Raw genomic sequence first — 47,480 nt, forward strand, 5'->3', positions numbered from 1 at the left:
TAAAGTGTTTGAATATGAATTAGAGTGAATGGATTAAGATGAAATTAGAAAAATATTTAGATTATCTTGTCGAATGAATTCGCCAAGCCGTTAAAGAGGCCCATGCTGATGGGGTGATTGTTGGAGTGAGCGGTGGCATTGATTCTGCTGTGGTCGCTCATTTAGCTAAAAAAGCTTTTCCAAATAATTACTTAACAGTGTGAATGCCAATTAATTCTAGTCACCAAGATTGAGCATGCCAAGAGATTTTAGTGGAACAAAACCAATTTAAATGTGTCACTGTTGACCTTTTAAAATCATTTAAACAAATGAGCAAAGTTTTGAAAAAAACTGGTGTTGAGTTAAGTGATCTTGCTTTGAGTAACACCAAAGCCAGATTAAGAATGTCAACGTTATATGCTCTAGGTCAATCCAAAAAATATTTAGTTTTAGGAACTGATAATTTAGATGAATGACACATTGGTTATTTCACTAAATATGGTGATGGTGGAGTGGATTTGGTTCCAATCATTCATTTATTAAAACGCGAAGTGAAACAAGCTGCTAAAATCTTTGGTGTACCTGATGTAATTATTGATCGTCCTCCCACAGCTGGTTTATGAGAAAACCAAACTGATGAAGCTGAAATCGGCTTTAGTTATGATGACATTGATGCTTATTTAATTGGGAAAAATAATAATCCCGATTTGAAAAAACGCATTGATGCAATGCACCTAACTAGCGAACATAAACGTAATTTGGCTGCACAACCACAAGAATTTTTAAGGGATAAATAACAATTAGACGCCTGTTTTGTTAAAATAAATAAAAGTGTGAGGTGAATTAGTGTTTTTAGCATCGTTAGAAGTTTTCGGAATTAATATTTCATTAAAAGTTTTGCTTTATGTCTTTATTTCTATTGCTGGATTAGCATTATTGATTTATTTATTAAACTTGCTTTTTCACAAAACATCAAAATCAACACAGACTAGTGAAGAACTAGCCAATCTTAAAAAAATTGAAACTGATATTCAACATGTCGAAGATGAAATTCAATCAATTTTAAAAGATCGTAAGAAAGGGAAAAAATGGACTTCTTTAATAAAAAAAATGAGAACTTAAATCATCAAAAACCAACTGAACAGACTCCAGTGTATGTTAATGATGCCAATATCAAAAATCCATATCAACAATCACAATTTGTCAATCAAAATTTAAACAATGACCAATTAGCACAAAACTTAGGTTTTAATCAACCAGTTCATAGTCCAGTCAGACCGAATTTTACTAAAAAAGAATTAGAGCATGTTGAGGTTCCCAACCAAATTGCTAAAGAAATTCGTTTGCAAAAACTTTCTTTAGCAGGCATTATGTTTATTGGTTTTGTCTTGTTATTTGTTTCAACTTTCTTTGTCTTAGTGCATTATTTAGCACCAATTGTTGATCAAGCTCAACTAAAAATTCCTTTAAGTTTTATTCCTAATCCAGTTGTGATGATTATTTTAATGATTGTCTCATTATTGTTCTTCATTATTGGTTTAATTGATTCAAATCATTTAAGAATTGGCTTAAAAAGTTATAAAACCGATTTATTAATGGGTGTTGAAAAAATTCCATTCTTTATTATTCGTAATTATAAAGCTCTAATTGCTCGTCCAATTTACATGAATTGAATTTCTTTTAGTATTTACTTTTGAGGGGGCATTGTGATTGGGATTTTCTTCATTATTAAAACTGCTTCTAAAAATAATCCCTCAATGAATACAGAAATCATTATTATGATTGCTATTCTTGGTTCGACATTATTTATTCATATTGTTTCGCTATTTTTTACGAGAGCAAGAAAAGGTAATATTAATGCCTATTATGGTTATGAAATTGTTCCCTTTGACCAAGTCAAAGATGTGAGAAAAAGAACTAATCGTATTTGTATGGTCATCTTTTTCATCTTATTAACCTTAGTCTTATTTATTGTGATTATTCCTTGAATGATTGTCAGAAAAAACAAAAATAAAGCGATCATCCCCTTTCTTTAGTAAAACTTGTCAGTTGACAAGTTTTTCTTTTACTAAAGAAAATAAATTTCCTTTTTCAAATGCCTAATTTTTTGTTAATATATAGAGAACAATTGAATAAATAGGCCAAAAACTTATATATGCTAGAATAAAGGTCTAGCGTCTCTACCCTTAACCAATTAAGGACTATAGGTTATCTAAAGTAAGTTTTTGTCAATCACAAAAACTTACTTTTTTTGGTCTTTGAAAGGAAGCAATGCACAAAACACAAATTATTATTTTAGACTTTGGAAGTCAATATACCCAACTACTAGCACGTCGAATCCGTGAGTTAAATGTTTATGTTGAAGTTGTTGATTACCAAATTTCTGCTCAAGAAATTAAGGAATTTGCCAACTTAAAAGGGATTATTTTTTCCGGAGGACCAGCTAGTGCTTATGATGCAACTGCTTATCAAATTGATCATCAAATTTATAGTTTAAATTTACCAATTTTAGGCATTTGTTATGGCATGCAATTATTGGCTCATGATTTTAATGGTGTTGTTAGTCAAGCTGACAAACAAGAATTTGGTAAAGCAATGATTAACATTACAAAACCTTGTTTATTAACTGAACAAGTACCGCCTAATTCAATAGTTTGAATGAGTCATGCTGACCACATCGACCAAATGCCAACAAGTTTTGAAGTCATTGGCACTTCAAATCATTCCATTGCTTTAATTAAACATAAAACAAAACCTTTTTATGGGATTCAATTCCATCCTGAAGTTACCCAATCTGAATTTGGTTTAACAATGTTAAGTAATTTTATTTTCCAGGTTTGTCAAAGCACCAAAGATTGATTTATTAGTGATTTCATTACTGATGCCATTAAAGATATTCAGCAAACAGTTGGTCAACAACATGTTGTTTTAGGATTATCTGGTGGAGTTGATTCTTCAGTCAGTGCCGCTTTAATTCAAAAAGCTATTGGTCATCAACTAACTTGTGTGTTTGTTGATCATGGATTATTACGTAAAAATGAAGCTGATGAAGTGATTGGTTTTTATGAAAAACATTTCGATATGAAAATTGTCAAGATTGATGCTAGTGAAATGTTTTTCAAACATTTAAAAGGTGTTGTTGAACCTGAAGCAAAACGTAAAGTTATTGGTAAATTATTTATTGATGTGTTTATGAATTATATTGAAGAACATAACCAAGAAATTAACTTTTTAGCGCAAGGCACAATTTATCCAGATATTATTGAATCTTCAAAAAAAGGACACAGTTCCAAAACAATTAAATCACACCATAATGTTGGTGGTTTACCGAAAAACTTAAAATTAACCTTGCTTGAACCAATCAAAGATTTGTTTAAAGATGAAGTGCGCCAAGTTGGTAAACAACTTGGTATTGACGATAAATTAATTAATCGTCATCCTTTTCCAGGACCCGGATTAGGAATTCGCATTATTGGGGAAGTGACTAGAGCAAAATGTGATTTACTTCGTGAAGTTGATGCCATTTTTATTGAAGAATTGCATAAAAATGATTTATATAATCATGTCTCACAAGCATTTGCCACACTTTTACCAGTTAAAACAGTCGGAGTCATGGGAGATAATCGCACTTATGATAGTTTAGTTGCTTTACGTAGTGTGAATACAATTGATTTTATGACTGCCCAAGCAACCCATTTACCATGAGACTTTATCGACCATGTTGTTAGTCGCATCATTAATGAAGTTGACGGTGTGAATCGGGTGGTTTATGATGTGACCTCAAAACCACCAGGCACAATTGAATGAGAATAGGAGAACCAATGAAAAATTTAAAAATTCAAAATATTGAACAAGCCTTAACTTTTGATGATATTTTAGCAGTTCCTGCTTATAGTGAAGTTTTACCAAAAGATGTTTGTTTAAAAACTAAACTAACTAACAAAATTAAATTAAATATTCCTTTAATGTCATCAGCTATGGATACTGTGACAGAATCTGCAATGAGTATTCAATTAGCCTTACTTGGTGGTGTTGGTGTAATTCATAAAAACTTATCAATTGCCCAACAAGCCCAAGAAGTTAAAACAGTTAAAACTTTTAAAGTTGAAAAAGAGCAATATCCATGTGCTAATTTTGATGAGCAACAACAATTAATTGTTGGTGCAGCCATTTCCACCAGTGAAGATGCTTTAATGCGCCTACAAGCTTTAATTGAAGTTGGGTTAGATTTTGTGGTCATTGATTCTGCTCATGGACATTCTTTAGCAGTGATTAATTTAGTAAAAAAAGCCCGTAGTTTATATCCTGATTTACAAATCATTGCTGGTAATATTGCGACATATCAAGCAGCTAAAGATTTACATGAAGCTGGAGTTGATGCTGTGAAAGTCGGCATTGGTCCAGGAAGTATTTGTACAACCAGAGTTGTTGCTGGAATTGGTGTTCCCCAAATTACAGCCGTTGCTAATGTTTATGCCTATTGTCAAGCATATGATTTGCCTTTAATTAGTGATGGAGGGATTAAATATTCTGGAGATTTAATTAAAGCTTTAGGAGTTGGGGCTGATGTTGTGATGCTTGGTTCAATGTTTGCCGGAACTAAAGAAGCACCAGGAAATGTGATTACAATTAATGATCAACATTTTAAATCTTATGTTGGTATGGGCTCAATGATTGCTATGGAACGTGGAAGTAGTGATCGTTATTTCCAAAAGGACATTAAAAAATTAGTGCCTGAAGGAATTGAATCATTAGTTAAATATAAAGGTGAAGTGGCTAATATTATTTATCAATTAGTTGGTGGTTTACGTTCTGGAATGGGATACACCGGATGTAAAACGATTAGTGAAATTAAAGATAAAGTGGAATTTGTGCGCATTACTTATGCTGGGCTGAGTGAATCTCATCCCCATGGTGTTGAGATGGTAAAAGAACCACCAAATTATAAATAAGTAAAAATAGCCTTATGGCTATTTTTGCTCTATTTTAATGATATTTAAGCCAAACTATTTTTATCACACTTCTATAATTTTATCATTTTATCAATTGTAAATTGATGCTTGCAAATGGAAAATTTAAATTCCAAAAACAAAAAAATTATTTTTTAAAAAAGTAAATTAATTTACCTTTTTTTCTTTGTTTTTTCCTTAAAATATAGATGAGAGAAAATTAAAGAAAGGAACACTTTTATGTATATAGATTTAAATAACGAGCACAATACTTTCGTTGATTTTTTTCTAGAAACTGTTGTTCTGATTTGGAAATCATTTTAAAAAATTAATTTGGTAAATTATTAGTGTGATTAGTCACAGAAATGAGTAGTAAAATGTTAAAAAAAGAAATTATACTTTCATCTAAAAATCGCATCCCTTTTATTATTGGCTTGATTGGTTCTGGGTTATCGATGTATACAGGCTTATTTATAATATCATTGCCTTTAATTTTTAAATTAAGTCCTAATATTAATAGTCATATTGATTGAAAAATTTGATTAATGGGAGCTTCTGTTTTGGTCACTGGCTTGTTGTCAACCGTTGCTCATTCCTTAGTTATTGCTTGTCGTTTTACAATGAGAAAAAAATTTTATATTGCTCTTGTTGTTGTCTTAGTTTTTTGTTCCATCCCTTTTATCAGTGCTCCATTTGCTTGGATTCCTAATATTGTTGTTTTGGTTTTGCTAATTATTAATCGTAAACAAGATGAAATTTTTGCCCCAAAAAGTGACCAAGTTGATTTTGATGAAAAGGTGATCAAAATCAACAAAACTTTAAAAACTAAAGCACAGTTCACTTTACAAAATCGAACTTTGTTTATCATTGGTTTAGTCTTTAATGGTGTTGCTCTATTAGCAACTCTCGTGTTTTTGTTAATCTTATTGGCTTCTACTTATAAACCAAATCTAAGAGAAGATTATTTGAATGAAACAGCTTTATTTACAATCTTTGCAATTTACGCTTTATTAGAAATTATGATGGTAATTATGTTTTCATTAATTCTGGGTGAAAAATTAGTGATTAGCAAAAACTCTTATTTATTTTTTATGGTTGTACTAGTGATCAGTTCGATTCCTTTTGTGAGTTCAGCTATTGCAGTGGTACCAAATTTAATTATCACCATCTTTTTAGTTATTCAACAAAAACAAGAAAAAGATGTTGTGCATAATTTTAAGACCAAAAATCAACAAGTTAATCAATAAATGTTTTGTTTAATAGTTAAAAAAAATAAAATGACCCCAAATTTTTGGGGTCATTTTTTTGCATTTAAAGAAGATTATTTTTTTAGCACTCTATACTTTACATTGCTAAAAGTAATGTTATAATTTTTTTAGTTAATACATTTGGAGGTAACTATGGATGTGCAAGAAAAAGGAAAAGTCAATGATGCATTGGCTAAATATACAAGGGATTTAACTAAAGACGCTAAGGATGGAAAAATTGATCCAATCATTGGACGAGATGAAGAAATTATGAGGGTGATTCGGATTTTAAGCCGTAAAACTAAAAATAACCCTGTTTTAATTGGAGAACCTGGAGTTGGGAAAACTGCTGTTATTGAAGGTTTGGCACAACGAATTGTGCGTGGAGATGTTCCTTCAATTTTGAGAAATAAACGTATTTTAGAACTTGATATGGGAAGCTTGATGGCTGGAGCAAGTTATCTTGGTGATTATGAAGCACGTGTCAAATCAATTGTTAACGAGATTAAACAAGCAAATGGGGAAATCATTTTATTTATGGATGAATTACATTTAATTGTTGGTGCTGGAAAAACTAGTCAAGCTGGTGGGATGGATGTTTCTAACTTATTAAAACCATCACTTGCTCGTGGTGAATTAAAAGCAATTGGAGCAACTACTTTAAATGAATATCGTGAATATATTGAAAAAGATGCAGCCTTAGAACGTCGTTTTCAAAAAGTGATGGTGCATGAACCAACAATTGAACAAACAGTTTCAATTTTACGTGGTTTAAAAGAACGTTTTGAAAATTATCATGGAGTAAGAATTCATGATAATGCCTTGGTTGCTGCTGCTGATTTATCAAGTCGTTATATTTCGGATCGCTTCTTACCAGATAAAGCAATTGATTTAGTGGATGAGGCTGCTGCTGGGATTAAAACCGAATTAGCTTCCGTGCCTGAAGAATTAGATAAAATTAATCGTAAAGTGATTCAATTAGAAATTGAACGTTCTGCTTTATCCAAAGAAAAAGATAACAAATCACAAGAACGTTTAATCGAAGCAGAAACCGAATTAAAAGGTTTGAAAGTTGAACAAGATGTTTTAAATACACAATGAGAATCTGAAAAGAAAGTTTTAGAAAAAATCAATGGTTTTAAAAACACAATTGAACAATTAAAAAACGAATTAGAAGTTGCTCAAAACGAAGGTAATTATAAACGTGCAGGAGAAATTCAATATTCATTATTACCAGCTTTAGAAAAACAACTACTAGATACTGAAATGAATGCTAAAGAAAGTTTATTAACAGAAGAAGTTAATGAAGCTGAAATTGCCACAATTGTTGCTCGTTGAACAAACATTCCAGTGGATAAATTAATTGAATCAGAAAAAGCTAAACTTCTAACTTTACCAGAAACTTTGAAAGAACATGTCAAAGGTCAAGATCACGCTTTACAAGTGGTGAGTGAAGCAATTCTGCGTAGTCGTGCCGGGATTAAAGACCCGAACAAACCAATTGGAAGTTTCTTATTTTTAGGACCAACTGGAGTTGGAAAAACTGAAGTGGCGCGATCACTGGCTGAAGTGATGTTTAATTCCACTAAAAAAATGATTCGTCTAGATATGAGTGAATATATGGAAAAACACTCTGTTTCGAAATTAATTGGTGCTCCTCCGGGATATGTTGGTTATAACGAAGGGGGAAGATTGACTGAAGCTGTCCGCAGAAGTCCCTATTCAATTGTCTTATTTGACGAAATTGAAAAAGCCCATCCTGATGTGTTCAACATTTTATTACAAATTTTAGATGATGGAAGAATTACTGATTCTTTGGGAAAAACTGTTGATTTTAAAAACACAATTATTATTTTAACTTCTAATATTGGTAGTGAACATATGTTAAATACTGATGATGCATCAACAATTTCTCCGCAAATGTTAAATACTGAATTGCAAAAACATTTCCGTCCAGAATTCTTAAATAGAATTGATAGTATTGTCACTTTTAACTCATTATCTAAAGAAGTTGTGATGGAAATTATTAATAAAATGTTAAATGAATTAGCAAAACGTTTAGAAATAACTAATTCTTGATATATTAGTTTTTCAGATAATGTGAAACTAGACATTTTAAATAATGGTTATGATCGTCAATACGGAGCCCGTCCAATTCAACGTTATATTGAAAAAAATCTTGAAACATTACTTGCTAAAGAGATTATTAGTGGTCATTTAGTAGAAGATAAAAGATACTTAATTGATGTTGATTCAAATAACAATTACATCTTAATTGATGCAACAAATTTTAATTAGCAACATCATCATTTAAGTGCTAAAATATAAAATGAAAGTGGTGATTTAATGTTGACCAAACGACAACAGGCGATTTTAAAAGTAATTGTGCAAGAGTTTATTCGAACAGTGCAACCAGTCGGTTCAAAAACAATTATGGAACTTTTAGACTTCAATGTTTCTAGTGCCACTATTCGGAATGAATCAGCTATTTTAGAAGATTTAGGGTTGTTAGAAAAACAACATACATCTTCTGGACGTGCTCCTTCGACACAAGGTTATCGTTATTATGTTGATTTCTTGTTAAATAAAACAAGTAATGATGACTTAAAATATCATCTTAAAAAATTAATTAATTTACGTAATGACAACATTGAAGACGTGATTGATCAAGCAACCGAAATCATTAGTGAGATGACTAAATTAACAGCAATTATTTCAACTAAAGAAAACAAAAACAATGTTTTGTTAAAAAAAATTGATTTAATTCCTTTGTCTGATGAAAATGCTTCTGTACTTTTCATTCTTTCTAACGGTTCAGTCGAAAAAAAGGTTTTTAATCTAAAAAACATCTCATTATCTGATTTAGCAATTTCAATTAAGTTATTTTCAGATAACTTAATTGATAAAAAAATTACTGAAATTGCTCAAATTACTAAAACGTTAAAAGATGAATTAAAAATTAGTGTCAAAAATTATGAATTTATTTTCCAATCATTTTTAGGAGCCATCCTGCAAGGTGGACAAGAAACTAAAGAAATGCATGGAATTAAATACATGTTAGAAAATCCAGAATTTCATGATACTGTCAAATTAAAATCAATTATTGAAATTATGGAAAAAATGTCTCCTTTTGATTGGTATGATGTGAGATATGGTGCTCATCGATCAATGAATAAAATTGTGATGAGTATTGGTCGAGAATATGGTGACAATATTGATGATGTAGCAATGCTGGGGGCTGAATTTGAAATGAATGGCAAATCAACAGCCATCACATTAGTCGGCCCAAAACGTATGGATTATGAACAAGCAATTCAACTCATCGAATGATTAATTGAAATTGTGAATGAGAAGCAAAAGGAGTAGAGATGAGTAAACATAAAAAAGATGAATTTCAAATGACGTTAGATTTCTTAGGAAGTCAAGACCCCGCAATGAATATTAATTATAAAAAAATTGTGGAAGACAAAATTGAAAAATATGAAGATGAAATTAAAAAACTAAAAATTGAACTTAAAGAAGTTGAAAAATTAAATTTAGAAAATGCAAAAAAAATTCAAGAGCAAGACGAAAAACACATTGCTCAATTAGAAGAGCGAAACTTAATGAATGTCGCAACAGTGCAAACCATGGCGCGACGACATGAAGAACAAATCAGGGACTATCGTAAATATGGTGGTACTAAATTAGCTGAAGACATTATTAAACCAATTGATTTATTTAGAAAAGTACTTGCTTCACCAGTTGCAAGTGAAGAAGTTAAAAATTACTTAATTGGTTTTGAAATGTTGAGCAAACAAATGCAACAAGCATTAGAAGATAATGGGATTAGTCAAATCCCGGTCAAACCAGGAGATAAGTTTGACCCAACAATTCATAATGCAAATGAAGCAGTTGAATCTGCAGAATGCAAACCAGGTGAAATTGTAAGTGTAATTTCAAATGGATATAAATTATATGAGCGTGTGATTATTCATGCCTTAGTGAAAGTAGCAAAATAAGAGGATAAAAAAATGGCAAAAGAAAAAATTATTGGAATTGATTTAGGAACAACAAATTCAGTTGTTTCTGTAATGGAGGGTGGACAACCAATTGTCTTAGAAAACCCTGAAGGACAACGCACAACTCCGTCAGTTGTGGCATTTAAAAATAGCGACATTATTATTGGTGGGGCTGCTAAACGTCAAGCTGTGACTAACCCAAATGTGGTAAGTTCAGTGAAACGTAAAATGGGGGCACATGACAAAATTAATGTGAACAACAAAGATTACACCCCAGAACAAATTTCTGCTGAAATTTTAAGATACATGAAAAAATATGCAGAAGACAAACTTGGTCAAACAATTACTAAAGCTGTTATTACAGTTCCGGCATACTTCAATGATGCACAGCGTAAAGCAACTAAAGATGCCGGAATTATTGCTGGGTTAAATGTGGAACGTATTATTAACGAACCAACGGCTGCAGCTTTAGCTTATGGTTTGGATAAACAAGATAAAGAACACAAAATTTTAGTTTATGACCTAGGGGGAGGAACATTTGACGTTTCGATCTTAGAACTAGCTGATGGAACTTTTGAAGTGTTATCAACTAGTGGAGATAACAAACTTGGGGGAGATGACTTTGACCATGTGATCACTGACTGATTATTAGAACAATTAAAAAAAGACCAAGGTGTTGATTTATCAAAAGATAAAATGGCTTTACAAAGATTAAAAGAAGAATCAGAAAAAGCTAAAATTAACCTTTCTTCACAATTAGAAGTGGAAATTAATTTACCATTCATCGCGATGAATGAAAACGGACCAATATCTTATGCAACAACCCTAACAAGATCAGCTTTTGATAAAATGACAAGCTCACTTGTGGAAAGAACTAGAAAACCAGTTGAAGATGCTTTAAATGCAGCAAAATTGAAAGCTAGTGATATTGAAGAAGTGTTAATGGTTGGTGGTTCAACAAGAATTCCGGCTGTTCAAACTTTAGTGAAAAAATTATTAAATAAAGAACCAAACCGTACAATTAATCCTGATGAAGTAGTGGCGATGGGAGCTGCTATTCAAGGTGGAGTGTTAGCTGGAGATGTGACTGATGTGTTATTACTTGACGTTACACCATTATCACTTGGAATCGAAACAATGGGTGGAGTATTTACTAAATTAATTGAAAGAAATACCACAATCCCAACTGAAAAATCACAAATTTTCTCAACTGCTGCTGACAACCAACCAGCTGTGGATATCAACATTTTACAAGGTGAAAGACCAATGGCTAGTGATAATAAATCACTTGGAGAATTCCAATTAACAGGAATTAAAGCAGCTCCAAAAGGGCAACCACAAATTGAAGTAACTTTTAAAATTGACGTTAATGGAATTGTTAGTGTAACTGCTAAAGATAAAGACACTAATGAAACTAAATCAATTACCATTTCTAATTCAGGAGCATTAACTGAAGCTGAAATTGAAAAAATGGTGCAAGAAGCTAAAGATAATGCTCAAGCTGATGCTGAAAAAGCCAAACATGTGGAATTAAAAAATAAAGCTGAAAGTTACATTAATGTTTTAGAAACTAGTTTAAAAGATGCTGGAGATAAAATTAAACCAGAACAAAAAGAACAATCAGAAAAAATGATTCAAGAAATTCGTGAGTTATTAGCCAACCAAGATTGAACTAATTTAGAAGCAAAAATGAGTGAATTAGAACAAGCAATGAAAATGGCTGCTGAAATGGCACAACAACAAGAAGATCAAAATGCCAAAACTGATGCACAAGATGAATCAGCTGATGATCAAAACAAAAAATAACCAAAATGACTAACAATCGTTAGTCTTTTTATAGAAAGGGAGAAATGGCTAAAAGAGATTATTATGAAGTTTTAGGTGTTCCTAAAACTGCAACAGACCAAGAGATTAAAAAAGCTTATCGTACATTAGCTAAAAAGTATCACCCAGATGTCAATAAAAATCATAATGCAGAAGAAAAATTTAAAGAAATTAATGAAGCTGCTGAAATTTTATTAGATGCTGATAAACGTAAACGTTATGACCAATTTGGTCATGCCGGTGTCGAAGGACAGGCTGGTGGCTTTGGTGGCTTTGGCAACTTTGAAGATTTTTTCTCTGATATTTTTGGAGGCGGATTTGGGGGCGGATTTTCTGGTTTTGATTCATTTTTTGGTCAACAGAATACTTCCCACCAAAACCGTCGCCAACAAACTAGACGTGGTGAAGATATTATTTTAGACGTTGTTTTAAACTTTAAAGAATTAATGTTTGGTGTGGATAAAACCACGACTTTAAATTTATTAACCCAATGTCAGCTTTGTCATGGAGTCGGTGCTGAAAATCCGCAAGATGTACATACTTGTCAACGTTGTAAGGGAAGTGGGGCAATTATTACGATGCAACATATGGGTCCATTATCTTTTCAATCACAACAAACATGTCCTGATTGTCGAGGGGCTGGTAAAACTTTTACTAACAAATGTAAAGAATGTCGTGGGGCTGGATATTATCAAGCCAAAACTGAAGTTCACTTACCAATTCCTAAAAGTTTAAGACCAGGTCAACAACTGATGTTAGATGGTCAAGGACATTGATCAACTAGTCAAGGACCACGTGGAAATATTTATGTTAATGTAAAATTAAAAGAATCAAATGTCTTTAAAATTTCTGGAACATCAGACATTATTATGAAATTTAATTTAAGTTATTTAGATGCGATTTTAGGTAATGAAATTGTCGTTCCCACTTATGATGGTGATGTCAAAATTAAAGTTCCGAAAGGAATTAGTACTGATGAATACATCACAATTAAAGATAAGGGATTATATAAAGAGGCCTATTCTAATAAACGTGGTGATTTAAAATTATGAATCAAAATTGTCGTTCCAACTAGTGTTGACAAAAAAGTGAAAGCGCAACTTGAAGAGGTCGAAAAAGACTCACACTTCCAAGTCAAAAATATTTTAGAATAGTAAAACAATAACGAATAAGTTAAAATTAAATTGATTTATTCAAATAGATAAGAATAGATTTTTAAAGACCTTAAAAATCTATTTTTTATTGGAGGGTATATGAAACAGAAAAATCTCATCGATCAACAAAACCAAGAATTTCGTTGATCAAGCAATAAAGCAATTTTTAAAATGCAAAAATATTTTAAGTTTGACCAATTTCAAACCACACTAAAAAAAGAGTTGCTTGGTGGTTTAACAACTTTTCTGGCCTTAGTTTATATTTTAAGTGTTAACAGTGACATCTTAAGTCAATCGCAATCAATTAATGATCCAAATGTGACAATGAATGAGTTTGGCATCTTTTTTGCGACAGCCATTACTTCGATTGTTGCCACCCTTTTAATGGGGCTGTGAGCCAATGTTCCAATTGTTATGTCACCAGGAATGGGGATGAATACCTTATTCACTTTTACTTTAGCTCAACAAGCTAAATTAGGTTTTGAAGGGGCGATGATTGCTGTTTTATTAGCTTCGATTCTTTTCTTCATTATTACAGTCACTCCAATGCGAGCCATGATTTTGCAAGCTATTCCTAAATCGTTATCAATTATTTTTGCTGTTTCCATTGCTTTTTTTATTGCTTATGTTGGATTTGAACAAATGGGTTGATTTAAAATGGATGCCAATACCCAATTACCAATTGCATCCCTTGCCACTTTTAAAGAAAATTATTTATTCATTATTTTAGGAATGGCTACTTTAGGTTTGATGCTCTTTTTCCATTATCGCAAAGTTAATGGGGGTGTGGCTTTATCCATTGTGATTGGTTTTATCATTTGTATTATTTTTGCCAACACACTACCAAAATCACAAATTTCTAAAATTTCTTCAGCAAATTTTAGAAATGGTTTTAATTTTCATTATGATTTTGAAGGCTTTATTTGAAACATCAAATCAGGAATGCAAAGTTTTGCTAATCCCAAGGTTTGATCAAACCCAGGATTATATGTTTGTGTGTTAGTGGTCATGTTAATGTCATTTTTTGATGATAGTGCTGCTTTAAATACTTTGAATATGCAACGTAATAAAGGTTTAGCTGTCCATCATGAAGTCAATCGACCAACAATGCTGATTGATGCTGGTTCAGGCATTATGAATGGAATTCTAGGAGTTAGTTCGATGTCTGTCATGGTTGAATCAAGTGCTGGTATTCATCAAGGGGCAAAAACTGGTGTGGCGGCACTTGTGAATGTTGTTTTATTTGGAGTGGCAATTGTCTTATTCCCAGTTTTTGCCACTATTCCAACAGTTGTCACTGGAGCTGCTTGTGTCTTTATTGGCATTCTGATGGTTTTACATATTGCGGAAATTGAATGGCATAAACCACAATTTGCGATTCCAGCTTTTTTAGCTATTATTTTTTCAGTTACAACATTCACAATTGTCAATGGAGTAGCAATTGCAATCTTGTCATATGCCTTTATTATGTTAATTATTAAAAAAGCAAAACAAGTTCATATTTTGATTTGACCACTATGTTTGGTCTTACTAGCTTACTTTGTGGCTTTAGCATTTATCCAATAAAAGTGTTATAATATTGGTTGCTTAAAAGCAATTATTTTGAGAAGAATAGGCGAGAAAATAGTGAAAAAAGAAAAAGTTATTGTCGGTTTGAGTGGTGGGGTGGATTCATCTGTTGCAGCTTTGTTGTTACAAGAACAAGGCTATGAAGTTGAAGCTTTATTCATGCGCAATTGAGACTCAATGGCGAATAATGATGTCCTTGGCAATGATCAACAAATTGATGCCACTTGTCCCCAAGAACTTGATTATCTTGATGCCCAACAAGTGGCTGCCAAACTTGGGATTAAATTACATCGGGTTGATTTTATTAAAGAATATTGAGACCATGTTTTTCAATATTTTATTGAAGAATATCAAAAAGGGCGAACACCTAATCCTGATATTTTATGTAATAAATATATTAAATTTGATAAGTTTTTAAATTATGCTTTAACCGAACTTAAAGCTGATAAAATTGCTATGGGTCATTATGCTGGTGTGCAATTCAATGCCCAAACCAAACAATTTGAAATGATTCGTGCTCTTGATCAAAACAAAGACCAAACTTATTTTCTGGCGCAATTGAGCCAAGCACAATTGAGTAAAGTACTCTTTCCTTTACAAAGTTTAAAAAAAGCAGAAATTAGAAAAATTGCCGCTGATCACAATTTGGTGACAGCCAATAAAAAAGATTCAACGGGGATTTGTTTTATTGGGGAAAGAGAATTTACTAAATTCTTACAAAACTATATTCCTAACCAACCTGGAGAAATTGTGGATATTCATACAAACCAAGTTGTTGGGCACCATATTGGGGTAATGTATTACACTATTGGCCAACGCAAAGGTTTGAATCTTGGAGGCATGGCTGAACCATATTATGTCGCTAATAAAGATATTGATAAGAAAATTATTTATGTCGCTAAAGCGAGGGACGAAAGTTTCTTGCTTTCTAACAAAGCGATTGTCAATGAAATCAACTGAACATTAGATTTGACTCAATATGTTGATGATCTTCATGATTTTTGATGTACTGCTAAATTTAGATACCGTCAAGCAGATAGTCCGGTTCATCTAATTAAACTTAAAGATGGAAGTTATCAAGTGAGTTATGCTCAACCTGTGAAAGCTGTCACAGAAGGTCAACAAGCTGTCTTTTATTTAGGGAATATCTGTTTAGGTGGCGGAATTATTGACAAAGTCTCTAAAGAACAATTACAATAAGATATAGTAATAAGATAAAAATAGAAAAAAGAGGTGGTTTATAATGGATACAATGACAATAGTCCTCTTGGTTGTTTTAATTGGGGTGATTATTTTTGTAATTGTGACAACAATTACTGGACGTAAGGCCTCTAAAAAAGAAAAAGAAAAACGTTATCAAGAAGTTCGTGAAAAAATCAAAGGTTTTATTGCCAAAGAAGAAGGGCGTAAAAACTTACGTATTGAATTTCAAAAAGTTTACGCTCGTAAAGGTGTGGAATATAAATATCGTGACGTCTTTGATGTTGTCGTCGAAATCATCGAACCAAAAACAAATAAAATTTTAGAAATCAAAGCTTATGAAGTGGAAGGAATTACCACTAAAATTGATAAAAAAAATTATAAAACTGATTGAATGGTGAATAGTGTTTTAGAGTTAGAAGAAACTAAAAAGCGCATTGCGATTTCGGAAAAAGAAATCAAATTAACTAAAGATGAAAAACAACAGTTGAAAAAAGATGAAAAACTTAAAGAAAAAGAGTTAAAAGAAAAAGAAAAAATTGAATACAAAAAAGTTAAAGCAGAAGCTAAAGAAAACAAAGGTAAAGAACCAACTGGGGAAACTAGTAATGACCGCATGGTGCGTCATTTAAAAACCCAAAAATTTGTGCCCACTCGTAAAAAAGCTGAATAATTTTAAAAACGAACTAATTAGTTCGTTTTTAATTTATTAACTCTGGAATTAGTTGTGAGATCAAGAGTGGGAGTAAGATGAGTTATTTTTAGATATAATTTAATTAATGCGAGGAAGATATGGAAAAAATTTATAAAACAAACTTAAGTAAAGAAGATTTTAAAATGGCTTTAACTGAATGTGGTAAAAGTGCTTGAATTTGACATTCATTAGATAATTTTAAAATTGCTATCCAGTTTAAACAAGAAGAAAAATTTGAATATGTTGGGCAAGGGGCGATGGAAATTGATGAAGAATTTTATGGTGAAACAAAACCAATTGATCTTTTTCAAGTTTATGAACTAGCACATAAGACCAAACGTACAAGTGAAGAAGATGAACTATTAGAACATTTTAATCAAGCTTGAACTGATGAAAACGGTTTTGATTTATTAAAATTTGCTGGTGAGCAAATCGAAGATGGAAATGCGATTGGGAATGCAGCTAAAGATTTGTATATGCAAATTAATGCTAAAGAAAATGGAGGTCAAAAATTAACAGAAGATTTTAGTGAACTATCTTTTGTGGCAGCTGAAGTAGCAACTAAGAAATTAATTGATCAAGCATATGATCAATATGCTTATTTATTTGAACCAGCATTTAGTTATGATCAAAATAATTTTAAAGTACGTTGTGACGTTTTAAAATTAAAGCCAAATAAGCATGTCGAAATTATCGAATTTAAAGGTGTGAGTGAAGTTAAGGATCCCCATTTTTTTGATTTAGTTTATCAAGCTTGAGTGTTGGAAAAACTCGGGTTTATTGTGGATAATTTATTTTTAGGTCATATTAGTAAAAGTTATATTCGTGGGGTCGAAAATCCTGATGGTTGAAGCTTTTCAGATTTAGTTAAAGAATGGGAAGCAGGGATTGAACCAATTGCTTTTGCTGAAGCTAAAGCAATTGTTGACCAAATGGAAATGATTCAAACAACCCCAGAAGATAATTTAATTCTCGATAAAAGTGAATATAGTCATTTTTTAAATATTGCAGAAGAATATAAAAAAGGTGTGCGCTTTTTTGATTTATATCAACAGTTAAAAGCTAATGACCAATTAGATTTTTTAATGGTGCAATTAACTAATTTAATGGCTTATAATGCCGAACAAATTAATGCTTATTTCCAAAAAGATGAATGTGAACTATTAATGAAATTTGATCAAAAAAATCAACAATTTCAATATGCTAGTTTAATGAATAAAAATGTTAGTTGTTATCATGCTTTACCATGATTTGATAAAGCGCGTGAAACGGTTTTTAACTTTACTGGTTCTCCCGCATTTGCAAACGTGCATAAAGCTTATGTTTATCGTCAAACTAGTTTAGTTTATTTAGATGATATTCCTTCTTTAAATCAACTTGACCATCAATTACGCAAAACTCCCGACAAACCATTTTTCCAACCTCAACACCACACCCATTTTGATGTTTATAAAAAATGAGCAGCCAATCCTAGTTTGTTTGATGAAACCCAGATTATTACTAATCGTTTGCAATTGGCTGATGAATTGAACATTTATGAAAATTATCCAGTTGTCATGTATGATTTTGAAACTGTGAAATGAGCCATTCCACGTTTTAATAAAATTAATAGTTACTACCAAACACCATTTCAATATTCGATGCACACTTTAGTTGATGATAAATATGATTATGAAAATCCCCAAACTATGGAGCATAAAGAATTTTTAGCTAATCTCCAAGCTGATCCTCGTCCAGAATTTGCTTATCGTTTTTTAAAAGACATTTTTAGTTATGGACCCGGAGTTTATGTTGCTTACAACCAAGCTTTTGAAAAAATGGTTTTAAAACGCATGGCTTACTTATTCCCAGAAATTGCTAAACCATTAATGTATATTGTCCAAAACACAGTGGATTTAATGAATTTTTTCAAAGGAAGTAAAAAAGATGGTCGTGATTGATATCTTGTTTATCACCCATTATTTAATGGTAGTTATTCGATTAAAAAAACCCAACCAGCTTTAGAACCAAATGTTTCATATAAAGATTTAACAATTAATCGTGGAGATAAAGCAAGTCAAACTTTTCGAGAATTTGTTGATGGTTATATTGACGTCAAAACATGACAAACTAAAATTTTCCCTGATATGTTAGCGTATTGTGGTCGTGATACTTTAGCAATGGTTGTGATTTTGCAACGCGTAAAAGCAATTTATGAAAGAATGTTAATTAATGAAAAAATATAATGTGGTGTTTTGTGGAACTCCAGAAATTGGGGCGACAATTTTAAAACAATTAATGGCCATGGAAACACTTAATGTTTGTCTGGTTGTTTCCCAACCAGACCGACCAGTGGGTCGTAAAAAAGAAATTTTACCAACTCCAGTTAAACAAGTGGCTTTGGAGCATAATTTAAAAATTATTCAACCAAATAAAATTGGGGATGATTATCAAATCATCAAACAAGCCAATCCCGATTTTATAATTACTTGTGCTTATGGTCAATTTATTCCTGAAAAAATTCTGCAAATCCCAACGCTTGAAGCATTAAATGTTCATGGTAGTTTATTACCAAAATATCGCGGAGGAGCACCAATTCAATATGCGATTTGAAAAGGTGAAACAATCACTGGCATTTCTTTAATGAGAATGGTTAAAAAAATGGATGCTGGTCCTTATTTTGCCCAAAAACAAGTTGAAATTACCCCTGATGATGATAGTGGAACATTGTTTCAAAAAATGGCGATAGCTGGTGCGGAATTAGTCAAGGAAGCATTAGTACCAATTGCCTTAAAACAATTACCCCCAATTGAACAAAATGAAGCTGAAGTTACATTTTGTAAAAACATTACTAGTGCTGAAGAAAAAATTGCTTGAGAACAAAGCGCGACAGAAATCTTGAATCAAATTCGCGCTCTTTCACCAACTCCAAATGCTTATACTGAACTTGATGGAGTGCGCTTTAAAATTCATCAAGCACGCTTGTTAACTGAACAAGACCTTTTCCCCTTAAATCGTAAAGTCCATTTCCCTGGTGAGATTCTTTATCTTGACCAAGAAGGGATTATTGTGCAAACTGGTGATCAACTTTTAAAACTTCTAATCATTCAAAAAGCCGGAAAAACTCCCATAAATGCCGGAAATTATGCTATAAATAATACAGATATTAGCATTGGAGGTTTTTTTAATGAAAGATTTCAAAAAAAATAAAAATATCTTTATGGTATGATCACATGCATCGATGACTTGATTTAGTCATTTTAAACAAATCAAATATATTGTCCAAACGGGAATGACTGCTGCCCTGTTAGTGGCAATTGGCATGACAACAGCTTTTATTAAGATTTCTGACAATGTTGTTTTTCAAGCAGCAGATGGTGTTTACTTAGCACTAATTCCTTTAATCCCTGGACCAATGATGTTAGTTGCGGGATTAATTTATCCAACCATTATTGATTTAGCAGCTGCTTCATTTATCACAATTCCTGCTGGAATTATTGTTCACATCTTAATGTTTGTGGTTTGCAAAACATTAGCTAAATTAATTACTGGATATGGTGCAATTCCGATTGCTTGTTCACTTGTCTTAATCTATGTATTAAATGCTTATTTAATTAATTTAAGTACTGGGACAGCTCATTCGGCAGCCATCACTGAATTAACTATTGATGGAATTCAATATGGAGTTTCAACTGTCTTCGGAGTTGCTTTATTTTGAGCGATGAATCGCAAAGCCTTTAAAAAATTCTTAGCTGATGAATTTCCAGATCCCCAAGCACAACTTAAAGTCAAGATGGCTGCAAATAAAAATCTGGAACAAGCAATTGAACAACAACATCTACAAAATTAAAATGAAATGATTTAAAACCAAAAGTGTAAGCTAAAAATTACACTTTTTTGGTTTTTAAATATAAAGAGATAGTTTATAATAAATAAAGTATTAAAGAACAAGGAGGGTTTATGAACGTTAATGATTTAAGACCTGGAACAACATTTTTATATGAAAATAATATTTATGTTGTGATTGAACAATCATTTTCTAAAACTGGTCGTCAACAAGGTAAGGTGAGTGTCAAGGTAAAAAACTTGCGTACTGGTTCAAGAACTGAGATCACTTTTACTGGTGGAGACAAAGTTGAAAAGGCGATGATTGAAAGAAAAGATATGCAGTATTTATATAATGATGGTAATGATGCATATTTGATGGATGTTAGCACATATGAACAAGTGCAAATTCCAATGAAAAGTCTTGAATGAGAAAAAAACTTTTTAACTGATGGCTTAATGATTAAGATGACTGAATATGATGGTGAAATTTTAGGAATTGCACTGCCAGATAAAGTTGAATTAAAAATCATCGAAGCTGAAGCTGCTGTTAAAGGCGATACTACTAGTGGAGCACAAAAAAAAGCAACAGTCGAAACTGGATGAGAAATTCAAGTACCATTATTTGTCAACGAAGGTACAGTTGTTATTATCAGTACTGGTGATGGTAAATATTCTGGTCGTGCTCAATAGGAAAATTTATGTATATAGCCATTGAGAAAAATTCTAGAGGATCACTAGATGTTAAATTAGCAGCCTTTGATAAACTGTTATTGAACGCTGCTAAATTAGCTTTACAAAAAGAAATTGTGGATGTTGAAATTCACACTCAGATTAATTCAGAAAACCTATTATACGTTTTAGTTAAAATTGTTTTGCCAAAAGCAATTTTAACAACTAGTGTTAATGAAAAGAAAATTAATCAAAATATTGAAGGTGCAGTTTTGCAAACCTTAAACTTAAAACCAAAAAGTATCGCCATTGCATACACTAGAAATTAGAGGATAAGATGAAATTTAAAGAAGAAAAAATAATTGCTCAAGGGCAAGGAAAATGAACTGTGACTATTGATGGTCAAGAATGAACAGACATTTTAAAAAAAGCGGAAAACCGTGCTAAAAGTGAATTAGAAATTCCAGGTTTTAGAAAAGGGAAAGCACCAGCTTCAGAAGTTAAAAAACATTTAACCCAAGCTAAAATTTTTAATCAAGCTTACCGTTTGGCGATTAAACCAGCTTTTGATTTTGCATGAGATCAAAAACCAACTATTGAACCAATGACTTCACCTGCACCAAACCCAGTTAAAGTTGATGCTACTACTTTAGTTGTTGATTTCACTTTTGATTTAAAACCAGAAATCAAAATTGGTAAATATACTAAAATCACCACAGTTGCTAAACCAAAAATTAGTGTAACTGATGATGAAGTGAAAGAAGTTATTGAAAAATACCAAGAACGCTTTGTCATGGAAAAAGCACGCGATGCGAAAGAAAAAATCAAGAAAGGTGATGCGGTGACATTTGACTTTAAAGGAACAATTGATGGTGTTGCTTTTAAAGGTGGAGAATTAAAAGGTCACAAAATGGTGATTGGTTCAAATGATTTCATTCCTGGCTTTGAAGATGCCATGATTGGATTAGGACTTGGTGAAGCTGCGATTAAAGTAACTTTCCCAGAAGGTTACACAGCTGAATTAGCTGGTAAAGAAGCAACTTTTGAATTAAATGTTCATGAAATTAACCAAAGAATTTTCCCAACCCCTGATGACGAATTAGCAAAAGATTTAAACTTGCCAAATATTAATACTATTGCGGAATTAAGAACACGAATTAAAGAAGATATCTTAGCCCAAAAAGAAAACCAAGCTAAACAAGAATTTATTAATCAAGTGATGGATGAAATTATTAAAGATTCAGTTATTGAATTACCAAAATCAGCGATTGCTCACCAAATCAAAGAATTGAAAAAAGAATTCGAAGAACAAGTTGTCCGTAAAGGATTAACTTTAAAAGAATACAAAAAAGCGACTGGTTTAACTGACGAAATGATTGAAGCAGAAATTTCAGAAGATGCTAAGTTAAACTTAGAAACTTACTTAGTAAGATCTGAAATTAAAGCCAAAGAAAATATTGCCCCAACCCCAGAACAAATTGAAGCTAAATATGGTGAATTAGCCAAAACTTTCGGTGTGGAAGCTGATTATGTTAAACAAATTTTACCAAGCGACCAAATTGCTCGTGAATTAGAAGCAGAATTATTAACAAACTTTATTTATGACAATAATGGAAAAGCCTAATTGGGCTTTTTTAGCACTTGCTATAAACAAGTGCTAAAAAATATGTTATTATATTTTTGTATCAAAAGGAGGATTCATAAACTATGAGCCAAAAAACTAAACTACCTGCCTTAATTACTAGAGGGGTGTTTGCCTATCCAGGAACACAACAAACTTTAGAAGTTGGGCGTGAACATTCCAAATTAGCGATTGAGACAGCAATTAAAGAATACAATTCTAAAATTATTATTTTAGTCCAAAAAGATCCAACTATGAACGATCCTGAAGTTAAGGATACTTTTAAAATTGGTATTTTAGCAACTGTTGATATTGCTAAAAAATGAAAAGATGGCACTTTTACAGTTACTTTAAATGCGATTAGTCGCGCAATCGTTGAAGATGCTGAACCAAACAGCCCAATCAATTTAATCGCAGTTAATCTTCCTTTGAATGATGTGGTGTTCACAGAAGAACAACAAGCATCAGCATTGAATTTAATTAATCGTATTAAAACTAAGTTAAAACAATTACCAAAATCAATGGAAGATTTCATTACTAACCCGAATATGTCATTATTCAGTTCTGTTGTGGATGATTTAATTAATCAAATGGCGACCTTAACTCCAGAACAAAAAACTGAAGCTTTAATTGAATTTGACCCTTTCAAAAGATTAGAACTTTTAATTAGTTCTTTTAAAGCGCCAGTGCAAAAAATTGAAAATTCAGCTGAAGTGGAAAATGATATTTCTCGTAAAATCAAAGACCGTATGGATAAACAACAACGTGAATATTACTTACGTGAAAAATTAAAAACAATTAAAGATGAGTTAGGCGATGATGGTGATGGTGATGTAATTCAAAAATACCGTAACCGTTTAGAAACTGAACCATTCCCTAAAGCAATTAAAGACAAAATTTTAGCTTCAATTAATAAAATGGAAACTATGCAAGGAATGAGTGCTGAAGTTAATGTTGAACGTAACTACATTGATTGAATGATGTCAATTCCATGATGAGAAAAAACTGATGATATTGAAGATTTAAAATTTGCCAAAAGAGTTTTAGATGAACATCATTATGGGTTACAAAAAGTTAAAGACCGTATTATTGAATATCTAGCTGTTAAACAAAAAACTAAAACTTTAAAAGGCCAAATTATTACTTTAGTTGGTCCTCCAGGAGTTGGTAAAACTTCACTTGCCCGTTCAATTGCTGAAGCAATTGGGAGAAACTTCGTCAAAGTTTCTTTAGGTGGAGTGCGTGATGAAGCTGAAATTCGTGGGCACCGTAAAACTTATGTTGGTTCAATGCCTGGACGAATTATTCAAACGATGAAACGTGCCAAAGTCAAAAATCCACTCTTCTTATTAGATGAAATTGATAAGATGACTTCAGATCAAAGAGGGGATCCAGCTGCTGCGATGTTAGAGGTTTTAGACCCAGAACAAAACCAAGAATTTAGTGATCACTATATTGAAGAACCTTATGATTTAGGGGATGTGATGTTTATTGCGACTGCTAACTATTTAGAAAACATTCCTGAAGCATTATATGACCGTATGGAAATCATTAACTTATCAAGTTATACTGAAATTGAAAAAATGCACATTGCCAAAGAATATTTAGTGCCTAAAGTTTTAGCTGAACATGCTTTATCTGACCAAGAATTAACATTTGAAGATCAAGGATTAGATGAGTTAATCAAGTTTTACACTCGTGAAGCTGGGGTGCGTCAATTAGAACGTTTAATTCAATCAATTGCTCGTAAATTCATTGTTAAATTATTAAATGGTGAAGTTACAACTGTCAATGTCACAACCCAAATTGTCCATGATTACTTAGGAAAACGTTTATTTGAACACACCACTAAAGAAGACGAAAACCAAGTTGGGGTGGTTACTGGTTTAGCATATACCCAATTTGGGGGAGATATTTTACCAATCGAGGTCAATTACTTCCCTGGTAAAGGTAACTTAACTTTAACTGGTAAACTAGGGGAAGTCATGAAAGAATCTGCTTCGATTGCTTTTGACTATGTCCGTGCTAATTATGCACGTTTCGGGATTGATAAAGATATTTTTGAAAAAAATGATGTCCACATTCACGTGCCTGAAGGAGCTGTCCCAAAAGATGGACCAAGTGCTGGGGTCACAATTACAACAGCGATCATTTCTGCTTTATCAAATCGTGCTGTTTCCAAAGATATTGGAATGACTGGAGAAATTACTTTAAGAGGAATTGTCCTACCAATTGGTGGATTAAGAGAAAAATCAATTTCAGCTGCTCGTAGTGGTTTGAAAAAGATTTTAGTCCCAATGAAAAACATGAAAGATCTTGATGATGTTCCTGATGAAGTAAAAGCAATTTTAGAAATTAAAGGCATTGAAAGATACGAACAAACATTTGAAGATGTTTTTGGTGAAAAAATCCAAATGTAGTAAAATAACTAGGTATATTTAATCAACAAAGCTTTGTTGATTAAACCTAGTTTTTTTATGGGAGGCAACAATGAATAAACCTTTAGCTTTTCTTTTAAGACCAAATTCTATTAACGATGTTGTAGGTCAAGAAAAGGTGTTATCCCCAGGTGGAATTATTTCACGAATGGTCGCCAAACATTTTGTGACCTCTTTAATTTTTTATGGTCCACCGGGAACTGGTAAAACTAGCTTTGCCTTAGCATTAGCCAAAGACTTAAAAATTGATCATGATCTTTTTAATGCTAGTTATGATAAAAAAGAAAAGTTGACAAAAATTATTAGTCAACTCAATAATGACAAGCACTTTATTTTGATAGTTGATGAAGTGCACCGCATGAATAAAGATAAACAAGATTTACTTTTAGAACATATGGAAAAAGGTAATTTAACTGTCTTTTTCACAACAACTGAAAACCCTTTTTTCGTGATTAATCCTTCGATTCGTTCACGGGCAACAATCATTAAAGTTGAACCAATTACTGCCCAAGAAATGTTTAGTTTTTTTAAGAATTTAATCGCCCAAAACCGGCTAGCGATTAACATCACAGATGATGCTTTAAATTACTTGTGTCAAATTGCTAGTGGTGATTTAAGAAGTGCGATTAATAACTTAGAAATCTTTATTAATTTATATGCCGATCAAGAAATAACGCTTGATTTTATCACGAATGTGATGCCCCTAGCCCAAATCCGTGGGGCTGGTTATGGAGATGAATTTCATGATTTAAAATCAGCTTTACAAAAATCAATTCGGGGAAGTGATGTTGATGCTGCTTTATATTATTTTGCTCGTTTAGCAAGTATTGGTGATTTTGAAAGTTTAATGCGAAGAATGGTTGTGATGGCTTATGAAGATATTGGATTGGCCAATCCAAATGTACCAACCCATGTCTTACAAGCCGTGCATGCTTTTCGTGAAATTGGTTATCCAGAAGGAATTATTCCTTTAGGACTAGCAATTGTGGAAATGAGTTTAAGTGAAAAATCTAATTCAGCATATCTAGCAGTCAATCAAGCCATGCAAGATGTGCAAAATGGGATGATCTATAATATCCCGCCACATCTAAAAGATACTCATTATCAATCAGCACATAAATTAGGCAGCGGGATTGGTTATAAATATGCTCACAACTATCCAAATGATTGAGTTGAACAAGACTATTTACCTCAAGAAATTAAAGATGTTAGATATTATAAACCCAAACTCCATGCAGCTTATGAAGCAAAAATTTGAGAACTTTTTCAAAAAATGAAAAAATCCAAATAAGCTATTTTTATAGATTTCAAATTTTGCTTATGGTAAAATTGACCTAATTGTTAGCCAAGAAAAATAAAATTTACAACATCGGGAGAATGTAAAAAAATGATTAAAAAACTCTTACCAATTTTTGGGACATTATCAATTGTAGCAGCTTCAACTTCTATTGTTGGTTTTTCATTTTCAAATAAAGTTAAATCTTCAATTGAAGCTAAAATTCGTAATTATATCAATATTTCTTCTTTAATTGCTCGTGGTGCGATTATTGGCCAAAAAAAAGATGCTCCTGATGGTAATGGGCAAGGGGTTGCTTTAACTTATGGTTCTCGTTATATGAATGATCAAAAAATGGGGAACCTTATCAATGGGGAACTTGGTAATGCCAAAGACATGAAAGTTTCTCAACTAGTTTCCAGCATGTTTTCTGTTGATAATGTTTTTTCCAACCCATATACAGTTGCTAATTGAGGAAGCTTTAACAATGGTGTGACAACTGGTGGTTTAGATTTGGAAATGAAAAATAATAAAATAGATAAAAACAAAGGTTTAACTGGGGAAAGCCAGTTTGCTAAAACCTTTGGTTTAATTTCTGGAGTTTTTTCAATGCTTTTTGCCACTGATTTTAGTGCTGAAACAATTGCTCCACTTTTAGAACAACTATTACCAACATCACTAGTTGCCAATACTGTGAAAAACATGATAGCGACCCAAGATGCAACACTTCTAGAAGTGTTGGATCCAATTATTAATGGTAAATTAACAGAAAAAACTCTTTTTGCACAAATTCAATCTATTATCAATGAAGATGATTTACACACATTGGAAAAACCAATAACTGAATTTACATTCAAAGATGTTTTTGATCAAAGAATTAATGATTTTTGAAAAGGTTTAGCTGAAATTTTATTTAGTGGTACTGATTTACCAGGAGAAACACCTAAATCATATAAAGAATGACTAAAGGGCATAACAGATGCTAAAACAGCTACTAAAGGTTTTGAAGGCATAAGCATTGCTTTTAACGATGTTTTAATTGATGGGGTTGCAAAAGTCTTGAAGTATTTAAGAACTTTATTAATTTATATGCAAGAATTTCAAAGAGATGCAGAACTAATTGGAAGTCAAGGAATAGATCATCAACATTTATTTAAACATGATGAAACTAATGGTCAAACTGCTATTAGAATCAGGGGGTCAAAATATATTAATCCAAACGATGTTATTACTAATGAAGTAAATAAAGCAAATGATGAAAACAAAATTATTCGTTGAACAAAAACAGGAAATAAATATAGTCAAGTTATCAACTTACAACAAATTTTTGGACTTTTACAAAACTTGTTGTCATTTGATGAAAATGATCCTAATGGATATGCACTGCAAAGAGTTTTATTTACCACTTTATTTGGTAATGCATTAGATAGAGACAATAAAATTCAAGCTGAAACCCCCATTTGGGATAAGATAGTAGATCCATTGATAAGATCGGTTATACCATCTGTGGGTGTTTTTGACCCAGTAATTAAGGGAATATTAGATAAGGCATTATATTCAATACCTATGATGATAGGTTCTGATTTTGGTTTTTATGATGAAAAAGATCAAGGTATGACAATTCAAACACTATTAGGTATACTTAACCCTTTATTAGGTTTTATTTTAGCTAAAATTTTTCCAGGTGAGATAAATAAAGAAAAAAGAGACAAAATTACTAAGGTCTTTAGAGAATTTAAAACTGAAGTTGATGAGGATTCTAAAAATCCCCAAAAATTTAACCATATTTTCTCATCTTTATTTAAAGGGAATTTAATTGATGAATTAACTCCACTAATTGAATCATTCATAGGAGGAACTTTTAAAATTCCACCAGGACTTAACATTAAAAAACTTTTAACAATGAAAATGGGTGATCTCCTAAGTATGTTTGGTTTAAATATCTGAGATAGTGCTAATATGCTTTATGGGTTAAAAGAAAAAAGTTTAAGTGACATAATTGATACGGTTGCTAACGAATTTGAAGTTGTTAGAAACAGAACAATGATCCAGAGTCAAAGTTATTTATTGAACTTAGGAACACTTGATACAATTTTTAATGCTCTGAATGCAAAAGTTGTTTTCACATTTAAGGATCGTAATCAGATTCAAAATGTGTGACTTAAAACCCAAATTGAATTAATCCCAAAAAAAGAATGAGATATAGTATCAGCACTTCTTATCGGACTGGCTTGAGGTGAAAAACATAATGCAGAATCCATAGAGAAGGTAATAATTAAAGCCTCATCTGAAATTTCTTGAAATAAAGACACAACTTCACTACCATCATTTCTTTTAGGAATTGAAAACAATAAAACAACTGGCATATTTACATTTAGAAAAAATTCACTTTTAGATGGTGTACAACAATTATATGGTCACAATATAGTAGAAAATCCAATTATTGAAAAAGGTAATAAGAAAACTATTGCTTCTATTGTCAATAATTTAACTACATTGTCAACATGAATCCTTGATGATTCACTGCCAAAATATGTGCAAGAGAGAATTGCTCCATATTTTAACAAAGACTTATGAACAACAGAATTAATTGATTATTCAGGAGTTGCTTCACAAACTGAACCTGGTGTTATTAAATACTATTTAAAATACACCAATCCAAATACTCATAAAGAGACAAAATACGAAGTTGGTTTACTTAAAGGGGTATTTCAAGTTGATGGTCAATGAACCACTGAAACTCCTAACTGAGTAATTAATACAATTATTAGAAAAGATTAAAAAAGAAAGGAAACAATAAAATATGAAAAATAAATCTAATTTTCTTTTGTTATTAAAACAAGGGTTTAAAGGTGTTTCAAAATTTAAAGCTCAATTTGTGATTATTCTTATTTTAAGTTTCCTTTCAACATTGATTTTAGGGGTTTCAGTCTCTTCATCACGAGCTTTAAAAGCATCATATGATAATGTTGTTGGGAAAGTTGATAAATTCGATTATCAAGGTACAACAGAAGTTGGAAGTCGTACTAGCTTTACTAATTCGGAAATTCAAAATGTAAAATCAATGCCAATAGTTGATTTTAATAATACTGATTTTGCTTATTTTTTAAGTCAGGATAAAAAAATACAATCAGCTTTAAATATTAGATTATATAAAAGAGATGCTCATGAACAAGACACTTATATAACCAAGGTGACTGGGGACGAGGCATTTAAAGAGGTGTGAAGACTATCAATTAATGGAAATAATAATGAATTTAGAGTAGCAGCTTCATGATTATTTGCTAACCAACTATTTTTTGATATGCATCAGTTATGACAAGCTAAAAATAATCAAGAATCAACCGATCTGACTTTGACATATTTAGCAGACACCGCCATTTGAAGAGCATTTTTGAATAACCAAGCAGAGTTTAAGTTTATTAAAAATTATGATCAAACATTGTATGAGATAACTAAAAAAAGTATAAAAGAAGGAACTAGTAAACTTCGAGAATTAACAGAAGGTTTTTTTACAAAGCAAAACTATGGCAAACTTTCAATAAAAGAAAGAGAATTTGCTAATTATGTTACTTTTACACATACACAATTAGGTCAATGAATTGTTGCGACATTAAAAACATTTGATTTACCAAAAAGTCCAGAAGAAAAATTTGCATTTATTTTTGGTGCAAAATTAGATGCATCAAAAAGTGCAGCCAAAAATAATACGTGAACTGATGGAAAATATATTTCAAATTTTAATGCTTTCCCTAATATTGGTGTTGGTTCTATCATAACTCAAGATCAAAAAGATGCAATTGACCAAGTAACTATCCAGCACAAGGATAATAATCGTGGTGAAATTAATGATCAAGACATTAAAAAACAGATTGAAGACAAAGGTTTTAAAGGTATGACAACACCTTTTATTGTTGAAATTATCGACTCTCCTGCAACTCAATTAACAAACAATCAAAACCCACAATATCAAATCAAAAACATTGATTTTATTCCTGGGTATAATTCAAATTTATTTTATATGGCAAATAAAGATGACGTGAAATCTCCAATTTTTAAAAAAATTGAAATTTTTAATAATTTTTATTTTTTAGCAACAGTTCCATTTGATAAATCTGACGGAATGGATGCTGGTGGAAATGTTGATGTCCATGTGAGAGCTTCAATGATGCAATATCATATTCAAATTAATGCTCTTGCTAGTGGATATAATGCTAACTTCAGAAAAGAAGGAATTATGTTTGACCATATTTATAACTTTAAATATCGAGTGGTGATTCAAAACTCATTTGATAATAAAGCAGCCAATTTCACTATTTTAAGCGGAACAGAACCAAATGCTGATGGAGAAGTTACTATTTCTGAACAATTTGCTAAAGCTAATAACATTCAACTTGGTGATTATATTCTTGTTGGGCAAGCAGATGTCCAAGTGGTTGGATTTGCAACAGATGCATTTTCATACTTCCCAGCAGCTGACCCATTATTCCCAATTCCTCAACCAAAAACTGAAGCTGTTGTTTATGCTAGTGCTAAAACAGCCGCCATGATGAGAACAGGAGATGGTTCAGCTTCAGCTAATCAAGATAATAATGCTTATACATTTAATTTCTTTTTAACACCAAATAAAAATGATTTGACTAATGTTGCTTTATCAAAAACAGAAAAATTGAACTTATTCAAAGCATTTCAAATGGACATCGAAAACAGTTTACAAGTAGATAAAAATATGATTCAACAAAATGGTAAACAAACCGGAATTTCATATTTTGATCCAATTGATTTTAATAGTTCAAATTATCGTTTGAACTGAACGTTACTACCTCTAGCTTTAAAAATCTTAAATGCAATTACTTATTCAGCAGCAATTATTATCGCCATTATTGCCTTAATTGCCATTGTGATTAATATTAGAAAAGCAATTCATTTTAATGCAAAACAAATTGGAATTTTAAAAGCTATGGGAACTGATCCTAAAATGATTTCCATTAGTTATTTAGCAACGAGTCTATTGATCTTCTTTATTGTGATTCCGTTAGCATGAATTGCTGCGATGGGCTTACAATTACCATTTATTTATATTTTTGCTGATTATTTTAGTATTGCCACTAACCAAATTTTAATTGATTGAGTTTCGATCATCATTTCATTATTTGTCTTTGGGTTAAGTGCTATTGGAGTGTCATTTTTCACTGCCCTTATGATGACTAAGAAATCAGTTGTCGATATTTTTGAAACATCAGTTAAATGAACCAATTCTAAATGAATTGATAAATTGAAAATTGGTAAATTTTCAAAATCTTCCTTCCACTTACGTTTTAGCTTAACTTTAACAAGTTCTGGTAAAAAGCCCATTGCTTTATTAATTGTTGTTGTCGGAATGACTTCGTTTCTAATGTCGGGAGCATTAGCAATTCCTTCGATTGCCAACAACGCAGTTAACGCATTTTATAAATCAGTTAGGTATTCAAATTCTTATGATAATCTTGAACCAATAGCTAATGCTCCACTTTCTAAACAAGCAATTAACTATACACAAAATCCCGAAGTTCTTGACCAAGATTGAGTTAAAGCTGATTTAAAATTAGATGTTCAAACTAAAAAAGGTTATGGATATTACAAAACTCCAGATGCTTACTCACAAACAATTTCTCAAACTTCACCAGTTCCCCGTTATTTATATTTAAACCAACCAACAGGAGATGCAACTAGAGGTCACCAACTAATAAGTAATTCTAATAATAATGGAATTGAGTATGCTTATGAGTATATGTTAGCTAATCCAGGTTTATTCTTATCAATAGCTGGAAATGTGTTTGGAGATAACTTCTTCACTGTTTTAGGACAAACGTTCAGTATTGGTTTAGTTGATCAATTCACAGGGCTAATTCTAAATTCTCAAGAAGATAAAATTAGGGATTGATTAGGAAGTGAATATGATGATACTTTAAGTTTGGATGCTAATAAACAAAAATTATCATTCAAATTCAGTGCTTCTATTACTAATGCCTTGCCAAACATTATCTCAGCCATTCTAGGTTCTTTTGGTAATGGAGTTGGTGATGCTAGTGGTACTGATTGAAAAGAAAAAATTATTAATGTGCTTTTAAAAGCGATGCCACCATATGTGCAAGGTTTCATTAATAAATCACCATCACGTTTTGAACAATTTGGCGTTTCTTATAATGTCGAACAAGTCACTCCCAAAAAAGAAACTTTAGTGACTAACATTAAAACTGACACTAAACAATTTAAAGGTTTAGCGATAACTGGTTTAGACAAACAACAAGATGCTTATGTTTTAAACCCCAAACAACAACAAGCTTTATTTTTAAGTGAAAAACAAATTGCTGATATCGATAAAATTTTAAATGGCGATAAAAATATTCCCTCATTTAAAGTTGGTGATGTACAAGTTTGAGACCAAGCTAAAAATCAATTAACTATTCCAATGATTAATAACAATCAATCACAAGCAGTTTATCATTTAAAAGACAATCCAATTTTGGAAAATGTCTCAACAACTAGTCGTCAATTAACATACCGTAATAAAAATGACAACACTTTCAAACCATTACCAAAACAAGCGTGAATTTATGATGATAGCGATTTTGTCGAATCAAATCTTTATAAAAATCCTTACGGAACTTTAGTTCCTAAAGACCCAAAACCTAAAAATGATATCACCCAAGCATATCAAAAAGCTGTTCAGAGTGATTTAACATTAATTGACAAAAAACCTGGACAAGCTGACTCTCGTTATTTAGATATTTATAAAATTGATAATGCTAAATTTACTTATAATGATATTTATAATGGAGACAAGAACTTAGCTAATAAAGCTTATCTCTTTAACTATTTTGGTTTTGATGATGATCATCAAATTACTAGTTCTTATTTACGACCATATTATAAATATGCCAATATAAAACTAATGATTCCAAGTGAATTCATTGATGATAATTTCTTGACAATGCCTGGAACTAGACAAGATGTTCAACCACCTGCCTCAGAAAGTTGAGTTAAGAAAGTAGATGCTAAATGTGTTCCTGATTCTGTCAAAAAAGCATGAGGAGGATATAATGGTCAATATCAAATTATCCAACCTTACACACTTGATTACAAAAAAGATCATGGAGCAGGACTAGAGCGTTTAATTCAAGGTACAAATTCACCATATTGATATCGTTATGCTTTTGAAAGAACTAGTCAATATCAAGGTTCATTATGATATGAAGATAATCAAAAAGTAGAATATCTAAATAAAGATGTGACAATTAATTTTCAAAATGTTGGCACTATTGCTTCATTTGATGCTAAATTATTATTAATTGATCAAGGTGTGGCTAATGCTATTAAAGGTTATTCAAATGGTAAAACTTATGGCTATACTCCTAATTATTACACCTCAAGAAAAGGGGAAGTGATTCCAGATGATAAACCCCGACCTTGAGATGATCAGTTAATGACTTTTAAATTTAAAGAGGTTAAAGATGATATTTATGTTGATCAAGACCATCTAAATCAAGTGACATATATGGATGATGCACAAGAAAATACAGCTTATGCATCACGTCAATGACACACTGGGAAATTATCAAATATTGAAGAACCAGTAGGAATTACTAACTCGGCTTCATTTATTACGTCTCCACCAGTTGGTCAATATAGTATCGGATTATCTTCAGCATCTGGATTTAGTTTAATAACTAGTGTATCTAGCCAATTCTTGTTAAGTACGCAAAAAGCATTGATTCAACAAATTTACACTTTAGCAATATCACTAGGAATTCTCTTAATTGTCGCGATTGTGTTAACGGCCTCATTATTGATCGCCCTTGTTGGTGACATTTATGTCACCCAGTACAAGAAATTTATGGTCTTAATGCGAGCATTGGGATATTCAAACTGAACAATTCAAACATATACTTTTGGTGTTGTTTCTGTTGGTTCAGTTGCCGTTTGACTTTTAGGAACTGTCCTTGCTTGAATTCTGATTAGTGCAGTTGTTTTCGGAATTGCTCGATCTGGATTTGCGATTCCTTATGGATTTAGTTGATGACCACCATTACTCTCATTTGGAATCACGACTTTTGTCTTTATTGTTTCTTTATCAGTTTCATCAAACAAAATTCGCAAAGAGCGTGTTTCAGGATTAATTAATCAATCACAAGAATAAACACCATTCGGTGTTTATTTCTTTTATAATAATAGTAGAGGTGACAAATATGATAAAACTAGCAATTTTACTACATAATGGTTTAGAAGAAACAGAAGCAATTGCAACAATCGACATTTTACGTCGAGCTGATATCACTGTTGATATGATAGCAATGCATGACTTGTTAATCAAAGGAGCTCATGATATTCATTTTATGGCTGAAAAAAGCTTTGAGCAAATGCAAGTTAATGAATATGATGGTTTGATTATTCCGGGTGGTGCTGTTGTTGAGCATTTACTAGAAAAAGAAAAAATTATTAATGTTATTAAAAGCTTTGATGAAAAAAATAAAATGGTTGCTGCCATTTGTGCAGCCCCCCAACTTTTAGGAAAAGCAGGGATTTTAAAACATAAAAATGTGACACATTTCCCAACAACTAATAAATTTTTAGAACAAGCGAATGTCGATTTAAGTCGTCCAGCAATTACTGATGGTCACATCATTACTGGACAAAGTATTGGAACTGTAATTCAATTTGCTTTAGAAATTGTTAAACATTTTAAAGGCGAAAAAGCCAAAAAAGCATTAGAAAAAGATATGGTCGTGCAATATTCATAATTTTTCCCTAATCTAATAAGGGGTACTTATGAAATATAAACTAATAAACCAACAAGATTATGAAGATTGCGGATGAGCTTGTTTAGCAATGATGATTGAACATCATCAACAAAAACGCTTTTCTTTGTATGAATTAAAGAACAAATATAACTCAAACAAACACGGTTTGAGTTTTTTTGATTTAGCAACTTTTGCCAAAGACTTCAAACTAGACAGTAAAGGTTATGAAGCTGACATTGAGATGCTCGAACAAAATAATCACCAAATGCCATTTATTTTAAATGTGACCAATGAATTTGGAACTGGGCATTTTGTGATTTTAAATAAGATTGAAAATGGTCAGGCTTGGATTTTTGATCCAGCTAAAGTTAAACCAGAAGTTTTAACACTTGAACAATTAAGTGAAATTTACTTATCAAAAATTTTAATTTTTCAAAAGAAAGGTAAATTAAAATTTACCTTAAATAAAGATAAAATTTGATTAACTTTAAAACAAGAAATTCCAAGTTTAATTATCCTTTCTGTTTTAGCAATTATTTATCATTTTTTATGATTATGAACAAGCAAATTTATTATGGAGTTTTCCCATTGAACTGTTCAGCAAAAAATTAATTATCAACATCTCGGGATGTTTATTTTAATGGCATTCAGTTCGATTGTGATTGAGTTTTTTTATCATTGGGTCAAAATGCAAATTTTTAATCATTTTTATTTAAAAACTTTTAAGTTTACGATCACTAATTTAAGATACAAAAACAAAGGGATTGAAGAATTAGTCATTACTGATGAATTTAAAAATATGCATGATTTAATTAAAATAAATTTTTTAATGATGGAAACACTGATTAATTTCTTTGCCTTTTTCTCAATTGGGATTGTTTGTTTGATTTGAATTTGAAAAATTAACTCTTCACTAGTTTTATTTGTTTTGCTGATGGTCGCTATTTTACTAGTTAGCAAAATTTGATTTAGTTTGACCATCGAAAAATTTCAAAATAAAAAACAATATCAAGAAAAAAATGTGAATCAAAATTTAGGTCAATTTGTTCGCGATTACAAATTAATTAAAGAACGCCAACTTGACCAAAATTTTGAACAACAAATTGTCAAAGCAATGGGAGAAAATACCAAAATTAATAACTATGTGCAAACGTTAGGGAATGGTGATAATTTATTTTATAAACTAATGAATAAAATAATTTATTTTTTCTTGTTTGTGGTGATGTTTACATTATTAGAAAAAGGTACTTTAAATTTCTTTAATGTAATTTATGTTTCAATCATTAGTTCTTTTTTCTTAAACTTAGCAATTCAATCACTGAATCCTTTGATTAAACTGTTTATTTTAAGAAAAGATTTTCATTTATTTGAAACTTATTTTGTCGAAATTAAAAAGTCATTGTTTAAAATTACGCAAACCAAAATGCTTGATGACCCTAGTGAAATTGAAATGATTTATCAACAAGCAACCCAGAATCAAGAAATTTATGTGCTTGCCAATAATGAACAATTGATTTACTCAACAGCTAGTGAAAATATTTTTTTAGGGAATAAAGATATTGATCCAAATTTATTTAATACTTTAGATTTAATGAATCTTTTAAAAGAGCATGAAATTGATTGGTTGATGGATCAAACCTTAATGAGCAACCAGCAAAAACAATTAATTAATTTCTTGGCTTTATTTTTTGTCAAACAAACCCAATTTGTTTTGGTGGAACCTTTAGCTGCATTTTCTAAAGAAGTGCGTGAGCATTATTTAGAGTTATTAACTCAATTAAGACCTGATTCGAAATACATTTGTTATACCAAGATATAGACATGTTATAATTAATAAACAAAATTAAGAGGTATTAATGGCAAAAATTTCATTTCAAAATCAAACAACAACTAAAATGACTGAATTTCAAAAATTAGCAAAACAATTAATTAATTCAGCAATTAAAATTTTGAATTTGGAAAAAGAAAATCTTTGTTTATCAATTGTTTTTGTTGATGACAAGCAAGCTTTAAAAATTAATCAAGAATATCGTCATAAAAATTATATTCCTGATGTAATTTCTTTTCCGATCATGATGTCAGAACAAGAAATTGAAGCTTTAGGGTTTAGAGAAATTGGTGATTTGTTCATTTGTTTAAGTGAAGCACAACGTAAAACATTGAAATATCATCATACAATTAAAGAAGAAATGGCTTTTTTGTTTGTTCATGGGTTTTTACACCTTTTAAGTTATGATCATGAAACAAACAAAAAAGATGAAGCAATAATGTTTGGCTTGCAAGATCAAATTTTGCAAGCAAATCAAATCAATTATGAAATTAAATTTGTCGAAGCAGATTATCAAGGAGAAGAAAATGAGTTTTAAAAGTGGATTTATTTCAGTTGTGGGCCGTCCTAATGTCGGGAAATCAACTTTAGTTAATAAATTAATTGGTCATAAAATTTCTATTGTGACTAACAAAGCCCAAACTACCAGAAATAACATTCGTGGTATTTTAACTAAAAAAGATGAATACCAAATGGTGTTTGTTGATACGCCAGGGATTCACACTTCTAAAAAAGAACTTGATCGTGTGATGAATGCTTCAGCTTTAAAAGCCATAAAAGATGTGGATTTAGTGATGTTTTTAGTTCCAGCCGATGAAACAATTGGGGTTAATGATAAATTTATTTTGTCTCAATTAGAAAAACAAGATATTGTAAAATTTTTAATTATCACTAAAGCAGATTTAGTTTCTAAAGCAGAACTGTTTCAAAAAACACAAGCTTGAAATGAACTTGCTGGCAACACATTTGCAGAAATTATTATTATTAGTTCACCGCAAGAAATTAATCTTGAGGTGCTGAAAAATTTAATTTTAAAACATCTTCCTGAAAATGGGCATCGCTTTTATGATGATGAAATGATTACTGACCAACCAAACCGTTTTGCGATTCGTGAAATTATCCGTGAAAACATCTTATTAAAAGCAGGCCAAGAAGTACCGCATTCAGTTGCTATTTTAATTGATGAGTTAGAAGAAGATGCCACAACACTCAGCATTGTAGCGACAATTGTTGTGGAACGCGAAACCCAAAAAGGTATTATCATTGGACAAAAAGGTAGCAAAATTAAAGATATTCGTTATAAATCAAGAAAAGAACTAAAAGCTTTGTATGGTAAAGAAATCGAATTAGAACTCTTTATTAAAGTCAAAGAAAACTGAAGGAATTCACCAAGTTTAATTAAACAATTAGGGTATGATAAAAATAAATATTAGAGGTTTTGATGGCAACAACAATGTTTAAAGGAATTGTTTTAAATTCCATGGATTATGAAGATTATGATCGGATTATTACTGTTTATAGTGATAAGTATGGCAAGATTGGGATGATTGCCCTTGGTGTCAATAAACCAACTTCGAAAAACAAATATGCTTTACAAACTTTTAATTTGGCTGAATTTGAAATTTTTAAATCCAGACAAAAACATACTTTATCTAAATTAAAAACTGCCATTTTAATCCAAGATCATTTCCAAATTGCGCAAAATTATGATAATTATTTGTATGCATCAGCAATTGGGAAAATCATTGATCAAGCAACACAACCCCGCCAAAAAAATTATCGACTTTATCGAATTCTCTGTGATTTTTTAGAAGTTTTAAATTTAAATCAAGCGCCATTGGCCAACTTTATTGCCGCCTTAGTCAAAATCTTGCATTTTTTTGGCGGAAACTGAGTTTTGAATCAATGTTATCGTTGTTTTAAAACTTATAAAGTTTATCGTTCGTTTAGTTTCCAAGATTATGGTTTAGTTTGTCCTAATTGTGTTGATGAAGCCGATCAATTACAAGATGTGGCATTCATTAATCATTTAATAAGTTTAAAAAAACCTCATAGTGAACAAAACCAATTAGCACAAATGCCAATTAAATATCTAATTTTTATTTTAAAACATCTTTTAATTTATTATGAACAAGTGCTCGGAATTTGAAATCCCATTTTAGCTAAAATTGAGCAAAAAGATTATTTGAAAAACTTTACCACAATGTAAACTTATAGTAGGTTGACAAAACCTTTATTAAACTGCAAAATTATGTTAAAATGTATAGATGAGAAAAAGGTCGTCATGCGACTTTTCTTGTTTATTTAAAGGAGAAAATAATGGCAAAAACAATGGAAGAATTAGTGAGTCATTTAAAAACTTCTGGGTTTATTTTTCAAGGTTCTGAGATTTATGGTGGGTTAGCTAATAGTTGAGATTATGGTCCATTAGGTGTCGAAGTTAAAAATAAATTAAAGCATTTATGATGAGAAACTTTTGTCAAAAAAAATCCTTTGAATTTAGGTTTAGATTCTTCAATCATTTTAAATTCAAATGTTTGAAAAGCATCAGGACATATTGATGGTTTTAATGATCCGTTAATTGATTGCAAGAAATGTCATAATCGTTTTCGCGCTGATAAATTAGTCGAAGACTTTGATGTCAATGCTCAAGCTGGAGCGATGTCTAATGAAGAATTGGAAAATTACATCACCCAAAATGGTGTTGTTTGTCCAAAATGTCAAGCCAAAGACTTTACCAACATTAGACAATTTGGTTTGATGTTTAAAACAAACCAAGGTGTGCTGAATGATGAAAGTTCAGTTGTTTATTTAAGACCAGAAACTGCTCAAGGAATTTTTATTAATTTCAAAAATGTACAACGATCACTGAGAAAAAAATTACCTTTTGGGATTGGTCAAATCGGTAAATCTTTTAGAAATGAAATTACCCCAGGTAATTTCATTTTCCGAACAAGAGAATTTGAACAAATGGAATTAGAATTTTTCTATGATGAACAAGCAGATCAAAATTGATTTGAATATTGATTAAATGAAGTAGAAAAATTCTTAGCTAAAATTGGTGTGGAAAAAACTAATTATCGTTTACATGATATTGACCCAAAAGATTTAGCTCATTATTCAAAGCGAACAATTGATATTGAATATCACTTTCCATTTGGTTGAGGAGAACTTTGAGGAATTGCCCACCGTGGAACATTTGATTTAAATGCTCATCAAACTCTAAGTAAACAGGATTTAACTTATTTAGATACAGTCTCAAACTCAAAAATTTTACCAGCAACTATTGAACCAAGCGTTGGGGTTGAACGTTTAATGTTAGCTATTTTATGACAAGCATTTCATGAAGAAGAAATTGAAGCAAATAATTCTAGAATTGTCATGAAACTACCATACAATTTAGTGCCCTACCAAGTGGCTGTGATGCCTTTGCAAAAACAACAAAATGAACAAGCAAAACAACTTTATTTAGATTTATTAAATGACTTTGATGCTGTCTTTGATGAAACTGGTAATGTTGGTAAACGTTACCGACGTCAAGATGCAATTGGGACTCCCTTTGTCATTACTTATGATTTTGATTCTGATCAGGACCACAAAGTAACTGTGCGTAACCGCGATACTATGGAACAAGACAGAATTGCGATTGTTGATTTAAAAACATATTTAAAAACTAAATTCTAAAAGGAGGAATATGGCAAATATCTCAAGAGAAAAAATTGATGAAATTTTAAATAATGTAGATATTGTGTCTATCATTTCTTCATATATTCAAGTACAAAAAAAAGGACGAAACTTTTGAGCGGTTTGTCCTTTTCACAATGATAGTGACCCTTCGATGTCGGTTTCTCCTGAAAAGAAAATTTATAAATGCTTTTCTTGTGGGGCGAGCGGGAACGCCTTAGATTTCGTGAAAAATTATAAACATCTCGATTTTGTGAGTGCGGTGGTTGAGTTAGCTGAACAGGTTGGAGTTGATTTGGGTGATTTTAAAAATCACCAAGTAAAATCCAAATATACACCCCAACAAGAAAAGCTTTTTGAAATTAATGAACAAGCAATGCATTTATTTAAAACCATTCTATTTTCAGGTGAAGGGGTTAAAGCAATTGAATATTTACAAACCCGTAACATCGCTAAGTCAGAAATTGAATATTGAGATATTGGGTTTGCTTCTAAAAACATTAAACTCTATGACAAATTAATTGCTAAAGGTTACCAACAAAAAGAATTGTTAGCCGCTGAATTAATCACCATTAAAGATGGCAAAATTTATGATTACTTTTTTGACCGCATAGTTTTTCCAATTAAAAATGAAGATGGCAAAGTGATTGGTTTTTCAGCCAGAACCTTACAAGATATCACACCCAAATATGTCAATAGTCGAGAAACAATCGTTTTTAAAAAATCAGAACTAGCTTATAACATCAATAATGTGCTCAAGATTATTAATATGAAAAAAGAGTTGATCGTTTTAGAAGGATTCATGGATGTCATTGCTTTAAAGCGAATTGGCATTGATCATGCTATTGCTTTAATGGGAACAAGTTTAAGTGAGTTTCATCTGCGTTTATTCAAACAATTAAAAGTGACGCTTAAATTATTCTTAGATGGTGATGATCCTGGTATTCAAGCGACAATTAAAATTGCCAAGAAACTGTTTCAAAAGAACATTAAAACTTTAATTGTCAATAATGAAACTAAAAATGATCCAGATGAATTAATTGATCAAGGTAAACAAGAATTAGTCAAAGAGTTAATTGATAAAGCAATTCATCCAATTAAATTTGTGATTGAAAAACTTTATGAAAAAGTTGACCCCACTAATCCTGATTCATTAAAAGCATATTTAAATGAAACATTTAGTTTCATGCAAATGAGTAAAGATTTAATTGTTAATGAAACATTTTTAAATGAATTAGCTAGAAGAACTGAAATTGATTTAGAAATCATTAAAAAATATTATAATGAGTTTACTACTAGTCACCATTTTGCACCTGAGCTTAATTGAGAACCAGAACCAAGACAAACAAATGTGGTCATGACCAGACCTTTAAAACCAACAATGAAAACCAAACAACAAAATGGTGAAACAATTGCAGAAAATAAAATTTTAGTTAACCTACTTAAAACCAATGAGTTTTTAGAAACAATTACTAATAAAATTGATTTGATTGCTGATTTTGATGTGCGGATGATTATGGAAGAAGTCATTAAACAATACAATACAAAACGATATGAAGGACAAGATTTAAACAAAATTTTTAACTTGATTGAAGAAGCTCATCTCAATGTTCAAATATCATTAATGGATTTAGTTGAAAATCCAGTCAATACAACTGAGTTTACTCAGAAAACTTTAGATGATTCATTCTTAACTTTAGAAATTTTTAAAAAGAAAAAAGAACGTGATGATCTCGATATTCGATTAAAAGCAGCTCAAGATCTACAAATTAAGCGGTCTTATTTAAAAATGAAAGATGCTTTAACTAAAGAAATCAAAAAGTTAGAAACGAGAAGAGGAAATAAATAACTTATGGCAAAGAAAAATAAATTAAAAGGTGCAGACCTTAAAAAACTGAAAACAACAACTGAATTAATTGACTATATCATTGATTTTGCAAAGAAAAATGGAACTATTGAAATGGAAGAAATCCAGGAAGTTGTCGTGAAACATTTTCCATTTTTTTCTGATGAAGAACATGAATCAATTTTTGAAGAATTGGAAAAAGATGGCACAGTTTTTACTAGTGATGAAGATATTGAAATTTCTGAAACTGATGAAGATGAAGAAATTATTGGCGATTTAGATAGTATCCAAATCGAAGAACCAGAACATGATGATGACGATGATTTTAGTCGTGAATTCAAAGAACACCGTGTTGCTGCTGAAAAAGCCAAAAGAGAAGCGAAAGAATCACAAGCGATTAAATATCGTGTCGGTGGAATTAGTAATGAAACTAAAATTCAAGATATTATTAAAGCTTACTTTAACAAAATTGGTTCTTCAAAAGTTTTAACTAAAGCTGAAGAAATTGTTTATGCACAAATGTTAGAATCAGATGACCCAGAAGAAGTGGAAGAAGGAAGATATAAATTAATTGAATCAAACTTAAAACTTGTGATTTCAGTTGCTCGTAAACATTTAAACCGTGGTTTAGATTTTTCAGATTTAATTGAAGAAGGAAACATCGGGTTAATGAAAGCTGTTGATAAATTTGATTACTCAAAAGGATTTAAATTTTCAACTTATGCAACATGGTGAATTCGTCAAGCAATCACTCGTGCGATTGCTGACCAAGCTAGAACTATTCGTATCCCTGTGCATATGGTCGAAACAATTAATAAATTAGCGAGAATTGAAAGACAATTAACTCAAGAATTAGGGCGTGAACCGACAACTCAAGAAATTGCTGATGCCATTGGTGGGGGAATTACTCCTGAAAAAGTTGTGGAAATCAAAAAAATTAGTGTGGAACCAGTTTCGTTAGAAAAACCATTTGGTGATGAAGATGATACTCATTTTGGTGATTTTGTTGAAGATAAAGATATGTTATCACCAGACGAATATGCTGAAAAAGAAGTGTTAAGAGAAGTTATTGACCAAGTGTTTTCAGAAATGAGTCCACGTGAAGAAAAAGTTATTCGTATGCGTTATGGAATTGTACCAACTAAATTAAGGACTTTAATGCGTTTAGCAGAAGAGTGTGGTGATCCTTTGGTCAACGAATTAAGAGAATCTGTTAAATCATTATCAATTCATATTGACACTTCAATTCAAAAAATTAGAACATTTAAAGATCCAATTATTTTAGAACATTTAACTAAATATGATTCACCAAAAACTTTAGAAGAAGTTGGAAAAGAATTAAATTTAACTCGTGAACGTATTCGCCAAATCGAAGCTAAAACTGTCCGTAAATTAAAAGCACCAAACAATGCTAATAAACTTGGAAAATTATTAAAAGAATTTTATAAAGGTTAAAATGTTATCTAAAAGATTAAAAAATCTTGCAGATTTAGTCATAGCTGGTGATTTTGTGGCCATTGATGTTGGTACTGATCATGGACTTTTACCGATTCACTTGATTAAAAATCAAATTGTTAAAAAAGTTTATGCTGCCGACATTAATTCTGAACCTCTAAAATCAGCTCATAAAAACATTAAAAAGCATCATCTTGAACAACAAATCATCCCAGTTTTAAGTGATGGTTTAGCATTTGTGCAAGACATTGATGATGAGATTGAATATTGTTTTATTGCTGGTTTGGGAGCATCAACAATTAAAGAAATTTTAAGCAATGATCATCATAAAATTAAAAATTATTTAATTTGTGCCAATACTGAAATTTCAGCCTTACGTCAATTTGCCAATGATTGTCAATATTTGGTCAAATATGAAACTTTCTTTGTTGACCATAAACATCATTATTGACTGATTTGGATTAGTAAAACCCCAACAACTCAATTGGTTAAAAATCTTACTTTAGGTGATTTTAAATGATTTATCAATAACCAAGAATACCAAAAATATTTGCTAAACCAAATTAAATTTTTTGAACGTATTGTGCAAAAAATTAATCAAGAAGACAATGTGAGACAAGGTCTTGAACAAAAAATAGTCACTATCAAGGAGTATGTAAAATTATGGAATTAATTAAAATTTTAAAATATTTAGATAAAAAATTTCCAACATCAACAGCTGCTGATTGGGATAAAGTTGGTTTGCAAATTTTAAATCCGAAACAAGAAATTAATAATAACCAAGAAATTCAAAAAATTTTAACTTGTTTAGATGTGAATTTAGAAGTCGTTAATCAAGCAATTGCTCAAAATGTTAATTTAATCATTTCTCGTCATCCTTTTATTTTTGGGGAGTTAAGTGATGAGAAAAATAATCATGCTAAAAAAATGATGATGAAAAAATTAATTAGTCATAATATTTACATTTATGCTATTCACACTAATTTTGATAGTTCCAATAATAATCCACTTTTAAAAGCGATTGAGCAACATTTTCATCTTAAAAAAATTAGTCCTTTTGGCAAAACTAAAGATGGTTGACAAATTAAATTGAGATCACCAATTACTTTAGCTGAATTAAGAAAGAAAATGCAACAATTATTTGCTGAAAATGATAATTTAGTCAATGTGAATTGAAATGATCACACCCAAGTTCAAACATTTTATTTAGTGCCTGGTAGTGGAAGTGAATTCATGGTGTTGAACCAATTAACTGATGTTGTTTTCATTACTGGTGAAGTGAAATGACACCACTGAATTTATGCTAATGATAATCAAGTGAATTTATTAAGTTTAGGTCACTATATGGAAAATCATTTTACAAAAGATTTAGAAAATATTTTAACAAATGCATTCAAAGAAGAAGTGACAGTTTTTGGATTTGATATCCAAAAACAATATAAGAAATAAGAGGTAAACATGAACTTTAATAATTTTGGTTTTAAAAAGTATGTAAACGATACTTTACAAGATTTGCATTTTGTTGAACCAACATCAGTTCAACAAAAAGTCATTCCATTAATTAAAAAACACAAAAATGTGATTGCATTAGCACACACCGGAACTGGGAAAACCCATGCTTTTTTGCTCCCAATTTTAAATAATTTAAACTTTGAGCAAACAAATAAAGTCCAAGCTTTAATTGTTGTCCCAACTAGAGAATTGGCTAAACAAATTTATGATAATGTCAAACCATTTTTAAAACATGAACCAAGAATGTCTGTTGGTCTTTATATTGGTGGGGAAGATATTAAAAAAGATCAAGAAGCATTAAATAAAAACCAACCAACAATTGCCATTGGAACACCAACAAGATTAAAAGAATTGTATGTTTTAGATGCCTTAAAATTAACTAGTGCCAATTATGTTGTTGTTGATGAATGTGACATGATTTTTGATTTAGGATTTATTGAAGATGTTGATTTCATTTTAGCAAAAATGAAAAAAGATTTAGTGCTATCTTTCTTTTCAGCGACCATCAACCAACAATTACAACAATATTTAAAAAAATATATTAAAGAAAGTTTTTTTATTGATGATTCCCAATCAAAGCCAACAAATAGCAATGTTAAACATCTTTTAATTGATACTAAAAACAAAGAATTAGAATTAACACTAGCCAACATTGTCAAATCGATTAATCCGTTTTTAGTCTTAATCTTTGTGAATAATAAAAATGACGTGAGCAAAATTGTGACAATTTTGCGCAAACAAGGGATTGATCATATTGGTGAATTACATGGTGATTTACAACCAAGAACTCGCACAGCGATGTTAAAGCGTGTGAAAAATAATGAATTCAAATATGTTGTAGCGACTGATGTAGCTGCGCGTGGAGTTGATATTGAAGGTGTAAGTCATGTGATTTCTATTAATCTTCCTAAAGATTTAAGTTATTATATTCACCGTTCTGGGAGAACTGGAAGAAATAAATTAACAGGAATTAGTTATGTTTTAGATAACATTGAAAACAAAGACCGCATTCAACAATTAACAGATCAAGGGATTGAATTTGCTGTGGCTAAATTTGTTGATGGACATTTAACTGAAGTCAAAGCAAAAGTTAAAAAGAAAAGACAAGTTGAACTCGATCAAGAGTCACAAAAAGTTTTAAATAAGTATAAAAATACTAAAATTAAACCAGGTTATAAGAAAAAACGTAAATCTGAACTAGATAAAATCAAAAAAAAGATAAGAAGGAAGCATATTCAAGAATCAATTGATAAAATTAAAAAAGGTAAATATAAAAAACGAAGAGAAAAACTTTTTGATGAATAATTAAAATTGAATTATTTGAGAGGGCCTTGTGAGAAAAATTGTTGTTTTTGATAATGAAACGAAAAAAAAGAAAGTTGTAACTTTAACTAGTGATTATGAGGCTAGCATTAAAGCTATGCCTAATTATCAAAAAAATAAAGATATTTTAATGCTGAAAGCACAAAAATATCTTAAACAATCAATGTATTTGCGCCAAGCACTTTGAAAAGATGTGCTAATGGTAGCGTTTGCTGCTTTGATGACCACGATTGCTTTAAACTACTTTATTTCAACAACGGGTAAAACAGGACTATTTCCAGGTGGATTGGGTCTGTAAAGAATTTTGTGTAAATTCCAAAACACACGATTAACTTTGTAGTAAGTTAATAATGAAGAATGGAGATAACACATGAAAAAACAACCAAAAGATTCTTTCGAACAAGGTCTAGACCTAATACTTGAAAATGAAAAAGATTTTTCAAAAATTTTTAATGAAGATGGGCTATTTAAAAAGCTAACAAAAAGAATTGTTGAAAGGGCTTTAAATACTGAAATGGATGCCTATTTAGGGTATGAAAAATATAACCGAAATACAGATGAAAATAACTATCGAAATGGCACAAGTTCTAAAACAATTTTGACTGAAAATGGTGAAATTGATTT

The 47,480-nt window shown here is 31.0% G+C and carries 38 protein-coding genes and 1 riboswitch (1 of these 39 only partly in view); all 38 genes read left to right on the forward strand.

Annotation, left to right across the window (positions count from 1 at the left end; genetic code table 4):
- On the forward strand, positions 1-37 hold the end of the coding sequence (gene obgE / locus P695_RS0101090; RefSeq protein ID WP_028126473.1) for a GTPase ObgE. It extends 1,262 nt beyond the left edge of the window; 37 of the gene's 1,299 nt are visible here — the last part of the coding sequence; its start codon lies beyond the left edge, outside the window; its stop codon occupies positions 35-37.
- On the forward strand, positions 33-776 hold the full coding sequence (gene nadE / locus P695_RS0101095; RefSeq protein ID WP_028126474.1) for an NAD(+) synthase: 744 nt from the start codon (positions 33-35) through the stop codon (positions 774-776). Before obgE ends, nadE begins: the two co-directional genes overlap by 5 nt.
- Before the next feature lie 49 nt (positions 777-825).
- Complete coding sequence (locus tag P695_RS0101100) at positions 826-1,101, forward strand: TIGR04561 family membrane protein (RefSeq protein WP_028126475.1); 276 nt, start codon at positions 826-828, stop codon at positions 1,099-1,101.
- A complete protein-coding gene (locus tag P695_RS05245) occupies positions 1,068-2,015 on the forward strand; it encodes an MSC_0882 family membrane protein (protein WP_051437281.1) in 948 nt (315 codons plus the stop codon). The genes P695_RS0101100 and P695_RS05245 overlap by 34 nt, the downstream gene beginning before the upstream one ends.
- Positions 2,016-2,126: 111 nt before the next feature.
- Positions 2,127-2,188, forward strand: a riboswitch (nucleoside riboswitch).
- Positions 2,189-2,250: 62 nt separating this feature from the next.
- Complete coding sequence (guaA, locus tag P695_RS0101110) at positions 2,251-3,792, forward strand: glutamine-hydrolyzing GMP synthase (protein WP_028126476.1); 1,542 nt, start codon at positions 2,251-2,253, stop codon at positions 3,790-3,792.
- 8 nt (positions 3,793-3,800) lie between these two features.
- Positions 3,801-4,931: an IMP dehydrogenase gene (gene guaB, locus P695_RS0101115; protein WP_028126477.1), complete on the forward strand. Its 1,131-nt coding sequence runs from the start codon at positions 3,801-3,803 to the stop codon at positions 4,929-4,931.
- A gap of 374 nt (positions 4,932-5,305) precedes the next feature.
- Entirely contained in the window at positions 5,306-6,175 is an 870-nt protein-coding gene (locus tag P695_RS0101120) for a hypothetical protein (RefSeq protein ID WP_028126478.1), read from the forward strand.
- A gap of 153 nt (positions 6,176-6,328) precedes the next feature.
- Positions 6,329-8,473 (forward strand): ATP-dependent Clp protease ATP-binding subunit, encoded by a 2,145-nt coding sequence (locus P695_RS05250; RefSeq protein ID WP_051437284.1) that lies wholly within the window; start codon positions 6,329-6,331, stop codon positions 8,471-8,473.
- 48 nt (positions 8,474-8,521) lie between these two features.
- The gene (gene hrcA / locus P695_RS0101130; RefSeq protein WP_028126479.1) at positions 8,522-9,541 is read left to right on the forward strand and encodes a heat-inducible transcriptional repressor HrcA; all 1,020 of its coding nucleotides are present in this window, start codon (positions 8,522-8,524) and stop codon (positions 9,539-9,541) included.
- A gap of 2 nt (positions 9,542-9,543) precedes the next feature.
- Positions 9,544-10,176 carry a nucleotide exchange factor GrpE gene (locus P695_RS0101135; RefSeq protein ID WP_028126480.1) on the forward strand — a complete coding sequence of 211 codons (633 nt, stop codon included), beginning with the start codon at positions 9,544-9,546 and terminating at the stop codon, positions 10,174-10,176.
- 12 nt (positions 10,177-10,188) lie between these two features.
- A complete protein-coding gene (gene dnaK, locus P695_RS0101140) occupies positions 10,189-11,982 on the forward strand; it encodes a molecular chaperone DnaK (RefSeq protein WP_028126481.1) in 1,794 nt (597 codons plus the stop codon).
- 44 nt (positions 11,983-12,026) lie between these two features.
- Positions 12,027-13,154, forward strand: coding sequence for a molecular chaperone DnaJ (dnaJ, locus tag P695_RS06380; protein WP_028126482.1), 1,128 nt, complete (start codon positions 12,027-12,029; stop codon positions 13,152-13,154).
- A 99-nt stretch (positions 13,155-13,253) separates the two neighbouring features.
- On the forward strand, positions 13,254-14,720 hold the full coding sequence (locus P695_RS0101150; RefSeq protein WP_051437286.1) for an NCS2 family permease: 1,467 nt from the start codon (positions 13,254-13,256) through the stop codon (positions 14,718-14,720).
- 60 nt (positions 14,721-14,780) lie between these two features.
- Complete coding sequence (gene mnmA / locus P695_RS0101155; RefSeq protein WP_028126484.1) at positions 14,781-15,923, forward strand: tRNA 2-thiouridine(34) synthase MnmA; 1,143 nt, start codon at positions 14,781-14,783, stop codon at positions 15,921-15,923.
- A gap of 43 nt (positions 15,924-15,966) precedes the next feature.
- Complete coding sequence (locus tag P695_RS0101160; RefSeq protein WP_028126485.1) at positions 15,967-16,596, forward strand: hypothetical protein; 630 nt, start codon at positions 15,967-15,969, stop codon at positions 16,594-16,596.
- Between the two features lie 119 nt (positions 16,597-16,715).
- Entirely contained in the window at positions 16,716-18,842 is a 2,127-nt protein-coding gene (locus P695_RS05255; RefSeq protein WP_051437288.1) for a DUF2779 domain-containing protein, read from the forward strand.
- The gene (gene fmt / locus P695_RS0101170; protein WP_420855369.1) at positions 18,826-19,806 is read left to right on the forward strand and encodes a methionyl-tRNA formyltransferase; all 981 of its coding nucleotides are present in this window, start codon (positions 18,826-18,828) and stop codon (positions 19,804-19,806) included. Before P695_RS05255 ends, fmt begins: the two co-directional genes overlap by 17 nt.
- The gene (locus tag P695_RS05260; RefSeq protein ID WP_051437290.1) at positions 19,784-20,446 is read left to right on the forward strand and encodes an ECF transporter S component family protein; all 663 of its coding nucleotides are present in this window, start codon (positions 19,784-19,786) and stop codon (positions 20,444-20,446) included. The genes fmt and P695_RS05260 overlap by 23 nt, the downstream gene beginning before the upstream one ends.
- Positions 20,447-20,556: 110 nt before the next feature.
- Positions 20,557-21,114 (forward strand): elongation factor P, encoded by a 558-nt coding sequence (gene efp / locus P695_RS0101180; protein ID WP_028126487.1) that lies wholly within the window; start codon positions 20,557-20,559, stop codon positions 21,112-21,114.
- Positions 21,115-21,122: 8 nt separating this feature from the next.
- Positions 21,123-21,422, forward strand: coding sequence for an MMB_0454 family protein (locus P695_RS0101185; protein ID WP_028126488.1), 300 nt, complete (start codon positions 21,123-21,125; stop codon positions 21,420-21,422).
- An 8-nt stretch (positions 21,423-21,430) separates the two neighbouring features.
- The gene (gene tig / locus P695_RS0101190; protein ID WP_028126489.1) at positions 21,431-22,717 is read left to right on the forward strand and encodes a trigger factor; all 1,287 of its coding nucleotides are present in this window, start codon (positions 21,431-21,433) and stop codon (positions 22,715-22,717) included.
- Positions 22,718-22,800: 83 nt separating this feature from the next.
- Positions 22,801-25,134 (forward strand): endopeptidase La, encoded by a 2,334-nt coding sequence (lon, locus tag P695_RS0101195; protein WP_028126490.1) that lies wholly within the window; start codon positions 22,801-22,803, stop codon positions 25,132-25,134.
- 70 nt (positions 25,135-25,204) lie between these two features.
- The gene (locus P695_RS0101200; protein WP_028126491.1) at positions 25,205-26,443 is read left to right on the forward strand and encodes a replication-associated recombination protein A; all 1,239 of its coding nucleotides are present in this window, start codon (positions 25,205-25,207) and stop codon (positions 26,441-26,443) included.
- A 96-nt stretch (positions 26,444-26,539) separates the two neighbouring features.
- Complete coding sequence (locus tag P695_RS0101205; RefSeq protein ID WP_028126492.1) at positions 26,540-29,209, forward strand: MOLPALP family lipoprotein; 2,670 nt, start codon at positions 26,540-26,542, stop codon at positions 29,207-29,209.
- Positions 29,210-29,231: 22 nt separating this feature from the next.
- On the forward strand, positions 29,232-34,607 hold the full coding sequence (locus P695_RS0101210) for an ABC transporter permease (protein WP_028126493.1): 5,376 nt from the start codon (positions 29,232-29,234) through the stop codon (positions 34,605-34,607).
- Between the two features lie 49 nt (positions 34,608-34,656).
- Positions 34,657-35,208, forward strand: a complete 552-nt coding sequence (locus P695_RS0101215) for a DJ-1 family glyoxalase III (protein WP_028126494.1) — start codon at positions 34,657-34,659, stop codon at positions 35,206-35,208.
- A 28-nt stretch (positions 35,209-35,236) separates the two neighbouring features.
- The gene (locus P695_RS0101220; RefSeq protein ID WP_028126495.1) at positions 35,237-37,027 is read left to right on the forward strand and encodes a cysteine peptidase family C39 domain-containing protein; all 1,791 of its coding nucleotides are present in this window, start codon (positions 35,237-35,239) and stop codon (positions 37,025-37,027) included.
- A 37-nt stretch (positions 37,028-37,064) separates the two neighbouring features.
- Positions 37,065-37,574, forward strand: coding sequence for an rRNA maturation RNase YbeY (gene ybeY, locus P695_RS0101225; RefSeq protein ID WP_028126496.1), 510 nt, complete (start codon positions 37,065-37,067; stop codon positions 37,572-37,574).
- On the forward strand, positions 37,564-38,469 hold the full coding sequence (gene era / locus P695_RS0101230) for a GTPase Era (RefSeq protein ID WP_028126497.1): 906 nt from the start codon (positions 37,564-37,566) through the stop codon (positions 38,467-38,469). Before ybeY ends, era begins: the two co-directional genes overlap by 11 nt.
- 8 nt (positions 38,470-38,477) lie before the next feature.
- Positions 38,478-39,245 carry a DNA repair protein RecO gene (gene recO / locus P695_RS05265; protein WP_051437292.1) on the forward strand — a complete coding sequence of 256 codons (768 nt, stop codon included), beginning with the start codon at positions 38,478-38,480 and terminating at the stop codon, positions 39,243-39,245.
- Positions 39,246-39,355: 110 nt separating this feature from the next.
- Positions 39,356-40,720: a glycine--tRNA ligase gene (locus tag P695_RS0101240; RefSeq protein WP_028126498.1), complete on the forward strand. Its 1,365-nt coding sequence runs from the start codon at positions 39,356-39,358 to the stop codon at positions 40,718-40,720.
- 10 nt (positions 40,721-40,730) lie between these two features.
- Complete coding sequence (gene dnaG / locus P695_RS05270; protein ID WP_051437294.1) at positions 40,731-42,569, forward strand: DNA primase; 1,839 nt, start codon at positions 40,731-40,733, stop codon at positions 42,567-42,569.
- Positions 42,570-42,572: 3 nt separating this feature from the next.
- Positions 42,573-44,021, forward strand: a complete 1,449-nt coding sequence (locus tag P695_RS0101250; RefSeq protein WP_028126499.1) for a sigma-70 family RNA polymerase sigma factor — start codon at positions 42,573-42,575, stop codon at positions 44,019-44,021.
- A 1-nt stretch (position 44,022) separates the two neighbouring features.
- Positions 44,023-44,694, forward strand: coding sequence for a tRNA (adenine(22)-N(1))-methyltransferase (locus tag P695_RS0101255; RefSeq protein ID WP_028126500.1), 672 nt, complete (start codon positions 44,023-44,025; stop codon positions 44,692-44,694).
- Positions 44,685-45,470 (forward strand): Nif3-like dinuclear metal center hexameric protein, encoded by a 786-nt coding sequence (locus tag P695_RS0101260; protein WP_028126501.1) that lies wholly within the window; start codon positions 44,685-44,687, stop codon positions 45,468-45,470. The genes P695_RS0101255 and P695_RS0101260 overlap by 10 nt, the downstream gene beginning before the upstream one ends.
- 9 nt (positions 45,471-45,479) lie before the next feature.
- Positions 45,480-46,838: a DEAD/DEAH box helicase gene (locus tag P695_RS0101265; RefSeq protein WP_028126502.1), complete on the forward strand. Its 1,359-nt coding sequence runs from the start codon at positions 45,480-45,482 to the stop codon at positions 46,836-46,838.
- 28 nt (positions 46,839-46,866) lie between these two features.
- The gene (locus P695_RS0101270; protein ID WP_028126503.1) at positions 46,867-47,154 is read left to right on the forward strand and encodes a hypothetical protein; all 288 of its coding nucleotides are present in this window, start codon (positions 46,867-46,869) and stop codon (positions 47,152-47,154) included.
- Between the two features lie 72 nt (positions 47,155-47,226).
- Positions 47,227-47,480, forward strand: a 254-nt coding sequence (locus P695_RS0101275) for an IS256 family transposase (protein WP_028126504.1), incomplete at its 3' end; no start/stop codon positions are given.

Source organism: Williamsoniiplasma lucivorax ATCC 49196 (genome assembly GCF_000518285.1).
Lineage (GTDB): Bacteria > Bacillota_I > Bacilli_A > Mycoplasmatales > Mycoplasmataceae > Williamsoniiplasma > Williamsoniiplasma lucivorax.